Source organism: Nocardia sp. NPDC050717, assembly GCF_040654275.1.
GTDB lineage: Bacteria > Actinomycetota > Actinomycetes > Mycobacteriales > Mycobacteriaceae > Nocardia.
The window spans coordinates 1-49135 of record NZ_JBFAHR010000026.1 but is presented as its reverse complement, the minus strand read 5'-3'; the positions used below and the strand labels follow the sequence as shown (position 1 = coordinate 49135).

Annotated in this window: 40 protein-coding genes, 1 tRNA gene and 1 riboswitch; of the genes, 25 read left to right on the top strand and 16 right to left on the bottom strand. The window is 69.7% G+C overall.

What is annotated here, in order from left to right; all coding sequences use genetic code 11:
- Positions 1–932, bottom strand: a 932-nt coding sequence (locus tag AB0H56_RS30875) for an AMP-binding protein (RefSeq protein ID WP_357169991.1), incomplete at its 3' end; no start/stop codon positions are given.
- Between the two features lie 386 nt (positions 933–1318).
- On the opposite strand from AB0H56_RS30875, the gene AB0H56_RS30870 reads away from it, so the two are divergent.
- The 6 genes from AB0H56_RS30870 to AB0H56_RS30845 all read left to right on the top strand — a co-directional run bounded on the left by AB0H56_RS30870 (position 1319) and on the right by AB0H56_RS30845 (position 7702).
- Positions 1319–2920: an ABC transporter substrate-binding protein gene (locus AB0H56_RS30870; RefSeq protein ID WP_357169988.1), complete on the top strand. Its 1602-nt coding sequence runs from the start codon at positions 1319–1321 to the stop codon at positions 2918–2920.
- A gap of 60 nt (positions 2921–2980) precedes the next feature.
- On the top strand, positions 2981–3907 hold the full coding sequence (locus AB0H56_RS30865; RefSeq protein ID WP_280339714.1) for an ABC transporter permease: 927 nt from the start codon (positions 2981–2983) through the stop codon (positions 3905–3907).
- Positions 3900–4829, top strand: coding sequence for an ABC transporter permease (locus AB0H56_RS30860; protein ID WP_280339713.1), 930 nt, complete (start codon positions 3900–3902; stop codon positions 4827–4829). The genes AB0H56_RS30865 and AB0H56_RS30860 overlap by 8 nt, the downstream gene beginning before the upstream one ends.
- Complete coding sequence (locus AB0H56_RS30855) at positions 4826–6499, top strand: ABC transporter ATP-binding protein (protein ID WP_357169983.1); 1674 nt, start codon at positions 4826–4828, stop codon at positions 6497–6499. The genes AB0H56_RS30860 and AB0H56_RS30855 overlap by 4 nt, the downstream gene beginning before the upstream one ends.
- Positions 6500–6779: 280 nt before the next feature.
- Positions 6780–6944 (top strand): hypothetical protein, encoded by a 165-nt coding sequence (locus AB0H56_RS30850; RefSeq protein WP_280339710.1) that lies wholly within the window; start codon positions 6780–6782, stop codon positions 6942–6944.
- Positions 6945–6955: 11 nt separating this feature from the next.
- Positions 6956–7702 (top strand): oxidoreductase, encoded by a 747-nt coding sequence (locus AB0H56_RS30845; RefSeq protein WP_357169980.1) that lies wholly within the window; start codon positions 6956–6958, stop codon positions 7700–7702.
- Positions 7703–8126: 424 nt separating this feature from the next.
- On the opposite strand, the gene AB0H56_RS30840 is transcribed toward AB0H56_RS30845, so the two are convergent.
- Positions 8127–8921: an HAD-IB family hydrolase gene (locus tag AB0H56_RS30840; RefSeq protein ID WP_233001644.1), complete on the bottom strand. Its 795-nt coding sequence runs from the start codon at positions 8919–8921 to the stop codon at positions 8127–8129.
- 415 nt (positions 8922–9336) lie between these two features.
- Here AB0H56_RS30840 and ssd point away from each other — a divergent pair, with 415 nt between their 5' ends.
- The 7 genes from ssd to AB0H56_RS30805 all read left to right on the top strand — a co-directional run bounded on the left by ssd (position 9337) and on the right by AB0H56_RS30805 (position 15595).
- Positions 9337–10440 (top strand): septum site-determining protein Ssd, encoded by a 1104-nt coding sequence (gene ssd, locus AB0H56_RS30835; RefSeq protein ID WP_357169977.1) that lies wholly within the window; start codon positions 9337–9339, stop codon positions 10438–10440.
- The gene (locus AB0H56_RS30830) at positions 10437–11618 is read left to right on the top strand and encodes a TadA family conjugal transfer-associated ATPase (RefSeq protein WP_357169974.1); all 1182 of its coding nucleotides are present in this window, start codon (positions 10437–10439) and stop codon (positions 11616–11618) included. Before ssd ends, AB0H56_RS30830 begins: the two co-directional genes overlap by 4 nt.
- A gap of 1008 nt (positions 11619–12626) precedes the next feature.
- Complete coding sequence (locus AB0H56_RS30825) at positions 12627–13124, top strand: type ii secretion system integral membrane subunit (protein ID WP_357169971.1); 498 nt, start codon at positions 12627–12629, stop codon at positions 13122–13124.
- 829 nt (positions 13125–13953) lie between these two features.
- On the top strand, positions 13954–14586 hold the full coding sequence (locus tag AB0H56_RS30820) for a type II secretion system F family protein (protein WP_357169968.1): 633 nt from the start codon (positions 13954–13956) through the stop codon (positions 14584–14586).
- Between the two features lie 72 nt (positions 14587–14658).
- The gene (locus AB0H56_RS30815; protein ID WP_167456481.1) at positions 14659–14868 is read left to right on the top strand and encodes a DUF4244 domain-containing protein; all 210 of its coding nucleotides are present in this window, start codon (positions 14659–14661) and stop codon (positions 14866–14868) included.
- Between the two features lie 41 nt (positions 14869–14909).
- Complete coding sequence (locus tag AB0H56_RS30810; RefSeq protein WP_357169997.1) at positions 14910–15224, top strand: TadE family type IV pilus minor pilin; 315 nt, start codon at positions 14910–14912, stop codon at positions 15222–15224.
- Positions 15221–15595 (top strand): Rv3654c family TadE-like protein, encoded by a 375-nt coding sequence (locus AB0H56_RS30805; protein WP_357169965.1) that lies wholly within the window; start codon positions 15221–15223, stop codon positions 15593–15595. The genes AB0H56_RS30810 and AB0H56_RS30805 overlap by 4 nt, the downstream gene beginning before the upstream one ends.
- 299 nt (positions 15596–15894) lie before the next feature.
- Here AB0H56_RS30805 and AB0H56_RS30800 read toward each other — a convergent pair whose 3' ends face one another.
- On the bottom strand, positions 15895–18273 hold the full coding sequence (locus AB0H56_RS30800) for a DEAD/DEAH box helicase (RefSeq protein ID WP_357169962.1): 2379 nt from the start codon (positions 18271–18273) through the stop codon (positions 15895–15897).
- Positions 18274–18707: 434 nt separating this feature from the next.
- Between AB0H56_RS30800 and AB0H56_RS30795 the strand changes: the two genes are divergently transcribed.
- The 4 genes from AB0H56_RS30795 to AB0H56_RS30780 all read left to right on the top strand — a co-directional run bounded on the left by AB0H56_RS30795 (position 18708) and on the right by AB0H56_RS30780 (position 23551).
- Positions 18708–18914, top strand: a complete 207-nt coding sequence (locus AB0H56_RS30795; protein ID WP_019044597.1) for a cold-shock protein — start codon at positions 18708–18710, stop codon at positions 18912–18914.
- Positions 18915–19170: 256 nt separating this feature from the next.
- Complete coding sequence (gene topA / locus AB0H56_RS30790; RefSeq protein ID WP_357169960.1) at positions 19171–22110, top strand: type I DNA topoisomerase; 2940 nt, start codon at positions 19171–19173, stop codon at positions 22108–22110.
- A gap of 77 nt (positions 22111–22187) precedes the next feature.
- Complete coding sequence (locus AB0H56_RS30785; protein ID WP_357169957.1) at positions 22188–23387, top strand: DNA polymerase III subunit delta'; 1200 nt, start codon at positions 22188–22190, stop codon at positions 23385–23387.
- A 91-nt stretch (positions 23388–23478) separates the two neighbouring features.
- Positions 23479–23551 (top strand) — tRNA-Thr (locus tag AB0H56_RS30780).
- A gap of 331 nt (positions 23552–23882) precedes the next feature.
- On the opposite strand, the gene AB0H56_RS30775 is transcribed toward AB0H56_RS30780, so the two are convergent.
- On the bottom strand, positions 23883–24509 hold the full coding sequence (locus AB0H56_RS30775; protein ID WP_357169952.1) for a TetR/AcrR family transcriptional regulator: 627 nt from the start codon (positions 24507–24509) through the stop codon (positions 23883–23885).
- Between the two features lie 95 nt (positions 24510–24604).
- Here AB0H56_RS30775 and AB0H56_RS30770 point away from each other — a divergent pair, with 95 nt between their 5' ends.
- Together AB0H56_RS30770 and AB0H56_RS30765 are read left to right on the top strand one after the other, a co-directional pair.
- Positions 24605–26527 carry an acyl-CoA dehydrogenase family protein gene (locus AB0H56_RS30770; RefSeq protein ID WP_357169949.1) on the top strand — a complete coding sequence of 641 codons (1923 nt, stop codon included), beginning with the start codon at positions 24605–24607 and terminating at the stop codon, positions 26525–26527.
- Between the two features lie 77 nt (positions 26528–26604).
- Positions 26605–27156, top strand: coding sequence for a dihydrofolate reductase family protein (locus tag AB0H56_RS30765; RefSeq protein WP_357169946.1), 552 nt, complete (start codon positions 26605–26607; stop codon positions 27154–27156).
- A 114-nt stretch (positions 27157–27270) separates the two neighbouring features.
- Here the strand turns inward: AB0H56_RS30765 and AB0H56_RS30760 are convergent, their stop codons facing one another.
- A complete protein-coding gene (locus AB0H56_RS30760; RefSeq protein ID WP_357169943.1) occupies positions 27271–27966 on the bottom strand; it encodes a DUF2993 domain-containing protein in 696 nt (231 codons plus the stop codon).
- A 124-nt stretch (positions 27967–28090) separates the two neighbouring features.
- On the opposite strand from AB0H56_RS30760, the gene AB0H56_RS30755 reads away from it, so the two are divergent.
- Together AB0H56_RS30755 and AB0H56_RS30750 are read left to right on the top strand one after the other, a co-directional pair.
- Positions 28091–28672: a helix-turn-helix domain-containing protein gene (locus tag AB0H56_RS30755; protein WP_110041427.1), complete on the top strand. Its 582-nt coding sequence runs from the start codon at positions 28091–28093 to the stop codon at positions 28670–28672.
- 9 nt (positions 28673–28681) lie between these two features.
- Positions 28682–30034, top strand: coding sequence for a prolyl oligopeptidase family serine peptidase (locus AB0H56_RS30750; protein WP_357169939.1), 1353 nt, complete (start codon positions 28682–28684; stop codon positions 30032–30034).
- Between the two features lie 91 nt (positions 30035–30125).
- Here AB0H56_RS30750 and AB0H56_RS30745 read toward each other — a convergent pair whose 3' ends face one another.
- A complete protein-coding gene (locus AB0H56_RS30745) occupies positions 30126–31178 on the bottom strand; it encodes an alpha/beta fold hydrolase (protein WP_357169936.1) in 1053 nt (350 codons plus the stop codon).
- 207 nt (positions 31179–31385) lie between these two features.
- Between AB0H56_RS30745 and AB0H56_RS30740 the strand changes: the two genes are divergently transcribed.
- Both AB0H56_RS30740 and AB0H56_RS30735 read left to right on the top strand, forming a co-directional pair.
- Positions 31386–31838 (top strand): DUF2752 domain-containing protein, encoded by a 453-nt coding sequence (locus tag AB0H56_RS30740; protein WP_357169933.1) that lies wholly within the window; start codon positions 31386–31388, stop codon positions 31836–31838.
- Positions 31839–31876: 38 nt separating this feature from the next.
- On the top strand, positions 31877–32062 hold the full coding sequence (locus AB0H56_RS30735) for a hypothetical protein (protein WP_110041425.1): 186 nt from the start codon (positions 31877–31879) through the stop codon (positions 32060–32062).
- Here AB0H56_RS30735 and AB0H56_RS30730 read toward each other — a convergent pair.
- From AB0H56_RS30730 to AB0H56_RS30695, 8 genes are all read right to left on the bottom strand, one after another.
- Positions 32047–33402 carry a M1 family metallopeptidase gene (locus AB0H56_RS30730; protein WP_357169930.1) on the bottom strand — a complete coding sequence of 452 codons (1356 nt, stop codon included), beginning with the start codon at positions 33400–33402 and terminating at the stop codon, positions 32047–32049. The genes AB0H56_RS30735 and AB0H56_RS30730 overlap by 16 nt on opposite strands.
- Positions 33402–37325, bottom strand: a complete 3924-nt coding sequence (locus AB0H56_RS30725; protein ID WP_357169927.1) for a Pls/PosA family non-ribosomal peptide synthetase — start codon at positions 37323–37325, stop codon at positions 33402–33404. Before AB0H56_RS30725 ends, AB0H56_RS30730 begins: the two co-directional genes overlap by 1 nt.
- Before the next feature lie 156 nt (positions 37326–37481).
- Positions 37482–37916 carry a MarR family transcriptional regulator gene (locus AB0H56_RS30720; RefSeq protein WP_357169924.1) on the bottom strand — a complete coding sequence of 145 codons (435 nt, stop codon included), beginning with the start codon at positions 37914–37916 and terminating at the stop codon, positions 37482–37484.
- Between the two features lie 114 nt (positions 37917–38030).
- Positions 38031–40346, bottom strand: coding sequence for an N-6 DNA methylase (locus tag AB0H56_RS30715; RefSeq protein WP_357169921.1), 2316 nt, complete (start codon positions 40344–40346; stop codon positions 38031–38033).
- Positions 40343–40582, bottom strand: coding sequence for a hypothetical protein (locus AB0H56_RS30710; protein ID WP_357169918.1), 240 nt, complete (start codon positions 40580–40582; stop codon positions 40343–40345). The genes AB0H56_RS30715 and AB0H56_RS30710 overlap by 4 nt, the downstream gene beginning before the upstream one ends.
- Positions 40583–40892: 310 nt before the next feature.
- Positions 40893–42308, bottom strand: coding sequence for a hypothetical protein (locus AB0H56_RS30705; RefSeq protein WP_357169915.1), 1416 nt, complete (start codon positions 42306–42308; stop codon positions 40893–40895).
- The gene (locus AB0H56_RS30700) at positions 42301–44493 is read right to left on the bottom strand and encodes a S8 family peptidase (RefSeq protein ID WP_357169912.1); all 2193 of its coding nucleotides are present in this window, start codon (positions 44491–44493) and stop codon (positions 42301–42303) included. The genes AB0H56_RS30705 and AB0H56_RS30700 overlap by 8 nt, the downstream gene beginning before the upstream one ends.
- 24 nt (positions 44494–44517) lie before the next feature.
- Complete coding sequence (locus AB0H56_RS30695) at positions 44518–45648, bottom strand: ATP-binding protein (RefSeq protein WP_357169909.1); 1131 nt, start codon at positions 45646–45648, stop codon at positions 44518–44520.
- A 263-nt stretch (positions 45649–45911) separates the two neighbouring features.
- A riboswitch (SAM riboswitch) is annotated at positions 45912–46026 on the top strand.
- 45 nt (positions 46027–46071) lie between these two features.
- Here AB0H56_RS30695 and AB0H56_RS30690 point away from each other — a divergent pair.
- Together AB0H56_RS30690 and AB0H56_RS30685 are read left to right on the top strand one after the other, a co-directional pair.
- Positions 46072–47385 carry an aminotransferase class V-fold PLP-dependent enzyme gene (locus AB0H56_RS30690; protein ID WP_357169906.1) on the top strand — a complete coding sequence of 438 codons (1314 nt, stop codon included), beginning with the start codon at positions 46072–46074 and terminating at the stop codon, positions 47383–47385.
- Positions 47386–47548: 163 nt separating this feature from the next.
- Positions 47549–48085, top strand: a complete 537-nt coding sequence (locus AB0H56_RS30685) for an excalibur calcium-binding domain-containing protein (RefSeq protein WP_357169903.1) — start codon at positions 47549–47551, stop codon at positions 48083–48085.
- 19 nt (positions 48086–48104) lie between these two features.
- Here the strand turns inward: AB0H56_RS30685 and AB0H56_RS30680 are convergent, their stop codons facing one another.
- Both AB0H56_RS30680 and AB0H56_RS30675 read right to left on the bottom strand, forming a co-directional pair.
- Positions 48105–48413, bottom strand: a complete 309-nt coding sequence (locus AB0H56_RS30680; RefSeq protein WP_357169900.1) for a hypothetical protein — start codon at positions 48411–48413, stop codon at positions 48105–48107.
- 15 nt (positions 48414–48428) lie between these two features.
- Complete coding sequence (locus AB0H56_RS30675; protein ID WP_357169994.1) at positions 48429–48896, bottom strand: flavin reductase family protein; 468 nt, start codon at positions 48894–48896, stop codon at positions 48429–48431.
- Between the last annotated feature and the right edge of the window lie 239 nt (positions 48897–49135).

The following is a 49135-nucleotide window of genomic DNA, read 5'->3' as shown; positions in this document are numbered from 1 at the left end:
ACCCAGCCGATGTCGGCGGTGCACCAGTAGACGTCGGTGCCTGCTTTGTGGTCGAAGACGTTGTGGTGGGTGTAGGCGGTTTGGGTGAGGTAGCCGCCGCTGGTGTGCAGGATCCCTTTGGGTTTTCCGGTGGTGCCGGAGGTGTAGAGGATGAACAGGGGGTGTTCGGCGGGGAAGGCCTGCGCTTCGTGCGAAGGCGAAGCGACGGCGACGGTCTCGTGCCACCACAGGTCGCGGCCGTCGGTCCACGGCACCTCGGTGCCCACCCGGCGCACCACCAGCACGTGCTCGACCGAGGACGGCACGTCCCCCTTGGCGGCGAGCGCCTCGTCGACGGCTTCCTTGAGCGGTGCGGGCTTGCCGCGCCGCCACTGGCCGTCGGTGGTGATGATCAGCCTGGCCTCGGCGTCGTCGACCCGCTGGCGCAGCGCGCTCGGCGAGAACCCGGCGAAGACCACCGAGTGGGTGAGGCCGAGTCGCGCGCAGGCCAGCATCGACACGATCGCCTCGGGGACCATCGGCATGTAGATCGCCACGCGGTCGCCGGTCTCGAGGCCGAGTTCGGTCAGGTAGTTGGCGGCGCGCGAGACCTCTTCGAGCAGTTCGCGATAGGTGATATCGCGGGAATCGCCCGGTTCGCCCTCCCAGTGGATGGCGACCTGGTCGCCGTGGCCGTCGAGGACGTGGCGGTCGAGGCAGTTGTAGGCGACGTTGAGCTCACCGTCGGCGAACCAGCGCGCCACCGGGGCGTCGGACCAGTCCAGGACCTGGGTGAACGGGGTGTGCCAGTGCAGCCGGTTCGCCTGCTCGGCCCAGAAGCCGTCGCGGTCGGTCTCGCCGCGCTCGTAGAGGGCGGCGTCCGCGTTGGCGGAGGCGGCGAACTCCGCGCTCGGGGGATACGAGTCCTGGTGTCCTGCAGCGGTTTCGGTCATGTCGAATCAGCCTCACATGCCTCGTGCGGTCGGGTCGGTCGGGCGGGGTGGCCCCTGCCACCTCGACAGTAGTCAACCGGGGCGGCCGCGCGGTGCCGTTGTATCGCCAGGGTTTCGGGGTGGTCAACCGACCTGCTTCATCCGATGACTTCGCGGACAGACCGGGCGGTCCCGGGCTATCGTTTTGAATCAACCGTTCAGCTGATGGTTCCGAGAATTGTTCATATTTTTCTGCTGGGTGAGAGGGGCTCGGCAAATATTCCTGCGTTTCCGACGAGTAACCGTAGGGATACATGTGAAGCGAAAAAGGCTCGGTTCACTGAAAAATCGGGCCGGAGTGGCTAACCTCCGAGCGTTACGCCACGGAATCGAACCGGGAGAGAGCGTTGAGATTCAACAGAGCGATTGCGCTGATCGCCGCGGGCCTGCTGGCCACAAGCCTTGGCTTGACCGCGTGCTCATCCGATGACAGTGCCGAGGACGGCATTGTCACCACCAACGCGGGGGAGCCGCAGAATCCGCTGGTACCCACCAATACCAACGAGAACATGGGCGGCCGCGTCGTCGACCGCCTGTTCGCCGGGCTCAAGTACTACGACGCCAACGGCGAGGCGCACGACGAGATGGCCGAGAAGATCGAGACCACCGATCGCAAGTCGTATCGGATCACGATCAAGCCGGACTGGAAGTTCACCGACGGCACCACGGTGACCGCCAAGTCGTTCGTCGACGCCTGGAACTACGGCGCCCTCGCCACGAACGCGCAGTTGCAGAGTTATGTGTTCACCCCCATTGCCGGTTTCGACGAGGTGAATGCCGAACAGCCCAAGGCGCAGACGATGTCGGGCCTGAAGGTCGTCGACGACCGCACCTTCACCGTCGAGCTGAAGTCCCCCTCGATCGATTTCGAGAGCGCCCTCGGCTACGCGCCGTTCTACCCGCTCCCCGAATCCGCGTTCAAGGACATGAAGGCCTTCGGCGAGAACCCGGTCGGCAACGGCCCGTACCGGTTCAAGACGTGGGAACACAACGTCAAGATCGATCTCGAGCCCAACCCGGACTACCCCGGCGGCCGCCCGGCCAAGAACAAGGGCCTGCGCTTCGCCATGTACCAGTCCTACGAGACGGCCTACGCCGATCTGCAGGCCGGTAACCTCGACGCGCTCGACACCATCCCCGACAGCGCGCTGACCACCTACAAGGCCGACCTCGGCGACCGCGCGATCACCAAGCCGACCGCGCAGAACCAGCACATCGGTATCCAGACCTCCGTGCCGCATTTCGGCGGTGAGGAGGGCGTGCTGCGCCGCAAGGCCATCTCCATGGCGATCAACCGGCCGCAGATCATCGAGAAGATCTTCAACGGTCTGCGCACGCCGTCGCGCGATTTCACCGCCGCCACGCTGCCCGGGTTCAACCCCAACCTGCCCGGCGCCGAGGTGTTCGACTACAACCCGGACGAGGCCAAGAAGCTGTGGGCGCAGGCCGACGCGATGTCGCCGTGGGCGGGCAGCAAGTACACGATCACCTACAACTCCGACGGCGGCCACCAGGCCTGGATCGAGGCCGTGGCCAACAGCGTCAAGAACACCCTCGGAATCGACGCCGTCGCCAGCCCCGTCCCGACGTTCAAGAACGTCCGCGACGCGGTCAACGCCAAGACCATCGGCACCGCGTTCCGCTACGGCTGGCAGGGTGATTACCCGACGATGATGCAGTTCCTGTCCTCGCAGTACTACAGCTACTCCGAGACCAACAACGTCGACTACAACAACCCCGAGGTCGACCGTCTCTTCGACGCCGCGATGGCGGCGCCGACGCAGGAGGAGTCCTACAAGCTGATCGCGCAGGCGCAGACCATCATGATCAGGGACATGGCCGACATCCCCGTGTTCGACTATGTCGCCGCGGCGGGTCGTTCCGACCGGGTCGCCAAGGCCGAACTCGCCTGGAACGGCCTGTTCGACTTCGAGAACATCGAGAAGTAGTCACTCGGAGCTGGGCCGGGCCACCTGTGTGGCTCGGCCCCAGTCGTTTTCGGAGGAATGATGGCTTGGTACATACTTCGGCGCCTGCTCCAGATGATTCCGGTCTTTCTCGGCGCGACGCTGCTGATCTACGCGATGGTGTTCCTGATCCCCGGCGACCCGATCAAGGCGCTGGCCGGTGAGAAACCGCTGACCCCGGCGGCCGAGGCCGCGCTGCGCGCCCGGTATCACCTCGATCAGCCGTTCATCATGCAATATCTGCACTATCTGAAGGGGATCGTCACCCTCGACTTCGGCACCTCGTTCTCGGGCAGGCCCGTGCGCGAGGAACTGGAGCGCGCGTTCCCGATCACCATCAAACTGGCCTTTCTCGCGGTGCTCATCGAGGGCTTCTTCGGCATCCTGTTCGGGCTGATCGCCGGTCTGCGCAAGGGCAAGCTGTTCGATTCCACGATGCTGATCGCGAGTCTGGTGATCATCGCCCTGCCGGTGTTCGTCGTCGGCTATCTGGCGCAGTTCCTGCTCGGCGTGAAGTGGGGGATCGCCCCGGTCACCGTCAGCGGGAAGGCGAGTCTGGGTGAGCTGCTCGTGCCCGCGTTCGTGCTCGGCTCGCTCTCGTTCGCCTACGTGCTCCGGTTGACCAGGAACTCGGTGGCGGAGAACAAGTCCGCCGATTACGTGCGCACGGCGACGGCCAAGGGACTGAGCAGGCGCCGGGTGGTGTCGGTGCACATCCTGCGGAATTCGATGATTCCGGTGGTGACCTTCCTCGGTGCCGATTTCGGCGCGCTGATGGCGGGCGCGATCGTCACTGAGGGCATCTTCAACATTCCGGGCGTCGGCGGCACCGTGTACCAGGCGATCACCCGCGGCGAGCCGCCGACGGTGGTGTCGTTCGTGACGGTGCTCGTCGTGGTGTTCCTGCTGACCAACCTGGTCATCGACCTGCTCTATGCCGCGCTCGACCCGAGGATCCGTTATGCGTGAGAGTCAACAGCATTTCGTGGCCCCCGCCGACGAGGTGGAGGTGCTCGCGACCGACCGGGTGCTCGACCAGGGCACCCCGACCAGTATCTGGGGCGACGCGTGGCGGCGGTTGCGCCGCAATCCGGTGTTCCTGGTGGCGATGGTCCTGATCGTGCTCGTCCTGCTGGTCGTGGCGTGGCCGTCGCTGTTCACCAGCCAGGACCCACGCCAGTGCCTCGGCGAGTTCGGCATGGACGGGCCGCGGACCGGTCATCCGTTCGGGTTCGACAAGCAGGGCTGCGACGTCTACGCCCGCACCATCTACGGCGCGCGTGCCTCGGTGAGCGTCGGTATCGGGTCGGCGATCCTGTTCCTGCTGGTCGGCGGCGTGCTCGGCGCGGTGTCGGGCTTCTACGGCGGCATCCTCGACACGATCGTCTCGCGCATCGCCGAGATCTTCTACGCCATCCCGATGGTGCTCGCGGCGATCGTGCTGCTGCAGTTGCTGCGCCCGGCGACGGTGACGACGGTGATCCTGATCCTGGTCGCGTTCACCTGGCCACAGGCGGCCAGAATCACCCGCGGCGCGGTGATCGAGGCCAAGAACAGCGAATACGTCACCGCCGCCAAGGCATTGGGCGTCTCCCGGCTCGGCACCCTGGTGCGGCACGTGCTGCCGAACTCCGCGGGGCCGCTGATCGTGGTGGCGACGCTGTGGCTCGGCGTCTTCATCGTCACCGAGGCGACGCTGTCGTTCCTCGGGGTCGGCCTGCCACCCGACATCGTCGCCTGGGGCGCCGACATCGCGCGCGCCAAGACCGAGATCCGTACCTCGCCGATCCTGTTCTATCCGGCGGCCGCGCTGGCCATCACGGTGCTGAGCTTCATCCTGCTCGGTGACGCGGTGCGCGACGCGCTCGATCCGAAGGAGCGCACCCGATGACCGACGACAAGCCGCTGCTGGAGATCCGCGATCTGGATGTCTGTTTCACCTCCGACGGCAAGCAGGTGCCCGCGGTCCGCGGCGTGAACCTCACCGTCTATCCGGGGCAGACCGTCGCCATCGTCGGCGAGTCCGGTTCGGGCAAGTCGACGACGGCGCACGCGATCATCGACCTGCTGCCCGGCACCGGCGAGGTCACCGGCGGCCAGATCGTGTTCGACGGCAAGGACCTCACCAAGGCCTCGGAGAAGGAGATCGTCGCGATCCGCGGCAACGGCATCGGCCTGGTCCCGCAGGACCCGATGTCGAACCTGAACCCGGTCTGGAAGATCGGCTTCCAGATCCGGGAGACCCTGGCCGCCAACGGCATCGCCACCGGCGCGGCGGCGCGCAAGCGCTCGGTCGAGCTGCTCACCGAGGCGGGCATGACGGATGCCGAGCGGCGGGTGAATCAGTACCCGCACGAGTTCTCCGGTGGCATGCGCCAGCGCGCGCTCATCGCCATCGGCCTGTCCTGCAGGCCGAAACTGCTCATCGCCGACGAGCCGACCTCCGCGCTCGACGTCACCGTGCAGCGGCAGATCCTCGGGCACCTCGAGCAGCTCACCACCGAGCTCGGCACCGCGGTCCTGCTGATCACGCACGACCTCGGCCTGGCCGCCGAACGCGCCGAACACCTGGTGGTGATGTATCGCGGGCGGGTCGTGGAATCCGGGCCCGCGCTGCAGATCCTGCGCGATCCGCAGCACGCGTACACCAAGAAGCTGGTGAGTTCGGCGCCCTCGCTCGCGGCACAGCGGATGTCGTCGTCGCGGCAGCGGGCCGCGGTGCGGGCGCAGGCGGTGGAGGTGGCCGAGTCGGAGCACGCCGGCGGCGACACCGTGCTCGAGGCGCGGAACCTGACCAAAGCGTTCAAGATTCGTGGCAAGCGGCCGTGGCAGTCGACGGATTTCGTCGCCGTCGACGACGTGAGCTTCACCGTCGAGCGCGGCACGACCACCGCGATCGTCGGCGAATCGGGTTCGGGGAAGTCGACCATCGCGCAGATGGTGCTCGGCCTGCTCGAGCCCACCTCGGGCACTGTCGCCTTCGACGGCAAGGACGTCAGCACGCTGGACGCCAAGGGCGCCTTCGCGTTCCGCCGCCGCGTGCAGCCGATCTTCCAGAACCCGTACGGCTCGCTCGACCCGATGTACTCGATCTTCCGCACGATCGAGGAGCCGCTGCGGGTACACAAGATCGGCACCGCCGCCGAGCGGGAGGTGGTGGTGCGCGACCTGCTCGACAAGGTGTCGTTGCCGTCCTCGGTGCTGCGTCGCTATCCGAACGAGTTGTCCGGCGGGCAACGTCAGCGCGTCGCCATCGCGCGGGCGCTGGCGCTCTCGCCCGAACTGGTCGTCTGCGACGAAGCGGTCTCGGCCCTCGACGTGCTGGTCCAGGCGCAGATCCTCACCCTGCTCAACGACCTGCAGGCCGAGCTGGGGCTGACGTATCTGTTCATCACCCACGACCTGGCCGTCGTGCGGCAGATCGCCGACAACGTGCTCGTCATGCAGTCGGGCAGGGTGGTGGAGTCGGCGACGACCGACGAGGTGTTCGCCGCGCCCGAGCAGGAGTACACGCGGGAGCTGCTCGAGGCGATTCCGGGGCGGGAGTTGCTCATGGGCTGAGGGTGGGCGTTCGGCGGCCCACGAGGCCGCAGCTGCCAGCGACTGCTACCGCGCGCTGTTCCCGCACACCAATAGCCCCAAGCGCCGCGCCTGCCACTGCCGGCACGCGGCGGCCGCCGCAATGGCCGGGCTGCTGCTGCCCGGCGGGGCGGCCCGTGTGCTCGCCGACCGGATCGGTTGCGGTCCGCGGGGCGAAATCGCGGCGTACTCGCAGCTCACCGGCGTAACTTGGGTTGCGTCCGAGGTGGTGCGGGGTGGATCGCGTGGGCAGGAGACGCCGATGGATCGGATCGACGCGGAACGGCAGGCCGAGCTCGAATCACGGCGACGGCGGGCGCGCACGCCCGCGGCGAAGCGGCTGGCCGAGGTGCCGTGGCCGGATCGCTGCTGGATCCGGGTGCGCGGGCTGGATGTGGTCGTCGGGGGCGCGGTGCTCGAACGGTAGCCTCGGAAGCCGTGACTGATCCGCTACAGCCCCTGGTCGACCTGCCCGGCGTGCGCGAAGCCGCCGACAAGGCCCGCGACGCGCTCGCCGCGGTGCACCGGCACCGGTCGAACCGGCGCGGCTGGGCGACCACGGCCGCCGAGGCAGCGGTCAGGGCCGCGCGCTCGTCGGCGGCCATCGAGGGCGCGAGCACCGACCTGCCCGCCGACGGCCGGGTCAGCGATCCGGTGCTGGCCGGCGCGCTCCGCGTCGGCCAGGCGCTGGACGGCGACGCGCTGACGAACCTCGTCGGCACCTGGCAGCGCGCGCCGCTGCAGGCACTGGCCCGGCTGCACCTGCTCGCGGCGGCCGACCTCGTCGACGACGAACAGGAACTCGGCAGGCCGCGGTCCACCCCCGGCGTCGCCGAGCGCCTCGACATGCTGGCCCAGACCATCCAGGCGAGCAAGGCGCCCGCCCCGGTGATCGCCGCGGTCGTGCACGGCGAGCTGCTGACGTTGCGGCCGTTCGGCACCGCCGACGGTGTCGTCGCGCGGGCGGCCTCGCGCCTGGTCGCGGTGTCGAGCGGATTGGACCCGCGCAGCCTCGGCGTGCCCGAGGTGTTCTGGCTGCGCCGCAGGCAGGCCTACCTGGACGCGGCGGCGGGCTTCGGGATGGGCACTACGGAGGGGGTCGGCGGCTGGGTCCTGTTCTGCACGGCCGCGCTGGAAGACGGTGCCCGCGAAGCCAACTCGATCGCCGACGCCGCCGCGGGCTGAGGTCCCCGCACACGTGAAACGGGCGGTGCTGTCGATTACTCGACGTCACCGCCCGCTGAGCACGGAGCACCCGGTTACCAAGCGTGCTGAGGTGGGTTGTGTTCGGTGGCCTCGGCGATCATCCGAACCCCGTCGGTTCATCCCCGCAACCTGTGCGAGGCCCTCGCCGACGACTGCCCGAATTTCGCAGGCCCACAACTCTGCTGCCCTTGTCGCGGCGCGCTCCGCGTGGGTGCCTGGCGTCCGTGCTGGGAAGGGTGGGATGGGAGGCGAAACCTTCTCTTCCGGCTCCGTCTTGGCCTTCCGTCCTTCCGTGCCTCCATTCTTACACTGTGATGGCACTCACATCAAGCATTTCTCAGGCATCACCGAATACCGCGGTTTCCGGCGTGTCGCCGGGCGATTCGTGCTTGTCCGGCGCAGGTCAGCGCCGTTTCCGGAGCAGTCGGTAGCTGATGGCGCCTGCGATGATCGCGCTCAATCCGACCGCCGCGGTGGCCGCGACGGTGGTGCTCGACGGGGTCTGGAAACGAGACCATAGCGACACCGGGTTGGAGAAGGTGAGCACCGGCCAGCCGCGCGCGACGGCCTCCTTGCGCAGGGCGCGGTCGGGGTTCACCGCGGTCGGGTGGCCGACGGCGCTCAGCATCGGCAGGTCGGTCACCGAGTCGGAGTAGGCGTAGCACCGCGACAGGTCGTAACCCTCACTCGCGGCCAGCTTTTCGATCGCGGCCACCTTGCCGTCGCCGTAGCAGTAGAACTCGATGTCGCCGGTGTACTTGCCGTCCTCGACCACCATGCGGGTGGCCTCGGTGTGCGAGGCGCCGAGCACCTCGGCAATCGGCGAGACGATCTCCTCGCCGGAGGCCGAGACGATCACCACGTCGTGTCCGCGGATCTTGTGATCGGCGATCAGATCGGCCGCCTCGGCGTAGATCAGCGGGTCGACGAGATCGTGAAGTGTCTCGGCGACAATCGATTTCACCTGCTCGACATCCCAGCCCGCGCACATGTTGGCGAGGTTTGCCCGCATTCGTTCCATCTGGTCGTGATCGGCCCCGGAGAGCAGGAACAAAAAGTGCGCGTAGCTGCTCTCCAGCACGGCCCGGCGGTTGAGCAGACCCTGCGCGTAGAACGGTTTGCTGAACACGAACGCGCTCGACTTGGCGATGACCGTCTTGTCGAGATCGAAGAAGGCCGCGACGCGTCCGCCGGCCACCGGCGCGCGGCGCGAAGGGGCGAGTCTCGGTTGCGTAGGCGGAGTCTGGTCGTGTTCGTCCGTCACGCCAACAGGATAGGCATCCCGGGCGCGCCGCGCAGGAACGCCCTCCTGTGACGCGTCCGTGAGGTTTGCCGCGGGGAAGCCGGAGGCCGCGAATCGCCCGAAGATGGTGGCGAACGCTACTTGCGCCCTCGCCGGGGGATGGGTGTAGTATTGCTGGCACCTGGACATGGTCCAGGCGCGTTCAGCCCGACCCCCCGGGGCTGAACCCGACGGCCCCAGCCTCCTCCCCCCCGGCTGGGGCCGTCCTCTATTTCCGGGGCGTTCGTCGAAGTTCTCCACAGCCCCGAGTTATCCACAACCGGCCCGTTCGGCCTTTCCGCTCGGTCGTGGCTCGACCACGCTGATCTGCATGAACCGCCTCGCCACCGCGCCCGTCGTCGGCCTCGCACCCGCGCTGGTCCTCGTCCGCGATCCCCGATTGCGCGCCGAAGTGCGCCGCGTCGCGGCCGCCGCGGAACGTCACACCGACGAACGGGCCATGCCGGTCGGCAGGCACGCGTGGTCGGGGGCCGGGGTGGTGATCCTCGATACAGCGGCCGCCCTCGCGGCGGCCGAGGCGGGCTGTCCCCGGCGGCCTGGGATCGTGCTCGTCACCGAGGGCGAACCCGCGGTGACCGACTGGCAGGCCGCGACGGCGGTCGGCGCCGAGCGGGTGGTCGCGTTGCCCGGCGGCGCGGTCGATCTGGTCGAACAGTTCGCCGTGCACGCCGAGGCGCGGACCGGCGCGGGGGTGGTGGTCGCGGTTGCCGGAGCAGGCGGCGGTGCGGGCGCGTCCACGCTGGCCGCCGCGATCGCCCTGCGCGGCGCCGCACGCGAGGTGCGTCCCGAGACGGTGCTGATCGACGGCGCGCCCCTGGACGGCGGGATCGATCTGGTGCTCGGCATGGAGAACGTCGCCGGGCTGCGGTGGCCCGACCTCGTCATCGAAGACGGCCGGGTCTCGGCGACGGCGCTGCACAGCGCCCTGCCCACCACCGCGACGGGGCTGGCGGTGCTCTCGTGCGGCCGCCACCACGCGGAGCGCCCGCCCGTCGAGCTGACTCCGGCGGCGGTGCGCGCCGTCATCGAATCCGGTAGAGCAGCAGGGGATCTCGTCGTCTGCGATGTCTCCGGTGAGCGCGGTCCCGCGGCCGACGCGATGATCGATGCCGCCGATCTCGTCGTGCTCGTCGTCCCGGCGCGGCTGCGTGCGGTGGCCGCCGCCGAGGTGCTGGCGGCATATCTGGGTGCGCGAAACCCCAACCGCGGCTTGGTGGTTCGCGGTCCGGCGCCGGGCGGCCTGCGCGGAGCCGAAGTGGCCGAGGTCCTCGGGTTGCCACTGCTGGCGGCGGTGCGCGGGCAGGCCGGTCTGGCGGCCCGCCTCGAGCGCGGCGGCTTGAGCGTGCGCAGGCGCGGCCCGCTGCGGGATGCCGCCGACGCGGTCCTCGCCATGGTCGGCGCTGATCCGCGATGACCACCTTCGTCACCGCCGAGCTGCTCGAACGCGTCCGCGAACGGCTCGCCGAGCACGCCGCGGCGCCTGATGCCGCCCAGCTAGCCGCCGCCATCCGAGCGGAAGCCGGCGGTGTTCTCGCCGACACCGACCTGCTGCGGGCGCTGCGCCTGCTGCAGACCGAGATGACCGGCGCGGGCCTGCTCGAACCACTCCTGCACGATCCCCGGGTTGCGGACGTGCTGGTCACCGGGCCCGAGGCGGTGTGGATAGACCGCGGGCACGGGCTGGAGCGGACCGATGTGCGGTTCGCCGACGAGGCCGCGGTGCGCAGGCTGGCCCAACGCCTGGCCCTGGCCGCCGGTCGCAGGCTCGACGACGCCCAGCCCTGGGTCGACGGCAAGCTCACCGGCGTCGAAGCGACGCTCGGTGACGCGTTCGGCGTCCGCCTGCACGCGGTCCTTGCGCCCGTCGCCCACGACGGCACCTGCCTGTCGCTGCGTGTCCTCCGGCCGGCGACCCAGGGACTCGACGCACTCGCCGCCGCCGGGTCGCTGCCCGCCGACGCTCACGCCCTGCTCACCGACATCGTCCGCGCCCGCCTCGCGTTCCTCGTCGTCGGCGGTACCGGCGCCGGCAAGACCACGCTCCTGTCCGCGTTGCTCGCCGCCGTCGATCCAGCGGAACGGATCATCTGCGTCGAGGACGCCGCCGAGCTCGCGCCGGTGCACCCCCATGTGGTGCGGCTGGTGGCCCGTACCGCCAATGTCGAGGGCGTCGGCGCCGTCACGGTGCGCGATCTGGTCCGCCAAGCCCTGCGCATGCGGCCCGATCGCATCGTGGTCGGCGAGGTCCGGGGCGCCGAGGTCGTCGACCTGCTCACGGCGCTCAACACCGGTCACGACGGTGGGGCCGGCACCGTCCACGCCAACTCGCCGCAGGAAGTTCCGGCCCGCCTGGAAGCCCTGGCCGCGCTCGGCGGCATGGACCGCGCCGCCCTGCACAGTCAGCTGACCGCCGCCGTCCAGGTGGTGCTGCACGTCCACCGCCGCGCCGACGGCACCAGGGCGCTCCGCGAGATCGGCGTCCTGGAACGCGACCCCACCGGCGTCCGGGTCACCCCCGCCTGGCGCTCCGACGCGACCGCGGCCCCGGCCGCCGCCACCCTCACCCACCTCATCGAAAGGCGACTCCGATGAACACCACCGTTGCGGGCGCCTGGCCCATCCGCACCGACCCGCCCTCCCACCGCGCGGACCGCCCACTCCGCCTGCGCCACTGGACAACACGCCAAGCCCACCGGGTGACAGCCGCCCTCACCGCGCCCCGGCCCGTCCATACGCCGAACGCCCGGCGCACTCCCAGCCCGGTACCCTCGGCGGCCGACCCCTCGGCGGCTGGCACCTCCACCACGAACCCAGAACGGTACCCGCCACCCCGCTACGAGCTGGCCGTCGCCGTCTTCACCACAAGTCCCTCCGGCCTCCCGGCAATCCCCAGCGGAGTCATCCTGCCGAGCGATCCCAGCCGGCCCGCGTCTTTTCCACAGACCGCGAGCCCTGCCGATGAAGCGGTTCCCGACCGATTGGCGACAGCCATCGGACGAGGATCGTCCACCGAGCAGTCGGTATCGACCTCCGCGTCGGGCCCTGGGGACACAACCTCCGGCCCGTCCGTCTCGGTGGCGGATGTGTCTACGCCCACCGATGGGGGCGCACACACCGACGTGGGAGCGCGCGCCGGTGTGGGAGCGCGCACCGACATGGGAGCGCGCACCGGTGTGGGAGCCTGCACCGACGTGGGAGCGCGCGCCGGTGTGGGAGCGTGCACCGATGTGGGAGGCCGACGCGGCGCAGGTGAAGCGGAGTCGAACATGTTGTGTCGCAACGAGTCCGATCGGAACTTGTGGGGTAGCGATGGTTCTCGGGTTGGTTGTTTGTGCGATGACTGTCGTGCTCCTGCCGTCGGCGGGTGGTCGGCGTCGGTTCAGTCGGGTGTTCGCGGTGGACAGTGTGAAGGTGCGACCGAGGGTTCCTGTGAAGTGGTGTGTGGGAATCGGACTGGGGTGCACAGCGTTCGGGTTCGGGATCGGGACGGGGGTCGCGGCGCTGATCGTGGGGGCCACGCTGGTCGTGCGGAATCGGCGTGGTCGTGGTGACCGGGCTCGGCGTGCGGAGTGTGCGCATCTACTGGCCGGGCTCGAGGCTGTGGTCGGGGAGCTGCGCGTCGGCGCACATCCCAGCGCGGCCGCGGAGGCCGCCGCGGCCGAGTCGCGGGGTGAGGCGGCGCGGGTGCTGGCGATCAGTGCGGGGCGAAGCAGGCTCGGCGGCTCGGGCGCCGACGGCTGGGTGCAGCCGGAATCTGTTGTCGCCGAAGAGCTGTCACGCATCGCCACCGCATGGCGCGTCGCCGAAACCCACGGACTCGCACTGGCGGAGCTCCTCGCGGCGGCCAGAACCGACCTCCTCGGCCGCACCCGTTTCCGCGACCGCACCGAGGCGGCACTCGCCGGCGCCCGCGCCTCGGCCACCGTCCTCGCGGGCCTCCCCGTGGTCGGCATCGCCCTCGGCCAACTGATGGGCGCCGACCCCCTCACCATCCTGTTCACCTCCCCCGCAGGCGAACTCCTCCTCCCACTCGGCGCAGCCCTGGCTTCCTGTGGACTTCTGTGGACAGATGCCATCACCCGCCGAAGCACCGCCTGAACGCTCGATGCCCACCACGAGATCTAGCCAGTCCTGCAGACAATTCACTCATCGCCCGGGACGGGAGCGGGACGGCGGGAGCGGGACTGCGCGGAGCGGAGCGTTGCGGGCCGGTGCGGCGCGGAGCCGCAGGCGCGGAGCAGGACGGTGCATTGCGGAGCGGAGCGATGTGGGACGGCGTGGACCGGGGCGCGTTGCGGGGCGACGCGGCGCGAAACGGGGCGGGCATTGCGATGCGGAGCGATGCGGGACGGCGGGGAGCGGGGCGACTCGGCGCGGCGCGACTCGGCGCGGGAGGGGCGTTGCGATGCGGGGCGTTGCGATGCGGGGCCCTGCGGTGTTGGGCGTTGCTATGCGGGGCGACGTGGGGCGTTGCTATTGGGGGCGTTGCGGCGCGGAGCGGGACGGAGTTGTACGGACGGTTTGGGGGAGGTGGGCGGCAGATCGCTCCGTCGGCTGCGGGTCGGTATTCGCCGTCGTCTACGAGGTCGGGATGTCTGGCCGGCACGAGGGCGGGTTGGGTTCGTCCGTGGTCTGTCCAAGTGTCGAATGATGTGCTGACGGTGGTGTTGCAGGTCGTGATTCTTGTGGCGACAGGTCGTCGTGCGGAGTGTCTCGTGCGCACGTCGGCAGTCGACGAGTGGCGATTAGTGGCTTCGGCGAACGCGATCCTCAGCGGTCGCGAAGCAACCAGGTGGCGGCGGGGAACGCCCCGGTGGCTGCGGTGGCGGGAGAGGAGGCGGGATCGCCGAATTGCGTTGCGGGGACTGGCTATCAGGCGCGGTGCTCGGTTCGGTGCAGGTCTTGATCGGTTGGACACGTCAGGGGGATGGCTGTGGACATTGTTGGTTCGGCGTCGCCGGTCGCGTTGCTGGTCGCGGCGGCGGCGGTGGTGTCGCTACCGGGACGGGTGGCGGTGAGCAGGCGGATGCGGGCGATCGGCACGGTTCGAGGTGAACCGTCGGACACGGGGGAGCGCTCAGGGAAGGTGGATCCGCTGGGTTCGGCGTCGGCGTTCGACCTGCTGGCCGCGTGCCTGCGGGCCGGCTTGCCGATGGCGGCAGCGGCACGGGCCAGTGCGCCGACCGCGCCGCCGGTCCTGCGCGCTGCGCTGTTGCGAGCCGCGGACCTGCTGGCGCTCGGCGCGGACGCGGCGACGGCGTGGGAGCGCGCGTCCACTGACGCTGCCGGGTCGGTGGGTGCCGAGGAGGTGGAGTCGCTGGCCCGGATGGCGCGGCGGTCGGCCCGCTCGGGCGCTTCGCTGGCCGCCGCGGTCGGCGAACTCGCCGCCCAGCGGCGCGAAGCTGTCGAGGACGCGGCGGTTGCGCGCGCCGAGCGGGCGGGCGTGCTGATCGGTGGGCCGCTCGGCCTGTGCTTCCTCCCCGCGTTCGTCTGCCTGGGCATCGTCCCGGTCGTGATCGGCCTGGCCGACCGGGTCCTCGGCGACGGCGGCCTGCTGTGACGGCCGGCGGCGAGGCCATCGAGACGTCATCGCGCGGATCGGCCGCGCGATGTGGAAGGAGAGGGGATCACGATGACATTCGTACGCGTCGTATATATAGGAGCGCGGACCCGGCTCACCCGCCTGCTCATCGACGACGACGGCATGTCGACCGCGGAGTACGCGATCGGCACGATCGCGGCCGCCGCGTTCGGTGCGGTGCTGTACGGGGTGGTGACGGGCGACAGCATCGTCAACGCGTTGACCCAGATCATCGACAAGGCGCTCGCCACGAGTGTGTAAATTGTTGCCGCACAGGTATTCTCGGTGACGACGTGGGCGCGGTGACGGTCGAGGCCGCCCTCGCTCTCGCCGCACTGGTCTGCGCGGTCGCCCTCTGTGTCGGAGCTCTGCTCGCCGCGTCGACCCAGGTGCGCTGTGTCGACGCGGCACGCGAGGCGGCTCGGCTGGCCGCGCGCGGTGACACCGCACGGGCCGTCGCCGCGGCGCAGTCCGTCGCACCCGCCGGAGCGAAGGTCGAGATCCGAGGTGAAGGCGATCGCGTGGTGGCCTCCGTCGCCGCGGCCACTCCGCTGCTGCCCGGCTTGCGGCTGCGAGCCGAGGCGGTGGCGGTCACCGAGCCGGGCGTCCACCGATGACCGGCGCGGCGGCACGGCGGAGAGGTGACGAGGGTGGTGCGACGGCGTTCGCCTGCATCGCGCTGGCGGGACTGATCGTCCTGACGGTGGTGATCGCTCAGGTGGGTGCGGCGGTGGTCGCCCGCCATCGCGCGCAGGCGGCGGCGGACCTCGGCGCACTCGCGGCGGCGGGCCTCCTGACCGAGGGCCCGGAGGCGGGGTGCGCCGAGGCCGGGACGCTCGCGAAGCGGATGGGCGTGAGTGTGCGGCAGTGCGAGGTCGAGCAGTGGGATGTGGTTGTCGTGGTGGTGGCGGAGGTGTCGTTCGGAGTGTTCGGTGCCCGCACCGTCTCAGCCACCGCGCGGGCCGGGCCGGTGGACGAGAGTGAGTGACGCGGAAGTGTCAACACTGGCCAGTGGTTGTTCCGTGCCGAACTAATACGTAATTCGACAAGAGCCATTCTCGGCAATTGCATGCATATTCTTTTATGAGGGGAGAACTAAACGAAATCAATCGTCCGCAGGTTGGCCGCACGCCAGTTGGCAATAGGCCAGTTAACAGAAGAGTTGTCCTTTTTATTCGCCAGGCGGTGCGGCAGCCGCCCGTCGGTGCTGGTCAACGGAAAATAGGTCGAGCGACCAGCATTCTCGGGGCGAGGTGTAGCGCCGGTCACGTGTCCACAGCGACGGCATCACGAAACGGCAGCTGTGCGCAGTTCGCCCAGTACGGCGTCGAGCAGGCGGGCGGCGGCGTCCTTCGCGAGCGGGTTGTTGCCGTTGCCGCACTTGGGTGACTGCACACAGGAGGGGCAGCCGTCCAGGCAGGTGCAGCTGCGGATCACGCTGAGAGTCGCGGCGAGCCAGTCCGTGAGCTGGGCGAATCCGCGTTCGGCGAAGCCCGCGCCGCCGGGCTGACCGTCGTAGACGAACACGGTCGGCGCGCCGGTGTCGGGGTGTTCGGCGATGGAGACGCCGCCGATGTCCCAGCGATCGCAGCCGGCGACCAGGGGCAACATGCCGATCGCGGCGTGCTCGGCGGCGTGCAGGGCGCCGGGTAGCTCGTCGCCGGAGATCCCCGCGGCGGTGAGCAGCCGGGGCGTGACGGTATAGAGGACAGCCTTGGTGTGCAGTGTCTGAGCTGGCAGATCGAGCTCGATCTGGTCGAGCACCTCGCCGGTGACCAGGGTGCGCAGGTACCCGACGACCTGGTTCGTCACCGCGACCTGGGCGGATGCCGTGGTCACCGCCCCGAAGACGCGCTCCTCGGTGACGGCTTCGATGCTGATCGAGGTGACCTGTCTGGCGCTGGTGGTATAGCCCGGATCGACCTCGGTGACGAAGGCGACGCCACCGTCGAGGTCGAGTTCGTCGACGAGATAGGTTTCGCCCTGGTGCAGGTGGACCGCGCCCTCGTGGAGGGTGGCCGGTGCCCGGCCCGCGTCGGCGGTGCCGAGCAGCCGACCGGATTCGGCGTCGACGATGGCGACCGGCGTGCCGAGCCCGCCGCGCACGTCGACGGCGTCGTGCGGCTGGGTGCGCGCGGTGACGTGCCAGCGTGGTGGTGTGCCGCGCAGGCCGGGGCGGCGCCGGATCAGGCCCTGTTCGGCCAGGTCGGTGAGCACGTCACCGGCCCTGAGCTCGGTCACCTCGGCATCGGTGAGCGGCAGTTCCATGGCGGCGCACAGCAGTTGCGGACCGAGAACGTACGGGTTGTAGGGGTCGGTGATGGTGGCTTCGATCGGCCGGTCGAGCAGGGCGGCCGGATGGTGGACGAGGTAGGTGTCGAGCGGATCGTCGGTGGCGACCAGCACCACCAGGGAGCCCTGTGCCCGCCTGCCCGCCCGTCCGGCCTGCTGCCAGAAGGATGCCACCGTGCCGGGAAAACCCGCGATGACCACGGCATCCAGCCCGGCGATGTCCACGCCGAGTTCGAGTGCGTTGGTGCTGGCCGCACCGAGCAGCGTGCCCTCCGACAGCGACCGCTCGAGCTCCCGCCGGTCCTCGGCGAGATATCCGGCCCGATAGGCCGCCACTCGTTCGCGCAGCTCAGGGGCGCGTTCGGCGAGTACCCGGCGGGCATCGAGCGCGATCAGCTCGGCGCCGCGCCGCGACCGCACGAAGGTGAGCGTCCGCGCGCCCTCGGCGACCAGCGCGGCCATGATCTTGGCGGCCTCCCCAGTCGCGGTGCGGCGGACGGGTGCGCCGTTCTCGCCGGTGAGTGCCGTACTCAGCGGCGGTTCCCACAGGGCCACAGTCCTGGCGCCACGCGGTGAGGCGTTGTGGGTGACCGCGGTGACGGGTGCGCCGATTAGCCTGCTCGCCGACGCGGCGGGGTCGGCGCTGGTCGCCGAGGAGAGGATGAAGACCGGGTCTGCGCCGTAGAACGCCGCCAAGCGCCGCAGCCTGCGCAGCACCAGGGCGACGTGGGAGCCGAACACGCCCCGGTAGGAATGGCATTCGTCGACGACCACGTACCGGAGATTGCGCAGCACCCGCGCCCAGCGCTGATGCGAGCGCAGCACGCCGACATGCAGCATGTCGGGATTGGTGAAGATCCAGCGAGCGTTGGCCCGCACCCACTGGCGCACCTCGGCGGGGGTGTCGCCGTCGTAGCTCGCTGGATGCGCCTCGCGCAGCGGGTTGTCGTGGATCAGTCCGCCGACCGCGCGCAGCTGATCGGCGCCGAGCGCCTTGGTGGGGGACAGGTACAGCGCGGTGGCGCGCGGGTCGTCGTGCAGGGCCGTGAGCACCGGCAGCTGGTAGCCGAGCGACTTTCCCGACGCCGTTCCGGTGCTGACGACGACGTGGTCGCCGGCCGCCGCGAGCTCGGCGGTCCGCGTCTGGTGCTCCCACGGCCGCTCGATGCCGATCAGCTCCAGGGCTTTGACCAGCTCCGATGGCACCCAGTGCGGCCAATCGGTGGTCCGCGCGCGCTCGGCGGGCAGCTCGGCGACGTGGGTCAACGGGTCGCCGCCCGCGGCCGCCTCCACCAGGACACGATTCAGCAACGATCGCCCGTAGCTCTCGCTCCGCGCCGCCGGTCGTTGCCCGGTCCGGTCTGCCGGATTCATCCCATAGCCCTCTCACGCCACGCCGGAAGTGTGAAACGTGTGTGTGCCCCAAGCGCGACCTGCGATTTCGTAACCCAATAGCGACCTGGGTCACAGGTGGTTTGCTGGAAGCTCACCCGGTTATCGAGAAGCAAACAGACTGAAAGTACGGATACACCCAATCGGTCCCTCACCTGCGCATTCGCAAGATCAAGAATTTTGCAAATTGTCGGTAACTCGACTGTTGAATTGCTCGGAGACATGGTTCACTGGGTCCTGGTCGCAAGCTTCTGTGTTCGAGGGGACGGATCGAAAGTCCAACCATCAGCAGGATCGATGTTGCGAACGCCGTGCTCAGGCTTTCCTTGCAGGGGGACCCACAGTACAGCGGTCGGAACGGACCCGGTGGACGAACCCAGTTGTCCGCCGTTCCGGTAAGAAAGAGAAGGAACAGAATGGCACAGGGAACTGTGAAGTGGTTCAACGCGGAGAAGGGGTTCGGCTTCATCGCGCCCGAGGACGGCTCCGCTGACGTCTTCGTCCACTACTCGGAGATCCAGGGCACGGGCTTCCGTACCCTCGAGGAAAACCAGAAGGTCGAGTTCGAGGTCGGCCAGGGCACCAAGGGCCCGCAGGCCACCGGCGTTCGCGCGCTCTCCTGAGCTGCGAATCGAAACAACGCCCGTCCCCCACCTCCCCGCGGAGGTGGGGGACGAGCCATTTCGGGGGTAAGGTCGCCCAGAAGTTCCCAGGCCACGATGGCCGGGAACCCGCGGCGCCAGCCGCCGTGGACGCAGCTACCCAAGCGCGCAAGGTATAAACGTCACTGGTGGCGATGTGCGTACGTCGCGCCGTCTGCCCCAGCCGCGTACCGAGCGGACCTCCCGACGCGCGGATCTAGAAGGAAGGTGTTCGCCGGTGGCAACACGAGACCGCAGTTCAGCCGACCAGGGGCGTCCCCTGCGTCGTCTCGTGATCGTCGAGTCCCCGACGAAGGCCCGCAAGATCGCGCCCTACCTGGGCCGCAACTACACCGTCGAAGCCTCGGTGGGCCACATCCGCGACCTGCCGCGCGGCGCCGCCGACGTCCCGGCCAAATACAAGGGCCAGTCCTGGGCGCGCCTCGGCGTCGACGTCGATCACGACTTCGAGCCGATCTATGTCGTCAGCCCGGACAAGAAGGCCAAGGTCTCCGAGCTCAAGAGTCTGCTGGCCGACGCCGACGAGCTCTACCTCGCCACCGACCCCGACCGCGAGGGCGAGGCCATCGCCTGGCACCTGCTCGAGACGCTCAAGCCGAAGGTCCCGGTCCGCCGGATGGTCTTCCACGAGATCACCGAGCCCGCCATCCTCGCCGCCGCCGCCGACACGCGCGACCTCGACACCGACCTGGTCGACGCGCAGGAGACCCGCCGCATCCTGGACCGCCTCTACGGCTACGAGGTCAGTCCGGTGCTGTGGAAGAAGGTCATGCCCCGGCTCTCCGCCGGCCGCGTGCAGTCGGTCGCGACCAGGGTCATCGTGCAGCGGGAGCGGGAGCGCATCGCGTTCCGCTCCGCCGAGTACTGGGACATCGCCGCCAAGCTCGACGCCGGTGTCGACGAGTCGTCGGATTCGACGAACCCGCGCACCTTCGGCGCGCGGCTGGTCCAGGTCGAGGGCGCGCGTGTCGCGTCGGGCCGCGATTTCGGTTCCGACGGCCGGCTCAAGTCCGCCTCCGGCGTGGTCGTGCTGGACGAGGCCTATGCCCGCCGGCTCGCCGAATCGCTCGACGGCGTCGACCTGGTGGTCAGCTCCGCCGAGGCCAAGCCGTACACGCGCAAGCCGTACCCGCCGTTCATGACCTCCACGCTGCAGCAGGAGGCGGGCCGCAAGCTGCGGTTCAGCTCCGAGCGCACCATGCGGGTCGCGCAGCGGCTGTACGAAAACGGCTACATCACCTACATGCGTACCGACTCCACGACTCTGTCGGAGTCGGCGATCGCCGCGGCCCGCTCGCAGGCCACCCAGCTCTACGGCCAGGAGTACGTGTCGCCGACGCCGCGGCAGTACAACCGCAAGGTCAAGAACGCGCAGGAGGCCCACGAGGCGATCCGCCCTTCGGGTGATGTCTTCATGACCCCCGGCCAGCTGCACTCGAAGGTCGACCAGGACGAGTTCCGGCTCTACGAGCTGATCTGGCAGCGCACCGTCGCCTCCCAGATGGCCGATGCGCGCGGCACCACGCTGACCCTGCGCATCACCGGCACCGCGGGCACCGGTGAGGAATGCGTGTTCTCGGCCTCGGGGCGCACGATCACCTTCCCCGGCTTCCTGAAGGCCTATGTCGAGAGCGTCGACGAGGAGGCGGGCGGCCAGTCCGACGACGCCGAGTCCCGGCTCCCCGCGCTGGAAGAGGGCCAGGGCGTCACCGCCGTCGAGCTGACTCCCGACGGGCACAGCACCAACCCGCCCGCGCGCTACACCGAGGCCTCGCTGATCAAGACGCTCGAGGAACTCGGCATCGGCCGTCCCTCGACCTACGCCTCGATCATCAAGACCATTCTCGACCGCGGTTATGTCTACAAACGCGGTAGCGCGCTGGTGCCGTCGTGGGTGGCGTTCGCGGTGGTCGGCCTGCTCGAGGCGTATTTCGGCAGGCTCGTCGACTTCGACTTCACCGCCGCCATGGAGGACGACCTCGACGCGATCGCGGGCGGCCGCGAGCAGCGCGGAAACTGGTTGTCCAGCTTCTACTTCGGCGGCGATCACGGTGCCGAGGGATCGGTGGCGCGCTCGGGCGGCCTGAAGAAGATGGTCGGCGAGCAGCTCGACGACATCGACGCCCGCGAAGTGAACTCGATCAAGATGTTCGTCGACGACGAGGGCCGCGATGTGGTGGTCCGGGTCGGCCGGTTCGGTCCGTATCTGGAGCGGATGGTCGTCAATCCCGATGACCCGGACGGTGATCCGGTCTCGCAGCGCGCGAACCTGCCCGACGATCTGCCGCCCGACGAACTGACGCCCGAGGTGGCCGAGAAGCTGTTCTCGACCCCGCAGGAGGGCCGCTCGCTCGGTGTCGACCCGGTGTCGGGACACGAAATCGTCGCCAAGGAGGGACGTTTCGGCCCGTACGTCACCGAGGTGCTGCCCGAGCCGCCCGCGCCGGACCCGTCCGCCGCCCCGGCGAAGAAGACGGCGAAGAAGGCCGCCGAGGTCAAGCCGCGCACCGGATCGCTGTTCAAGTCCATGGATCTGGCGTCGATCACCCTCGACGACGCGCTCAAGCTGCTCTCGCTGCCCCGGGTGGTCGGCAACGACCCCACCAGCGGCGAGGAGATCACCGCGCAGAACGGACGTTACGGCCCGTACCTGAAGAAGGGCACCGATTCGCGCTCGCTGGCGACCGAGGAACAGCTGTTCACCGTCACCCTCGAGGAAGCGCTCAAGCTCTACGCCGAGCCCAAGCGGCGCGGGCGGCAGGCGGCCAGCGCGGCACCGCTGCGCGAGCTCGGCAACGATGCCGCGACGGGGAAGCCGATGGTGATCAAGGACGGGCGGTTCGGTCCGTACGTCACCGACGGCGAGACCAACGCGAGCCTGCGCAAGGGTGACGAGGTCGAGTCGATCACCGACGAGCGCGCGTCCGAGCTGCTGGCCGATCGTCGCGCGCGCGGGCCGGTGAAGAAGGCCGCCAAGAAGACGACGGCGAAGAAGGCGGCCAAGAAGGCACCGGCGAAGAAGGCCGCCGCCAAGTCGACCGCGACGAAGACGGCCACCAAGACGGCGGCGAAGAAGACGGCCGCCAAGAAGACAGCGGCCAAGAAGGCGCCCGCGAAGAAGGCTGCCGCGAAAGCCGCTGGTACCGACGCGGATTGAGAAGGCTGACCTGCGCGCGGGTTTCTGCCGCGCGGTCGTCGGCGGAGCTGTCGGACCGCGCGGCTAGGGTGTAGCGCGTGGCAGGTGTCTTCGATCGACTGGTCGGCCAGGACGTGGTCGAGGCCGAGCTGACCGCTGCCGCGACGGCGGCCCGTGCCGGGGTGGTGACCGGCGCGATGACGCATTCGTGGCTGTTCACCGGTCCGCCGGGGTCCGGCAGGTCGGTGGCGGCGCTGTGCTTCGCCGCCGCCCTGCAGTGCACCGATCCCGGCATCGTCGGGTGCGGTCGGTGTCATGCCTGCACCACCACCATGGCGGGCACGCACGGTGACGTGCGCCGGATCATCCCCGAGGGGCTGAGCATCAGCACCAAGGAGATGCGCGCGATCGTGCAGATCGCCTCGCGCAGGCCGAGTACCGGGCGCTGGCAGATCGTGGTGGTCGAGGACGCCGACCGGCTCACCGAAGGCGCGGCCAACGCGCTGCTCAAGGTGGTCGAGGAGCCGCCGGACCGGACGGTCTTCCTGCTCTGCGCGCCGACGGTCGATCCCGAGGACATCTCCGTTACCCTGCGCTCCCGCTGCAGGCATGTGCACCTGGTGACGCCCACCGTCCCCGCCATCGCGCAGGTGCTGCGCGAGCGCGATCAGCTCGATGCCAAGACTGCCGACTGGGCGGCCTCGGTGAGCGGCGGGCACGTCGGGCGGGCCCGCAGGCTTGCCACCGACGAGGACGCGCGCAAGCGCCGTCAGCGCGCGCTCGCCCTGGTCGGCGCGACGGAACGGCCCGGAGCCGCCTACGCCGCCGCCGACGAACTGGTGAAATCGGCCGACGACGAAGCCAAGCTGATGAGCGCGGAACGCGACGATCGCGAACGCGACGAACTCGCCACCGCGCTCGGCGCCGGCGGTACCGGCAAGGGCGCCGCCTCGGCCACCCGCGGCTCGGCCGGCGTGCTCAAGGAACTCGAGCGCCGCCAGAAGTCCCGCGCCACCCGCACCGGCCGTGACGCCCTCGACCGCGCCCTCATCGACATCGCCGGGCTGTATCGCGACGCCCTCGCCATGCGCTTCGCCGGCCGCGGCGTCCCCATCACCCTCACCCACCCCGACATGGCCGACGAGATCACCGACCTCGCCGCCAGCGTCCGCCCCGAGGGCCTGCTCCGCAGCATCGACGCCGTCCTGGCCTGCCGCGAAGCCCTGGACCTCAACGTGAAACCCCGCTTCGCCGTAGCCGCCATGGTCGCCACCCTCATCACCGCCCGCTCATCCTGACCGGCCGCTCATCCACCGTTTCCCACGAGGGATGACCTGCCGTTTTCGCGTTCCGACCGGGAGACGATAGACTCACACCGCCTGACGGCACGCCGCCTTAGCTCAGTCGGTAGAGCGCTTCACTCGTAATGAAAAGGTCGGGGGTTCGATTCCCCCAGGCGGCTCCGAGATCGAAGGCCCTTTCCGGGATTCCGGGAAGGGTCTTCGACGTTTCCCGGCTTCGGTTCAATGCTCGCAGTCGTTGTGTGCGGGAGGGCTGTAGCTGGTCGAACCGCAGGCCAGACATGTGTGGACGCGATGGTGGCCGCCGATCCGGCGACAGGGCACCACGGTCACGAGTGCCCGGCCGGCACCCAACCTGTGCCCGCTCGGACAGAATCGGGGAGACGGTTCGGTCCACAGCCCAGTGCGCACGTAGGGACGCAGCGAATCGCACATACGTTCGATTATTGCGCGCGCCGACGGGCTTCGCGCGCCGGGGTCCCTGCGCGTTGCTCAGGCGGCGCGCATGGCTCGGTAGACGGCGGCGCCGATGAATTCGCCGAGGGTGTCGGGGGTCCAGGGGGTTTCGGTGGCCAGGAGGGTGCGGACGGCGCCTTCGCCGGCGGAGACCCAGAGTTCGGCCAGGGCGGGGAGTTTGTGGTCGGCGTTCTCGGTGCCCCAGGCGTGCAGGGTGGGGCGGAGCAGGGCGGTGCAGCGGGTGACGGCGAGTTGGCGGCCGCGGCCGAAGGAGCCGGCGACGGCGGGGTCGGGGTTGCCGTAGACGAGGCGCCAGGCGTCGGGGCGGCTCGCGGCCTTGTGTAGGAGGGCGCGGAATCCTTCGACGAAGACGGTCTCGTCGGCGTTCGTGGTGCGCGGCGGCAGGACCTCGATCACGCCGGAGATGAGGTAGTTCTCCTCGCGCTCGAGGAGGGCCTCGATGAGCTGGACGCGGTCGGGGAAGCAGGCGTAGACGACGGGCCGGGTGACGCCCATCCGGTCGGCGACGGCGCCCATGGTCACCCCGGCGACGCCGCTCTCGACGGCGATGGCCAGCGCGGCATCGAGCACCTGGGGGCGGCGACGTTCCGGGCCCAGGTGTGCGGCTCTTCGTCGCCGCGCCACGGCTGTCTCGCTACCCACGCTCACCACCTTAGCAATGCGACTTTTTTCCTTCATTCGTGTTGGAAGATTTACTACAGTGATGTAGGAAGTGGTCTTCCGATGAGGAGTCGATGATGTCCCAGGCCCTGTTCCACCCGAAGAACAGCGATTTCGCGCAGTTCGACCCGGCCACGCGTGCGCTGCTGCGCACCGTCGTGGAGTGGTTCGAGGCCCGCGGCAAGCAGCGGCTGATCCGCGACGATCACGAGCGGGTGTGGCCCGCGGAGTTCGTCGACTTCGTGCAGCGGGAGAAGGTGTTCGCGACCTTCCTCACCCCGGCCGAGTTCGCCGACGGCGACCCGGACAAGCGCTGGGACACCGCGCGCAACGCCGCGCTCAGCCAGATCTTCGGCTTCTACGGGATGACGTACTGGTACATCTGGCAGGTCACCATCCTCGGCCTCGGGCCGATCTGGCAGAGCGGCAACGTCGCCGCCAAGCGCAAGGCGGCCGCGCAGCTGGACGCCGGGGAGATCTTCGCCTTCGGCCTGTCCGAGCAGCAGCACGGCGCCGACGTGTACTCCACCGACATGATCGTCGACCCGCAGGCCGACGGCACCTTCACCGCCACCGGCGCGAAGTACTACATCGGCAACGGCAACCTGGCCAGGATGGTGTCGGTCTTCGGCCGCCGCTCGGACAAGCCGATCATCGACAGCGCCGCGGCGATGCGGCAGAAGCCGACCGATGCCGACTACGAGGGCTACCTGTTCTTCGTCGCCGACAGTCAGCACGAGGCCTACCAGTTGCGCAAGAACGTGGTGGCCTCGCAGATCTACGTCGCCGCGTTCGAGCTGGACAATTATCCGGTCGCCGAGGAGGACATCCTGCACACCGGCGAGGACGCCTTCCACGCCGCGATGAACACCGTGAACATCGGCAAGTTCAATCTCGGCTTCGGCGCGATCGGCGCCTGTGAGCACGCCTTCTACGAGGCCGTCGACCATGCCGACAACCGCATCCTGTTCGGCCACCGGGTGACCGAGTTCCCGCAGGTCCGCGCGCTGATCACCGACACCTACGCCCGGCTGATCGGCATGAAGCTCTACAGCGAGCGGGCCGTCGACTACATGCGTTCGGCCAACGAGGACGACCGGCGCTATCTGCTGTTCAACGCGATCGAGAAGATGTCGGTGACCAGGCAGGGGCAGCGCGTCATCGAGGACCTCGCCGATGTGATCGCGGCGCGCGGCTTCGAGAACGACATGTACTTCCCGATCGCGATGACCGCCATGTTCGGCCTGCCCCGGCTGGAGGGCACCGTGCACGTCAATATGGCGTTGTCGCTGAAGTTCATGGCCAATTACATGTTCCATCCCGTTGACGCCGGGCTGGCGGTGCTGCGTTCGCTGCCCGGCGCCGCGATCGCTCCGGCGGCGACGACGCGGGCCGTCGCGAGCGCGCTGTCGTGGTCGAGCCGCAAGCTCGCCCCGCGCGCGGGCGCGGTGCTCAAGCCGCTGCGCGACGAATTCGCAGGCGCCGCTTACGCTCCGGTGCCGACCAGGCGCGACGGCGCCGACGACGAATTCCTGTTCCGGCAGGGGCCCAGCTCTGGGCTCGGCAAGGTGCGCTTCGCGGACTGGCTGCCGGTGTTCGAGGAATTCGCCGAGGTGCCCAATGTCGCGGTGTTCCTCGAGCAGGTGCGAGCCTTTCAGGCGCTGCTCGCCGCCGCGGGCCCGACCGCACGGCAGCAGCGCGATGTCGACTTCCTGTTCGTGATCGGGGAGCTGTTCACGGCGGTGCCCTACGCGCAGCTGGTGCTCGAGCAGGCGCGCATCGAAGGCGCCGACCGCGCGGTGCTCGACCAGTTGTTCGACGGCTTCGTCCGTGAGTTCTCCCGGCACGCTGTCGCGCTGCACGGGAAGCCGGCTGCCACACCCGCGCAACAGAAGCGCGCCATGGACCTCGTGCGCCGCCCGGTCGCTGACGAGCGGCGCTTCGAGCGGGTGTACGCCGAGGCGCGATCGCTGGCGGGGGTCTACGAGATGAACCCGTAGGAGAATCGTCGACCGATGAGTTCGCCATGGCCGCGCAGTCTCTACTGAAAGAGGGTTCAGCCGAACGAGGAGGCTTCGTGCGCACACTGGCGATCACGCAGAACATCACCCTCGACGGTGCGGTGGAGATGCTCGGTGACTGGTTCGATCCGACGGCGAGCAATGCCGAGCAGCTCGCCGAACTGCACCGGCAGACCGCCGCGTCCGACGCGCTGGTGCTCGGCAGGCGGACCTTCGAGGATTTTCGCGGGTACTGGCCCGAGCAGGTCGACGACCGGACCGGGATCACCGAGTCGCTGAACCGGCAGCACAAGTACGTCGTGTCGGCCACGATGACCGAGCCGGGATGGCAGAACTCGACGGTGCTCGCCGGTGATCCGGTGGAGCGGGTCGCCGAGCTCAAGGCGGCGCCGGGTGCGGACATCGTGGTGACCGGAAGCATCCGGCTCTGCCATGCGCTGATCGAGGCGGGGTTGGTCGACGAGTACCGCTTGTTCGCCTATCCGACCGTGCAAGGCGCGGGCAAGCGGTTGTTCCCGGACGGGTACGAGGTGCCGCGGCTGCGACTGGTCGAGTCCAGGGCGCTCGACGGGTGGGTGGTCTATTCGCGCTACGCCGTCGAAGGCTAGTTCGCCGGGGGGCGACCGCCGTTCGGCAGCGGCCGGATGGTTCCGCGCTCGCGGGCGGATCGAGGGGTTCGCCCGCGAGTACGCGTGGGCCGACGCACGCGGTGGCGGAGCTTCTCAGGGGGTATCGGTCAGGCGGACGTCGTGGGCGACGGCCGTGGCGTGCAGGCCGTCGGCCTCCGGTTCGATGCCGGTGAGGCGGGCGCCGAAGGGGAGCTGGCGCAGGGGGACGACGAAGGTCAGTGTGCTGCGGAGCAAGGACAGCGGGATCGTGGGGCCGCCGATCGCGGGTTGGGCCGAGACGGGCGTGACCTCGATGCCGCCGTCGACTGGGGTGACGGTGACGAAGACCGTGGCGGGAACGGAGAGACCGGCGACGGGAAAGGTTCCGTTGACGCGCAGCCCTTCCGGACTGTCGGAGATCGATTCGACGCTGGACGGGGCGAAGGTGCGCACGACGTCGTACGGGACGACGGCGGTGGCCGTCGCCGTCGCGGCGACCAGGTTCGAACCACGGCGGTTCAGCACGTCGGACAGCGACGCGGTGACATCGGTGAGCGCGACGTCCAGGTCGCGAACGGAGATGTCCTGGCCGCTCCAGTCGCCGACCCGGATGTCGATGTCCTGGTAGATGCCGTCGACGGCCTGGGTCAGGAACGGGTAGCCGCCGATCGTGACATCGGGGCGCTGGGGCAGCTCGTACTCGGCGGCGACCTGGCGGCCGATCTCGTTCTGCGCCATCACGACCGCGACTCGATCGCCGACGACCAGCGCGATCATGAGCACGACGAGCAAAATCAGCACTGCGCGCATGCGCTCACCCCTTCGGCCATCACACCATCATGCTGTGGATCGGCGACCGGTGTCGGGAACCGGCGTGCGTGAACATGCAGAAAAATCTTTGCATAGAAGTCTATGCAAAGAGTAGTGTGCATGTATGGCCGAGGAAGTAGCACCCAGGGAGATCACCGATCCCGTCACACTCAGGGCACTGGCACATCCGTTGCGGCAGCGCATCCTTCGCGCGCTCGCGGAGAAAGGGCCCGCCACGGCCACCGCCTTGGGCGCGCTGCTCGGCGAGAACACCGGGGCCACCAGTTATCACCTGCGTCAACTCGCCGAGCACGGATTCATCGAGGAGGCTCCGGAACTGGCGAAGGGCAAGGAGCGCTGGTGGCGTTCGCCGCCGAAGGATCTGCGGTATCGGCTCGACAAGACGCAGTCGCCGGAGATGCGCGAACTGCTGGAAGGGCTTGTCGCGCAGTACATCACCGAGGACGTCGAGACGTTCCAGCGCTTCCTGGCTGAGCGGGAGGAACTGGGCGAGTGGGGCGATGTGATGCCCTTCTCGCGCGGCGCGATCTACGCGACCCCCGAGGAACTCGAGGCCTTCTGCGAGGACTACCTCGCTCTGCTCAAACGCTTCCAGGCCACGCACGCCGAAGGGCGGCCAGGCACGCGCCGGGTGCTGACCCGCTTCCTCGCCTTCCCGGCGCCAGGGATGACCGACAACGAATAGAGATCGACCGTGCTTCTGCGAACAGCCCTGCTCACCGGCATGATCGCCGCCGTCGTAGCCGGTGCGCCGGTCGCGCGGGCGGACGGGCCGACCACCATCGATATCACGTTCGGCCGGTCCGACGGGACCACCACCACCGGCACGATCCACGCGCCGGCCGACGCCACCGGCCGCCCCGGCGTCGTGCTCGTGCACGGCTCGGGGACCTCGCCCAGTCCGCAATACGCCCAGGTCGCCGCGGCATTGGCGCGTCAGGGCATCGTCGCGTTGACCTACGCCAAGCGCACCGAGGGCTACACCCCGGCCCACCGCGACTACTCCCTGCTCGCCGAGGACGCGCTCGCCGGCGTCGCGGCGCTGCGGGCGCGGCCCGAAGTCGATCCGGCGAAGGTGGGGCTCTGGGGCTTGTCCGAAGGTGGCTGGGTCGCGCCGATGGCCACGGCACGCTCGGCCGATGTCGCGTTCCTGATCACCATCGGCGCCAACTCGGGCGCGCCCGCCGCACAGCAGAACTGGGCCAACGAGACCAGATTCGCGGCGGGCGGCGTGCGCGGTTCGATGATGGACAGGCTGGGGCGCAACGCGATTCGCGTGTCGGCCGGGGCGGGCCTGTTCGCCCAGGCCGACTACGACCCGACGCCGGTCCTGGAGAGCATCCGCCAGCCGGTGCTCGGAATCTGGGGCGAGCTGGATCGGCTGACCCCGCCCGGTGACAGTCTGCGCGGCTTCCAGGAAGCGTTCGACCGCGTCGGCAAGACGAACTACACACTGCGCACGCTGCCCAACGCGCAGCACGGCGGTTTCACGACGACCGACGGGTTCGACAAGGGCAAGGACCTGGCTCCCGGCTACGCCGAGCTCATGGGCGATTGGGTGAACGCGCTACCGGCCTCGGCCGACAGGTCCGCGGACAGACCTGCGGCGCAAGCGCATTCGGTATCACCGTTGAACCCACTGGCGTGGTGGGAATCGCCGGCGGCGCTGCTCGCGGTCCTGGTGACGACGGTGCTCGCCCTCGCGGGGTACGCGCTGACCGGTCTCGTGCGCGCGTGGCGTCTGCCGAACCCCGGCCCGGCCCGGATTCTGGTCGTGACGGCCGGTATCGGTGTGCTCGGCACGATCGCGCAACTGTTGTGGGTCGCCTCGACGCGGGCGACCTCGTTCGGCCCGCTGCTGTTCGGGCGCACGCTGCCGTGGGTGGCTCTGCAGGTGATCGCGGTGTGCGCGGTGGTCGCGCTGGGGTTCGTCGTCGCCAGGGGTGGCGGCGGGTCGGCCGGGGCGCGGACGCGGTGGGTGCTGCTCATGTGTGGCGGCGTCGGTTTCACACTGTGGGCGCTGTACTGGGGGCTGCTGCTGCCCTGAGAAAGGAAAGACCCCGACCCTGGGAGGGTCGGGGTCTCGCGTTACCCCTGAGCCGATCGCCGTTGACCGGACCCAGGAGAACCGACTCGGGTCAGTTGGCGGCGACGTTGCGGCGGGTGGCCCGAGAGTAGGTGGCCGAACGCAGGATCTGGCGCAGGATCGCGTCGAAGGCGTCGGTGTCCTCGATGTTGCCGAGATGGCCGTGCGGCAGCACGTGCACATCGGCCAGATGGCCCGTGCGGCGCAGGATGTCGACGATCGGCCGGGACATGCGCTGCGGGAGCAGCCGGTCCTTGGCGCCCGCGATCACGGTCGTCGGCACGGTCAGGTTGGCGGTGCCCTCCGACAGGTCCATGTCGGCCATGGCGGCGGCGTGGCGGCCGCGGGCGAGCGGACGGCACGAGCGGATGATGCCGATCGCGAAGGCGATCTCCTCGGCGCTGGCCTCCGGGGTGAGGATCCGGTACCGGAACAGCTGCTCGGTGAACCAGCCGCCGGGGATCGGCAGCGGCGCGAACAGCAGCGACTCGCTCACCTGTTGCGGCATCCGTACCGGCGCGCCGAGCAGGGTGACCGGGTAGTCGGCGAGCATGAGCTGCTTGTTCAGCACCGGCAGCATGTCGGTTTCCCAGCGGATGTCGCCGTTGGCGGTGTTGGCCAGCAGCACCGCCGCGGCACGTTCACCGACCTGCTCGGGGTGGTGCTTGGCCCAGGCCTGGATGGTCAGGCCGCCCATGCTGTGCCCGGCCAGCACGGCCTTCTCGCCCGGACGCAGCGTCGCGTCGAGGACGGCGGCGAGGTCGTCGGCCAGGGTGTGCTCGCTGGGAGCGGCGGTGCCGAGCGTCGATTCGCCGTGGCCGCGCTGGTCGTAGGCGACCACGCGGTACTCGCCGGCGAAGGCGTTGAGCTGCGGGTTCCAGTATTCGATGCTGCAGGCCCAGCCGTGGATGAGAACCAGGGTCGGTGCGGTGTCGGGCCCGTAGACGTGGACCCGGAGATCGGCGCCGTCCGCGGTGGTCACCGGGACGACCTGTGGCGCGGTGGCGGGGGCGTTGAGCTTCGCGGTGGCGAAACCACGGGTACGCAGTCCGGTGCGGAACCGGGCACTCACGCCGCCGAGCGTCATCATCGACTTCGCTAGCATGTCGGCACTCCTTTGTGTCGTAGGCCACCGTACAGTGCGTGCTGGGGTGCTAGCTAGTGTTAGCGGGTCACAGTGTCCCATTTGTTGTGAACGGGGTCACGCGACGCGCTGACACTGTGAAATCGCCCGAAATCCCCGGAAAATTACAGCGTCTCGCCGCCCGACGCGCGCTGGACGACCTCGTCCCGGCCCCAGTACCGTGGGAGCGTGGACAGCACGCCGGTCATGGCAGAGAACACGAGCACGGAGACGCTGCCGCCGCTCTGGCGACGGCTGGCTCCGCCGCTGGTCACGGCCGGGCTCGGCATCGGCACGCTGGCGTTGCTGCATGTCCGCGATCCACACGTCGAGGGGTCCTACGGGCTGTGCCCGGTCTACGCGCTGTTCGGGGTGTACTGCCCCGGCTGCGGCGGCATGCGGGCGATGCACAATCTCACCGACGGGCGCGTGCTCGACTCGCTGCACAGCAACATCCTGGCGTTGCCGCTGGTCATCGCGTTCGCGGTGTTCGTCGTCGACTGGGCGCTGCGCGCGCGCCGGGGCGAACGGTGGCGCCTGCCCGGGTTGAGCGCGGTGACGGTGTGGTCGTTCGTCGGAGTGCTCACCGCCTATACCGTGTTGCGCAACACGCCGTGGGGAACCTGGCTCACCCCCGTCTGATACTGGTGCCCGCGCCGTCGGGCGGGCAGTCTGGACGTATGCGCGATTCACTGAAGGATCGAGTCCGGCAGAAGCTGTTGCGCCAGCTGGCCGAGGACGGCCCCGACCCAGAGCGCGACGACACCAGGAGCATCTCGGTCGCCGACGACCTCGAGGCCTTGGAGATGGTGCCCTCCGACGATCCCCTCGTCGAGGAACTGGCTCAGCGCTACCTGGTGTTCTGATGCGCCGACCCGCCCAGCGGCGGGAGCGTCGGCAGCGGCTTGGTGCCCAGCCAGAGCGCGAACAGTGGACGCAGCGGGGCCACGCTGTAATGGCCTGCCAGATCGACGAATTCCTCCGTCGTCACCGAGCCGTGGCGATAGCGCGCGGTCCACTCCCGGACGAGTTCGAAGAACAGATGGTCGCGCAGCTCCAGGCGTAGCGCGTGCAGGGTGAGCGCGCCGCGCTTGTAGACGCGGTCGTCGAACATGTCCTTCGGACCGGGGTCGCCGATGACGATGTCCTGCGGCTGCCGCGCCAGATTGGTCCGGGCGGCCCTGGCCAGCTGGTCGGCGGTCGGGCCGCCCGCCGCTTCGGACCAGATCCACTCCGCGTAACAGGCGAAGCCCTCGTGCAGCCAGATGTCGCGCCACTGCTTCAACGTCAGGCTGTTGCCGAACCACTGGTGGGCCAGCTCGTGCGCGACCAGACGCTCCGAACCGCGCTTGCCGTCACAGTGATTGGCGCCGAACACCGAGATGCCCTGCGCCTCGATCGGGATGTCGAGCTCGTCGTCGGTGACGACCACCGTGTAGCCATCGAACGGGTACGGCCCGAACTTCTCGGTGAACAGCGCCATCATCTGCGGCTGCCTGGCGAAGTCGTGCTCGAAGTTCGCGCGTAGCCGCGGCGGGACGACGGCCTGCATCGGCACCGGCTCGCCGGGCGCGCCGATCCGGTACTTGCGGTAGTTGCCGATCTGGATCGTCGCCAGGTAGCTGGCCATCGGCTCGGGCTGCTCGTACACCCAGGTCGTCTGGCTGGCCTTGGCCTGCTTGCGCATCAGGGTGCCGTTGGCGACGGCGTAGAAGGGGCTGTCGGTGGTGATCGAGATCCGGTAGGACGCTTTGGAACTCGGGTGGTCGTCACACGGGAACCAGGACGCCGCGCCGTTGGGCTGGCTCGCCACCAGCGCGCCCTCGGTGAGCTCCTCCCAGCCGACCTCGCCCCACGGCCCGCGCACCGGTTTCGGCGTGCCCGCGTACTGAACGGTGATCTCCAGGACCCCGCCCGCGGGAATCTTCTGCTGCGGGGTGACCGAGAGCTTGTTGTGCTGGTGCGCGAACTTGGCGGCCTTGGCCCCGTTTACGAACACTTTCGACACGGTCAGCGACTGGGACAGGTCGAGGGTGAACCAGGACCGCACCGCGGTGGTCACCGCGATGACCACCGCGCGCCCGGCCAGGCGATTGCTGGCGGGCTTGTAGCTCAGCTCCAGTTCGTACCTGGAGACGCGGTAGCCGCGGTTTCCGTTCTGGGGTAGGTAGTCGTCGATCGGGGCCTCGTAGAACTTGCTCCGCATCAGGCGGCTCCGCGCTGCCTCGACTCCGGCGTCGCGGCGGTGTCGGTCCACGGCGAGATGGGGTTGCCCCACCAGCGGGTCGACGGGGGCACCACGTCACCGCGCATCACCAGCGACGCGGGGCCGATGGTGGCGCCGGCGCCGATGTGGGCGGCGGGCAGCGCGACACAGTGCGGGCCGAGGGTGGCGCCCGCGTCGAGGGTCACCGTGTCCATGGACATGATGCGGTCGTGGAACAGATGGGTCTGCACCACACAACCGCGCTCCACGGTCGCGCCGTCACCGAGTGTCACGAGGTCCGCCTCCGGTAGCCAATAGGACTCGCACCATACCCCGCGACCGATCTTGGCACCGAGTCCACGCAGCCACAGGTTCATCACGGGAGTACCCGTGGCTGCCCTGGCGAACCAGGGCGCGGCGACGGTCTCGACGAACGCGTCGGAGACCTCGTTGCGCCACACGAACGAGCTCCACAGCGGATGCTCGACGGCGCGAATCCGGCCGACCAGCAACCACTTCGCGGCCACCGCGATCGCGCCTGCCACCGCGCCCGCCGCCATCAGCACCAGGCCGGACAGCAGCGCCGCGACGAGGTAGTCGGAGTGCTGCGCGATCAGGGCGAGGGTGAACAGCACGCCGAGGCCGATGGCGAAGGTGACCATCACCGGAATCAGCCGGCAGGTCTCGACGAACGCGCGGGCCAGCTTCAACCGCAGCGGCGGATCGAACGTGCGCGAGGTGTCGCTGGATTCGGTCGCGCGGCGCAGCCGCACCGGCGGGCTGCCCAGCCACGACGAGCCCGCCTTGGCCTTGGTCGGCGCCGCCGACAGCACCGCGACCAAGCCGTTCTTGGGCACCCGGCGCCCCGGCGCGGTCATGCCGGAGTTGCCGAGGAAGGCGCGCTTGCCGACCTTGGCCTCCCCGATCCGCAGCCAGCCGCCGCCGAGTTCGTAGCTGGCGATCATGGTGTCGTCGGCCAGGAACGCGCCGTCGGAGACGACGGTGAACTTGGGCAGCAACAGCACCGTCGACGCCTCGACGTTCTTGCCGATCTTCGCGCCGAGCAGGCGCAGCCAGATGGGGGTGAGCAGGCTCGCGTAGAGCGGGAACAGGAATGTGCGGGCCGAGTCGAGCAGGCGCTCGGTGGCCCAGACCTGCCAGCCGGTGCGGCTGCGGACCGGGTGATATCCCTCGCGCAGGCCGATGCCGAGCATGCGCACCGCGAGCACGGTCGCGACCGCGTACACCGCGAGGCTGAGCAGCGTGGCGACCGGCAGGATGGCGAAACCGCGCAGCGCGGCGGCGCCGATGGTCGTCTCCTCGCGCACCCACCAGGCGATGAACGTGCCGCCGACGGCCAAGCCGAGCACGGGCATGGCCGCCAGCGCCATCGAGGACAGGCCGAACACGATCAGCCAGTGCCTGGCGCGATCGGGGGTGTGGTCGGGCCAGCGGTGGGTGGCCTTGCCGGTCTTGGTGGCGGGGGAGCCTGCCCATTCCTGTTCGGCCTTCACCTTGCCCGAGACCGCGGAACCGGGTGCGATCTCGGCCTTCTTACCGATCTTGGTGCCGGGCAACAGGATCGAGCGGGCGCCGATCACCGCGCCGTCACCGATGGTGATGCCACCGATGTGCACGACGTCGCCGTCGACCCAGTAGCCGGACAGGTCCACCTCGGGTTCCACGCTCGCGCCGTCACCGAGTTCGAGCATGCCGGTGACCGGCGGCAGGGTGTGCAGGTCGACGCCCTTGCCGATCTTCGCGCCGAGCGCGCGGGCGAAGGGCACCATCAGCGGTGCGCCGGAGAGGCTTTCGGCGCCGCTGGCCTCCGACAGGCGCACGGCGGCCCACAGCCGCAGGTGCACCGAGGAGCCGCGCGGGTAGGTGCCGGGGCGCAGCCCCGCGAGCAGCACGCGGGAACCCGCCACGCACAGCGTCATCCGGCCCAGCGGCGAGATGAACAGCACGAAGGCCAGCGCGATCCACCACCAGGACAGCCGGGGCAGCCACGGCAGCGAGCCGGACCAGCCTGCGACGGCCGACACCACGGCCAGCCAGGTGACCCACTGCAGGCCGGTGAGGGTGGTGAGCGGGATGGTGGCCAGCACCTGGGTGAGCTGCGCGCGCAGCGGCGTCGGTGCCACCACCCGCTCGTCGACGGCGGCCACCGGCGCGCTGCCGTCGAGCAACTGGACCAGCGAGCCGAGGCGCGGATGCTCGTAGAGATCGGCGACGGTGACGTGCGGGTACCGCTCGCGCAGCGCACCGACCAGCTGCGCGGCCGCCAGCGAGCCGCCGCCCAGATCGAAGAAGTCGGCGTCGAGGTCGGTGGGTTCGGCGCCGAGGATGGCGTCCCACAGGCCGGCGACCCAGGCCGCGGTGCCGCCGAGCCCGGATTCGGCGGGCTCCTCGGTGCTGGGCAGCGGCCAGGGCAGGGCATTGCGGTCGACCTTGCCCGAGGTGCGGGTCGGCAGGTCGGCGACGATCGCGAGGCGCGGCACCAGCGGGGCCGGAAGTTGTTCGGCCAGAATCTCTCTGGCCTTCTTGACGTCGTAGTCGGGTCCGGGTCCGGTGAGGTAGCCGACCAGGATCTTGTTGCCCGCCTTGGTCGTCCGGATCGCGGCGGCCGCGCCGCTGACGCCGGGCAGGTGTTGCAGGGCGTTGTCGAGCTCGCCGAGCTCGATGCGGCGGCCGCCGATCTTGATCTGGTCGTCGGCGCGGCCGAGGAAGATCAGGCCGTCGGGGTCGTTGCGTACCAGGTCGCCGCTGCGATAGGCGCGTTCCCAGCCGAGCGAGGGCAGCGGGGCGTACTTCTCGGCGTCCTTGGCCGGGTCCAGGTAGCGGGCGAGGCCGACGCCGCCGATCACGAGTTCCCCGGTCTCACCCACCGGCACCGGCTGACCCTGCGGGTCGACGACGGTGAGGTCCCAGCCGTCCAGCGGCAGGCCGATGCGGATCGGCATGGTGCCGTCGAGCAGCGCGGCGCAGGCGACGACCGTGGCCTCGGTGGGGCCGTAGGTGTTCCACACCTCGCGGTCGGCACCGCCGGCGAGGCGTTCGGCCAGCTCCGGCGGGACCGCCTCGCCGCCGAAGATCAGCAGCCGCACCGAGTCGAGTGCCTCGGCGGGCCAGGTCGCGGCCAGTGTCGGCACGGTGGAGACGATGCTGATCTCGCGGCGCATCAGCCAGGGGCCGAGGTCGGCGCCGGTGCGGACGAGGTCGCGCGGGGCGGGGACCAGGCAGGCGCCGTGGCGCCAGGCCAGCCACATCTCCTCGCACGAGGCGTCGAAGGCGACCGAAAGCCCGGCCAGCACGCGGTCGCCGGGGCCGATCGGGGCCTGTCGAAGGAACAGGTTGGCCTCGGCGTCGACGAAGGCGGCGGCATTGCGGTGGGTCACCGCGACACCCTTCGGGGTGCCGGTCGACCCGGAGGTGAAGATGATCCAGGCGTCGTCGGCCGGGCTCGGCAGGGTGTTCCAGTCCGAGGTGGGCGGGCGGCCCGCCGTGGTCGTGGCCGATTCGATGCCGTCGGCGGTGGCCATCGCGCTCACCCTGGCCTCGCCGAAGACCAGCTTGGCGCGCTCCTCGGGGTCGTCGGCGTCGACGGGCACGTACGCGGCGCCGCAGTACAGCACGGCCAGGATGGTGACATACAGCGCGGCCGAGCCGGAGGGCATCCGCACGCCGACCCGGTCGCCCGGGTGCACGCCCGCGGCGGTGAGCTCGACCATCCTGGCCTCGATCGCCGCGATCAGTTCCAGGTAGGTGAGCACCACGGCGCCGTCGTCGATGGCCGGTGCGTCGGGGTGGGCCAGCGCGGTGCTGGTGAGGATGTCGACCAGGGTGCGCGGCGGCGCGGCCAGGTCGGCGCGTAACAGCGGATCACGCAACCTGGCCGGTTCCTCAGTGCGTGGCTCGAGCATCGTGCTCAGTCCACCTCTCATCGGTTGACCCCCATCGGTGTCGTCAGTCATTTCACGGTCGGGTTACCGGAGGGCAAACAGGATGGTCACCAGATGCCAACGGTACTCGGGAGGTGAGCGCTCGGACGGCAGCGCGAGGCGTGCCGTCGGCGCCGGTCACGAGGGTGATTCCGGGATCTCGCCCAGCGCGGTGAGGGCGAGCTGGTGCAGCTGCCGCTGTTCGGCGGGGTCGAGCCGCTCGAGCACCCGCGCGGTGGCGTCGGCGATCAGGCGGTCGGTGCGCTTGCACTGCTTGCGCCCGGCGTCGGTGATCCGCAGCCGGTACTTGCGCCGGTCCTTGCCGTCGCGGGCGCGTTCGACCAGGCCGCCGCGCTCCAGCGCGTCGATCAACCGGACCACTTCACTGCGGTCGATACCGAGCGCGTCGCCGACCTTCTTCTGGGTCAGGTCCGCGTTCTCCGCGATGAAGGTGAGCACCCAGTGATCGCGCAAGGGGACGTCGATCTCGGCGTGCAGCGCCTTGGTGAGCCGTCCGAGCGCGTACACCGGGTAGCGCGGCAGGCCGCGGACGGCGTTCGGGTTCGAGGACATGACAGCCACTCTAACAGATAGTGGGGTAACTCAATCATTTGGCTTCGCGATCATTGAGCAGTTCTACCGTGGAGCCGAGCAGTCACCGGGCAACGCGATTGCAATCGGCGCCGGCTACAGCTGCTCGTCGACGGCGAGCGCTCCGGTCATCAATCGATCCGCGAGCTCGGCACGCAACGCCTCTTCGGCGGACAGCGCCGTGCGCAACGCGACGATGCGTTCCTCCTGCGCGGTGAGAAACGCGGCGATCCGCCGTTGTTCCTCGATCGGCGGCAGGCCGATCAGGAAGGTGCCGAGCTTGCGCACCCCGATCGAGGGCACCACGTTTACCGACGCGGTCGCCCGGATCTGCGCGATACCCGCGCCGCGGAGCAAGAATTCGAGGAGATAGCGAGGGTCGACCTCCACCGGCTCCTCCGACCCCAGGCTCCGCTGTTCGGCGACGGTGCGGACGCGGAGGCGGACGAGATTCGAGTCGATCAAACCGGTGAAGTCCCCTTCGACCAGCGCGGCCTTGTGTATCTGTCCGGCGCGGACCAACACGATGTCGCCACCCGAGGTCACCCACTCTTTGAACTCCGAGGTCGCCATGGGCGTTGCCACATCCAGCCCATCGGTGCTGATCCGGCGCTGGTCGATATTGCGCGGGCGCAGGATCGGCAGGCCGCCCTGTCCGGATTCGGCGAGGTGGGATTGGCGTAGTGCCGACGGACCCATCGTCAGCCGGCAGATCTCCGCCAAGAGTTTGGTCTGCCAGTCGGTCGAAGTGCCAGGGCGGCAGCGCGACGGTGTGGTGCGCAGGTGTGCCAGTACGTCGTTGCGCGCGGTGGCGGCGTCGGCCGCGGCCTTGTCCAGCACCGACCACTGCGCGTCCGCGCTCCCGCCCTTCAGCTCGAGATAGGTGTGCGGGGTGAGCATGAAGCCTTGCGCGGCAACCTCACTCGCCCGCACCGCGACCGCTCGGCCAAGCACCGTGTCGTCGGGTGCGATGCGGTGTGTGAGATCTCGGACCACGCCGGGAGCCTGCGCGCCGAGTTCGCGAACGGCCAGGTCGATCTCGGTCACTGCGACCAGGCGTGGCCGGTCCTGGCCGCGCTGCTTGCGTTTGAGCCCGGTGGCGTCGACGAAGACGATCGTCGGGTCCGCCGAACGTTCGGGACCGAGCACCCACACCGTGGTGTCCGCGGGTGAGAATTTCAGCAGGTCGCCCGACAGTCGGATCACCGCGCGCAGGGCGCCCGAGGTGACCAGTCCGTGCCGAGGGTCCTCCTCGGTGCCGCGCCCCCGTACGGTGGCGGCCACCGGCATCAGCACCACCGCATGGCCGGTGCTCAGGCGGAGCGCAGTCTGCACCCAGGCGAGGTTGGCGTTGTCCTCCTGCGGGGTCCCGTACTGCCAGCCGTCCCGATCATCTCGGCCGAGATGCTGATTGAACGGCGGATTGGTGACGACGGCGTCGAACTTCTGGGCCGTGCGCCGACGCCACGGTTGCGCACCGGCGCCGACCTCGATCGTCGCCGTCCGTCCACGCACCAGCATGTGCATGCGGGTGCGCCGGGCGGTCTGCTGATCCGCCACCGATACTGTCAGTTTCGGACCGTCCTGGCCTGCCGGCGCGGGCACGGCCATGGCGAGTTCGCCCTGGCGGGCGTAGGGGTCGGCGACCGTGTGTGGCGCGCCGTCGGCGGGGATCGCGGCGAGCCCCATCAAAGTCGCGATCTCCGGTGGTGTCCGGTAGTCCAGCGCGCTCGCCGTCCGCTGGTCCTCCCTCCTCGACAGGATCGACTCGAATCCCAGCACTCCCAGGTTGGCGCAACGACGAACCAGCCGCCCGTGTGATTCCTCACTCGTCGCGGACAACCTCGTGATCGGCTCCACCGCCGCGGCGTCGATGCCGAATTTGCGCAGTGCTGCGCCGACCCCGGCGACGATCCCCGTGACCCCGCCCCGGCCTGCTTCCATGAGCTGCCATGACGCGCGGTCGCAGATCCAGACGAAGGTCAACAGCAGTGCCGCGTCGAGCTTGTCGGTGTCGATGCTGCTGCGGGGGTGGAACTCGTCCTTCAATGTCTGCACCAGCGCACCGACGGTCCGCGCGGTCCGGTCGGCAAGCTTCGTGGGATCCGACAGCCGGGGCAGGTCCCGCGGCTCGGTGGTGAGTGCTTCGGTGGCCAGGGAGTTCCTGAGGCGGTCGCCGTACGTGATATCCGGCGCGTCTGTGGGCTGTTGCAGTCCGGCCGGGACGGGGCGGGCGTCTAGCCATGGCAGTACCTCCCGCACCGAGTACGTCACCGAGCCACGTTCGCTGCGGCCCTGCGGAAAGCCCAGGTCACGTCGGACCCAGTTGCTGATGGTGCCGAGCTTGACGTCGATCATTCCGGCGAGTTCGGTCTGCGAGACCCTGCGCTCGTCGTTGTCCGGGTCGGTCATCGGAGTCCCCCGACCAGCGGTGCCAGCATCGAGTACGCGTCCGCGAGCTTGCCGGGGGCGAGCACCACCACAACGGCGACCAGGAGGGCGATGAACCTGCCTGGCGTGCGGATCGCCATCAGGATGAAGGTCTTGCGCCATGTCAACGTGCCGTCGATGATCGCGGCTTCGATCGGGTCGGTGCCGGTCCCCAGAGTCCTCGGGCGATCAGGCAGGTTGTTGTTAGCGGAAGGCATTGTCCCCTCAATCTTTTGGCAGTTCGCCGGTAGGAACAACAGTGCCACTTCCCGCCGGAAGTCTCTAATTGTCACTTTTCAGCCTGACCTGTGCCGGAGCGTCGGTTTTCATGGATCGTGTCAATGAATCACCAGTACCTGCACAGATTCAGACGTTGCCGGAGGTACGTGCAACGTCTGCTGACAGGTGCGTAGTACCAGTACGCAATTTGCCTGAGCGCGCTCTTCGACCTAGCGCTGACGCCCTGGGTACACGACTGAACGCGCACCTCGGACCCCAGGGGACTGGGACAGTGGGCTTCGAGCGCGCTCAGGGATAGCCGACGACGTTGCGGGCGCCGGGTTTACGGGCCGCGAGGTAGGTGGCCGTTCGGTGCGCGACCTGGCGTGCGACGGGTGATTCGGGGTCGAGTTCGGTCAGCTCGAACGACACCTTGCCCTCGTGATCGTGGTGGATGATCAGCGAGTCGTCGATGATCCGGTAGATCGCGCGGATCTCCCCGTGTGCCCAGGCGACGAGGTAGCGCAGGTGCACGGCCCTGGCGAGGGACAGCCGCCAGTACATGCGTGCCGAATCGCGCAGCCGCGCGGGACTGATGCCGGGGTACCAGCCGTAGCCCGCCCGTTCCCGGCCGGGCTTCGGACTGTCGGCCGGGACGACATCGTCCGGCTGCGGTGCCCGGTCGGCGGACGGCGATCCGGGGCCGTCCTCGGCGGGGTCCGCGGGCACCCAGTCGCCCAGGTCGACCCACAGGATCTCGCCGTCGCGCACCTGCTGACCGCCCCGGGTCACCCGGCCGGGCGGCGGGCGGCGGGGTGGTTTGGCGCGTTTGCCCAGGACCGCGACGACGGTGGGGAGCTCGTGGCCGGGCGCTGAATCCCCGAGTGGCCGGCCGGTGGCGGGCGGATCAGTCGCCGGGGCGCCGGTGGCCTGAGTGAGCCGAACCGGGCGGTAGTCCGGCGTGTCCTCCTGGACGAAACCGAGGAGACGATCGAATGCCGACGAACCGGCGATCCCGATCGGTGCGGCGCCACCGCGCGGGGTGCACCCGTCCAGGCACATCAGGGTGCGGCCCTCGGCGAAGACGGATTCCGGGGCCACCGAGCGCAGCCCCTCCTCGTCGAAGAGGCGGCGCAAGACGTGCGCGGCCACGATCACGATGGCGGTGTCCGAGGGGCTGACGTGCTCCACGCATCGGGTGACGTGCCCGACGTGCGCCGACGCCGACTCCGCGTAGAACAGGTAGTAGGCGGTCGCGCCGAAGTGCGTCGCCGCGTCGAGCAGGTCCGCCCGCTGTGCCGCGGGGAGGGCGCCTGCCTTGATCGGTGCGCCGTGCCTGGCCCGCTTGGCCTGGATGAGCATCCGCACTTCGCGCGCACCGGTGGGTTCCTGCACGCTGTAGACGAAGTCGGCGCCCACGCCGCGCCTGTCGCGCCGCTTGTTGCCGCCCTCCTCCGGCCGGGTGAGCAGCCGCAGCCCACCGGCGCCCGCTGCCGGTGTGGCAGGCCGCCACGCCGCGCACCGTTGCGGCGGAACGCAATCCGGGCAGGCCGCGTCGATGCGGTAGTCCACGCCGGTCAGATGCCCGAGCAGGAGTTCGGTGAACGTCTCCTCCTGCCAGGGGAATGTGCGCGCACCCAGGTGCTGCAGGCGGTACACGCTCTGGCAGCTCAGCCGGCGCGCGGCGATCGGGTCGACGAAGATCTCGGCCGGAAACTCAGACATCGAGCGGAATGTCCACGGTCGGGCGCAGTGCTTCCAGCTGTGTGACGTAGGCGCTGAGCACCCGCTCGTACAGGTCGTCGACCTTCGCGTGGCGCACCGTGATCACCATCGAGTACCGGATCGGCTGCGCCGCGCTCGTGGGGTGACCAGCTTGCCGCGCGTTGTGATGGATGTCGAACACGGGATTGCGCAGGCTGTTGACCCGCTTGCTGCGTTCGGCGTGCAGCACGGTGTCCCATTTGTGGGCGGTGCGCCGCAGCGCGGATTCGGGGTCGAGGTCGGTGGCGCGGAAGAACGGCGCCGAATCGGGGTGGATCCTGGTGGGCTCGGCGAACTTCTCGTCGTGTGGCCGGAAGGTGACGTCGAGTCCGCTGCGGGTGTAGCTGCCCGGATCGGCCGGATCGACCGCGGTCGCGTAGACCAGGGTGGCGCGAATGCGCACCATCCCCGCGGGCAGGGCCGCAGGCAGCGGGATCTGCGCGCGCAGGTACTTCGCCGGAGTGAGTTCGCCCTGGTAGAGCACCCGTGCCTCACCGTCGCCGCACAGCACGAGGTCGGCCAGGGTGGCGGCGAGGCGGCCGTGGCCGGAGTCGGAATCCGGTGAGCTGCTGCGTCGTTCGGCGGTGTGGACGAGCAGCGCCTTCAGGTCGAGCGCTCCCAGCTTCGGGCCGAACAGGGTTCGCGCGCCCAGCGCGGCGCGCATGGCCATCGGCGCCGCGAAGCTGGTGCCGGAATCCGGCCGCGCGAAACCGTCCGGGCCGACCACCTGGAACGGCTCGTGATCGCTGCCGCCGAAGGCGAGCAGATCGGGCTTCACCGTGCCCGGCGAGCGGCCGGGCCCGATCGCCGAATAGGGCGCGCGCGTCCACTGCGTGCCGGTGCGATCCGAGGAGCCGACCGCGAGCGCGTTGACGCTGTCGGCCGGAACCTGCACGCGCGCGTTGCCACTGGGCCGATCCGCTTCGCCGTTGTTGCCGACGGCGATGGTGGCCAGGGTGGTGCCGTCGCTGAGGTAGTCGTCCCAGAACGCGGTCCAGGCGTGCACCTCGTCGTCCTCGATCGGCAGCTCGGGGCCGATGCTCACGTTCACGAACTCGTATTTGCGCTGGCGGAGCACGCTGTCGATGCGGTCGATCGCCGCGTACAGCTCGCACTGGTCGTCGTCGGTGTCGGAGTCGAGCACCTGATAGTGGTCGACGTAGCCGTACGGAATCGGCACCGGCGCTGCGGGATCCACACTGCCGAACAGCAGCGCCGAGGTGACGCGGTGGCCGTGCTCGAGGAACGCGCGCTGTGGCGCGGCGCTGTCAGCGAAGGTGTGCGCGTCGACCCAGCGGTGCAGCGGCGTGCGCGACGGCAGCCCGCCGTCGAACACCGCGACGGTGATCTCCCGATCGGTTGGCTCTGCCGTCGGCAGCTCCGGGCGGAAGGTGGAAAGCGTTGCGGTGGCGTGGGAATCGCGTCCCAGCTGGGTGCGCATGCGCGGCATCCGGCGGATCACCCTGGTGAAGGAGTAGCCCGCCAGCTCGGTGACGGCGGCGACGGTGCCGGTGACCGGGACGAAGGCGAGGCCGCCGTTGTCGAGCCTGCGATCGATGGCCACCTCGAGGTCGAGATCGCGGGAGAAGTCGAGCAGTCCCTGCAACGCGATGTCGCGGTCGGAGTGCAGCACCAGCTCGGCCACGGTCTCCGCCTCGGGCCGCGCCGACGTGAGCCGCAGCCGGTCGGCGGGTGCGTTGAGCCGGAATTCGGCCAGGCTGACGATGCCGAGTTCAGTTCCGCGCAGCGGAGTTTCGGCGTGGATCCGGGCGTCGAGCAGGCGCAGGTTGGCGCGCGTCGTCGCGAGGAAGAGCAGCGTGCTCGCGCGTGATCCGGTCTCGGCGGGCACGGTCACCGGCCTGCTGCCCAGCGGTTCGAAATCCATCGCCGCGAGCAGCCTGGTGGGATAGCCGCTCTTCGACGCGTACTGGGGATGCAGCGTGACCGCGGTGACCGTCTCGTCGTCGGGGCAGGCGACCTTCGGCAGCGTCACCGCGCTGTCCACCGCCGCCCGCACCATCGGCGCCAGCCGGGCCCGCGCCTGCGCGACGGTGTACGGCGGTGGCGGAGCGCCGCCACCTCGGCCGGCCACGATCGGCGCGGTCAGCCGCTCGCCGAAGCCGATCAGAAACCGCGGTCCGGCCACCCCGAAATCCCCCCAGCGAGCGTGCTATTGCCGTTGATGCGTGAAACCACGGAGGGTATCGCGCGACACCCCCGTCAGTGCGCTGATCTGGCGCTGAGACAAGCCTGACACGCCGACGAGCTTCTGTGCCAGCTGTAACCGATCCGTTCGCGGAAGTTCAGCTACCAGATGCGCGGAATGCTCGGCAATCAGTCCGGGCAGCGGCTGGTCCTCCAAGACGCACCGGCGCCGCAGGCGCAGCATCGTGCGCTCGATGTCGTTGAACGACAAGCCCTTCGACGCGATCGCGGCCGCGTCCACCGCGGCGTCGGGCAGCGGCTGCCCGGCGAAACGACGGATCGCCTCACCGCGCTGCTCGGACTCGGGCAGGTCGAAGGTGACCGTCACGTCGAAGCGCCGCCAGACCGCGCGGTCCAGCAGTTCGGCGTGATTGGTCGCGCCGATCACCAGGCCCGCGTCGGCAGGCCAGTCGTCGATCTGCTGAAGCAGCACGGTGACAAGGCGTTTCAGCTCGCCGACATCGCGATCGTCGTCGCGGCGCTTGGCGATCGCGTCGAGCTCGTCGAGCAGCAGCACGCACGGGCGGTGCTTGGCATAGTCGATGGCGTGGCGCAGGTTGGTGCCGGTCTTGCCGAGCAGGCTGCTCATGATCGTGGCCAGGTCGAGCACGACCAGCGGCAACGACAGCTGGTGCGCGAGCCAGGCGGCGGCCATGGTCTTGCCGACGCCGGGCGGGCCGACGAACAGCAGGCTGCGGGCCGGGGTGAGATCGGCGGCGGCGAGCCGGTCGGCCTGCGCCCGCTCCTCGATCACCTGGGTGAGCACGCGATAGGTGCTCGGCGGCAGGATCGGCACCTCGACGGTGCCACCGGGCGGGAGCACGCGGAGCAACGGCAGGCGGCTGTCGCCGTCGACGGGGATCGGGGTGTCGAGGTCGGCGCGCAGCGGGTTGGCCCGGGTCGGGTTCTGCCGGAGCAGGCCGATCAGGGCCTCGGCGAGGGCGGGCAGGTCGGTGCGGTGCCGTCGCGCCGCCCGGCGGACGAACATCGTGACGTCCTGTTCGCGGCCGGCGAGCGCCAACCGGGCCAGGTGGACGAATTCGTCCGAGAGATCGGCGTTCACGTCCGCCGGTGTGGAGCTCAGGGCGTGTGACATGGTGTTCTTCCGATCGATGACATGGACTGATTTCGCTTCACTCGATCGTACGGCGTCCATCGCGGGCAAAGTTCACCCCTCGTGTACCGGTTTGACATCAGAACCCACCCGCAGCGCCACGTTGATCTGCCGAGTCGTCGGCGTAGCTGTCGCCTTCGTCGGATGCTAGTTGGGCGCGGTCCCGGCGTCGGCGATTCGTGGCGCTCCGGGCGCGCCGATCGGTGGTTGACAGCCGGCGTGATCGTCTGTCACTCTCGTTCACAGGTCACGAGTACCAGCGTCAAGCCCCGGCTAGCTGGTCGGCAACCCTCCTCCGCGGTGGGGTGCTCCGGGTGACGACCAGGCCGCCGTCCGCAGTGGGCGCGGCAAGCGCGGACTCGCCTTCTTCGATGAACCGGGTCCCTGAGCCGACGGGATTTCGTGATGACCGCAGTAATCGACCCCACCTGTGCCCTGGCCGCCGTCTCCGGCGCCGACCTGCGCGTACCGCTCGTGCAAGGTGGCGACAGCACCTACGCCAACTTCGACTACGCGGCGAGCGCGCCCGCGTTGCGGCAGGTCACCGACCGGATCTCGCAGCTGCTGCCGTACTACGCCAGCGTGCACCGCGGCGCGGGCTACGCCTCGCGGATCTCCACCGAGTGCTACGAGGCCTCGCGCGGCTCGGTGGCGCGGTTCCTCGACGCCTGCGACGACCAGGTCGTCGTGTTCACCCGCAACACCACCGATTCGCTGAACCTGCTGGCCGGATGCGTGCCGGGGGAGACCGTGGTGCTCGACATCGAACACCACGCGAACTTCCTGCCGTGGACCGCGCACGGGCGCCGGGTCGTGCGGGCCGCCGACACCGTCGAGGAGACCATTCGCGCCGTCATCGGCGAATTGTGCAGCAGGCCCGCTGCTCTGCTCGCGGTGACGGGTGCCTCGAATGTCACCGGTGAGGTGCTGCCGCTGGAGCGGCTGGCCACCATCGCGCACCAGTGCGGTGCGCGGATCCTCGTCGACGCGGCGCAGTTGGCTCCGCACCGCCGGATCTCCCTGCGCGAGAGCGGGATCGACTACCTCGCCTTCTCCGGGCACAAGCTGTACGCGCCGTTCGGCAGCGGGGTGCTGGTCGGGCGCCGGGACTGGCTCGACGCCGGGGCGCCGTACCTGGCAGGCGGCGGAGCGGTGCGCGAGGTCGGCGTGGATCGGGTCGACTGGGCCGCGGCGCCGCAGCGGCACGAGGCCGGGTCGCCGAACGTGCTCGGCGCGGCCGCCATCGCCGCCGCCTGTGACGCGCTCGCCGCGATCGATCCCGACGAACTCGTCGCGCACGAACGTTTCCTGGCCGACCGGCTGCGCGAGGGACTGTCCGCGCTGCCCGGCGTCGAGCTGGTCCGCATCTGGTCCGACAGCCCCGACACCGTCGGCATCGTCTGTTTCACCGTCGCCGATTACGCCCCCGGTCAGGTCGCCGCCTACCTCTCCGCCGAACACGCCATCGGCGTCCGCGACGGCCGATTCTGCGCCCACCCCCTCCTGTCCCACCTCGGCCTCGACGCGGCCCTGCGCGCCAGCATCGGCCTCGGCACCACCGTCGCCGACGTCGACCGTCTCGTCGACGCCGTCACCCGCCTCGTCACCACCGGCCCCACCTGGACCTACACCGCCACCGGCGCCCACTGGAACCCCACCCCCGAAACCCGCCCCCTCACCCCCGACGCCCTCGGCGCCGCCCCCTGCCTGATCGGCTGAATTGTCCGGTCGCGGCCCGGCCATCGTTGCGACCGGGCCGCGATCGAACTATCAAGATCGAAAAGGTTTGACCCATAGATGGATTGGGTAACGGCCCGTCGATCGGTCGCGATGAACGCCCCAAGGAACGTACGACCACCAAGGGGATTCAGTGACTCGACCGATGCAACCGCCCGATCCGTGGGCCCGTCCGCCCAGGCCGCAGGACAAGAAGCGTCGCTGGCCGATGATCGCGGGGGTCGGTGTCGCCGGAGTGCTCGGCCTCGGGGTGCTCGGCAGCATCGCCGAGGAGAAGCCGTCTTCGGTGGCTGCCACGACGTCGACGACTCGGCCTGCTGAAACATCGACCACCACAAGAACTTCGACCACCACCTCGCCGACACCGACGACAACCGAGGTCAGCGCCGCGACCATCGCGCCGAGCACGACCGTCGAGATTCCGGTGATACCCGTGCCGCCGACAACCACCACTGCCTACGTGCCGCCGCCGGTGATCATCCCGACGCCGACGACCACGGTGCCCGCGCCGCCGCCGGCTCCCCGCGTCGCAGCGGTCCCGGAGCCGGAACCGCAGGCGCCCAGCGCGTACTACCGGAACTGCGCGGCCGCGCGCGCCGCCGGCGCTGCCCCACTCCACCGCGGCGAGCCCGGCTACCGATCCGACCTGGATCGCGACAACGACGGCGTGGCCTGCGAGTAGGCGAGGCCGTCGGGATTGATCAGCTCGCCTCGGGGCGCCCCCCGCCCGCAGCGGGCGTCGCGCGCTGAATAGATGAGGTCTGCACCACCGTGATGACATCACCAGCGCGCACCTGCTGCGCGACCTCGTCCGAGAAGACGAACGAGAACTCACCACGCGGCGATCGATGGATATGCATCCCGTTCAGCGTGCCATGCGCCAGTACTTCGCCCGAGCGACGGAGTTCCACGCGGTCCCCGATCTCGAACGTGCCTGCCGCGGACCCGACCACAAAAGTGTTGCGCTCGAAGCCGACCGGATACACGCCGGTGACGCGGAATTCGCGCATTCGCGGCAGATCCGTTCAGGTGTCGAGGGCGGTGGGGCGGTGGTAGGTGCCGTTGTAGTAGAGGAGGGGGGCGGCGGCGGGGGAGTCCTGGGTTTCGTCGTGGACTCGGGTGACAAGGCCGACGGCGAGGGTGTGGTCGCCGATGTCGATGAGCTGGTGGATGGTGGTGCGCAGCCAGATGGGGGTGCCGTGCAGGACGGGCTCGCCCGTGTCGAGGGTGGTCCACAGGGCGCGGTCGGTGAAGCGGTCGGCGGCGGAGCGGGAGAAGCGGTGGGCCAGGTGGTGCTGGTGCTCGCCGAGGAAATGGATGACGACCGAGTCGGCGGCGCGCAGGGCGTCGATGCTCGACGAGGTGTGCGCGATGTTGAACGACACCAGCGGCGGGGCCAGCGACAGCGACGCGAACGAGGTGGCGGTGAAGCCGACCGGCCCGCTCGCCCCGCCGATCGTGACGACGGTGACACCGGCCGGATAGTGGCGCATCGACGCCCGATATTGCTCGGCCGTGATGCCGCTCAGATCGTCGGGCACCACCAGGTCTGCCGGAGTACGTCGCACTTCACCCACCGCCCCAACCTACTGTGTTTGTCGGAGCGCTGGCGCGCTCGAGGTCGCGGCCCCTCCTGTCCCGCCGATCAGGCAACGCCGACCATGCCGGTCTCCAGGTTCTCCGCGAAGTCGAGTGTCTCGCCCAGGTTTTCGCCGAAGACGTACCCGGCCAG

What these genes read in the sequence shown, in the direction of transcription:
- AB0H56_RS30865 (WP_280339714.1), top strand. Translation starts at nt 2,981, where the DNA reads ATGGCTTGGTACATACTTCGGCGCCTGCTCCAGATGATTCCGGTCTTT.
- AB0H56_RS30860 (WP_280339713.1), top strand. Translation starts at nt 3,900, where the DNA reads ATGCGTGAGAGTCAACAGCATTTCGTGGCCCCCGCCGACGAGGTGGAG.
- AB0H56_RS30855 (WP_357169983.1), top strand. Translation starts at nt 4,826, where the DNA reads ATGACCGACGACAAGCCGCTGCTGGAGATCCGCGATCTGGATGTCTGT.
- AB0H56_RS30850 (WP_280339710.1), top strand. Translation starts at nt 6,780, where the DNA reads ATGGATCGGATCGACGCGGAACGGCAGGCCGAGCTCGAATCACGGCGA.
- ssd (WP_357169977.1), top strand. Translation starts at nt 9,337, where the DNA reads ATGAACCGCCTCGCCACCGCGCCCGTCGTCGGCCTCGCACCCGCGCTG.
- AB0H56_RS30830 (WP_357169974.1), top strand. Translation starts at nt 10,437, where the DNA reads ATGACCACCTTCGTCACCGCCGAGCTGCTCGAACGCGTCCGCGAACGG.
- AB0H56_RS30820 (WP_357169968.1), top strand. Translation starts at nt 13,954, where the DNA reads ATGGCTGTGGACATTGTTGGTTCGGCGTCGCCGGTCGCGTTGCTGGTC.
- AB0H56_RS30815 (WP_167456481.1), top strand. Translation starts at nt 14,659, where the DNA reads ATGACATTCGTACGCGTCGTATATATAGGAGCGCGGACCCGGCTCACC.
- AB0H56_RS30805 (WP_357169965.1), top strand. Translation starts at nt 15,221, where the DNA reads ATGACCGGCGCGGCGGCACGGCGGAGAGGTGACGAGGGTGGTGCGACG.
- AB0H56_RS30800 (WP_357169962.1), bottom strand. Translation starts at nt 18,273, where the DNA reads ATGAATCCGGCAGACCGGACCGGGCAACGACCGGCGGCGCGGAGCGAG.
- AB0H56_RS30795 (WP_019044597.1), top strand. Translation starts at nt 18,708, where the DNA reads ATGGCACAGGGAACTGTGAAGTGGTTCAACGCGGAGAAGGGGTTCGGC.
- AB0H56_RS30770 (WP_357169949.1), top strand. Translation starts at nt 24,605, where the DNA reads ATGTCCCAGGCCCTGTTCCACCCGAAGAACAGCGATTTCGCGCAGTTC.
- AB0H56_RS30760 (WP_357169943.1), bottom strand. Translation starts at nt 27,966, where the DNA reads ATGCGCGCAGTGCTGATTTTGCTCGTCGTGCTCATGATCGCGCTGGTC.
- AB0H56_RS30755 (WP_110041427.1), top strand. Translation starts at nt 28,091, where the DNA reads ATGGCCGAGGAAGTAGCACCCAGGGAGATCACCGATCCCGTCACACTC.
- AB0H56_RS30745 (WP_357169936.1), bottom strand. Translation starts at nt 31,178, where the DNA reads ATGCTAGCGAAGTCGATGATGACGCTCGGCGGCGTGAGTGCCCGGTTC.
- AB0H56_RS30735 (WP_110041425.1), top strand. Translation starts at nt 31,877, where the DNA reads ATGCGCGATTCACTGAAGGATCGAGTCCGGCAGAAGCTGTTGCGCCAG.
- AB0H56_RS30730 (WP_357169930.1), bottom strand. Translation starts at nt 33,402, where the DNA reads ATGCGGAGCAAGTTCTACGAGGCCCCGATCGACGACTACCTACCCCAG.
- AB0H56_RS30725 (WP_357169927.1), bottom strand. Translation starts at nt 37,325, where the DNA reads ATGCTCGAGCCACGCACTGAGGAACCGGCCAGGTTGCGTGATCCGCTG.
- AB0H56_RS30720 (WP_357169924.1), bottom strand. Translation starts at nt 37,916, where the DNA reads ATGTCCTCGAACCCGAACGCCGTCCGCGGCCTGCCGCGCTACCCGGTG.
- AB0H56_RS30715 (WP_357169921.1), bottom strand. Translation starts at nt 40,346, where the DNA reads ATGACCGACCCGGACAACGACGAGCGCAGGGTCTCGCAGACCGAACTC.
- AB0H56_RS30710 (WP_357169918.1), bottom strand. Translation starts at nt 40,582, where the DNA reads ATGCCTTCCGCTAACAACAACCTGCCTGATCGCCCGAGGACTCTGGGG.
- AB0H56_RS30705 (WP_357169915.1), bottom strand. Translation starts at nt 42,308, where the DNA reads ATGTCTGAGTTTCCGGCCGAGATCTTCGTCGACCCGATCGCCGCGCGC.
- AB0H56_RS30695 (WP_357169909.1), bottom strand. Translation starts at nt 45,648, where the DNA reads ATGTCACACGCCCTGAGCTCCACACCGGCGGACGTGAACGCCGATCTC.
- AB0H56_RS30690 (WP_357169906.1), top strand. Translation starts at nt 46,072, where the DNA reads ATGACCGCAGTAATCGACCCCACCTGTGCCCTGGCCGCCGTCTCCGGC.
- AB0H56_RS30685 (WP_357169903.1), top strand. Translation starts at nt 47,549, where the DNA reads ATGCAACCGCCCGATCCGTGGGCCCGTCCGCCCAGGCCGCAGGACAAG.
- AB0H56_RS30680 (WP_357169900.1), bottom strand. Translation starts at nt 48,413, where the DNA reads ATGCGCGAATTCCGCGTCACCGGCGTGTATCCGGTCGGCTTCGAGCGC.
- AB0H56_RS30675 (WP_357169994.1), bottom strand. Translation starts at nt 48,896, where the DNA reads ATGCGCCACTATCCGGCCGGTGTCACCGTCGTCACGATCGGCGGGGCG.